Below are 57,671 nucleotides of genomic sequence, written 5' to 3'. Positions count from 1 at the left end.
GTCCGCCGACCTCGCCGGCAGCAACAACACGACGATCAAGGGCGCCGACTCGTTCGGCCCCACGTCGATCACCACCGACGACTGGAATGCCGAACCCTACGGGCGCACACTGCATTTCGGTGTCCGTGAGCACGCGATGGCCGCGATCCTGTCCGGCATCGTGCTGCACGGACCGACTCGCGCCTACGGCGGTACGTTCCTGCAGTTCAGCGATTACATGCGTCCGGCCGTGCGACTGGCGTCCCTGATGGACATCGACCCCATCTACGTCTGGACCCACGACTCCATCGGTCTCGGCGAGGACGGTCCCACGCACCAGCCGATCGAGCACCTGTCCGCGTTGCGCGCGATCCCCAACCTGAGTGTGGTGCGCCCGGCCGATGCGAACGAGACCGCTGCCGCATGGAAGACCGTGCTGGGCAAGTCCAGCAGCAGCGGGCCGGTCGGACTCTGCCTCACTCGGCAGAAGGTCCCGGTGCTCGCCAACACCTCCGCCGAGGGCGTCGCCAAGGGTGGCTACGTTCTGGTCGAGTCCTCGACTCCCGCACCCGAGGTGATCCTCATCGCCACCGGTTCCGAGGTCGAGATCGCGGTGGCCGCGGCCGAGACCCTCGAAACGCAGGGCATCGGCACCCGGGTGGTGTCGATGCCGTGTATGGAGTGGTTCGACAGCCAGGACCAGAACTACCGCGACCAGGTGTTGCCGCCGACCGTGAAGGCCCGGGTCTCCGTCGAGGCCGGCATCGCGATGTCGTGGCACAAGATCGTCGGCGGATTCGGTGAATGTGTATCGCTCGAGCATTACGGGGAATCCGCGGATTACAAGACGCTGTACAAGGAGTTCGGGATCACTCCCGACGCCACCGTTGCCGCAGCACAGCGTTCGATCGCCAACGTGAAGGGATAGAAGCATGACGCAGAATCCGAAATTGGCCGAACTGTCCGAAGCCGGTGTGTCCGTGTGGCTCGACGATCTGTCGAGGGACCTCATCAGCTCCGGTGACCTGAAGGGACTGACCGAGACCAAGTCGGTCGTCGGCGTCACCACCAACCCGTCGATCTTCCAGGCCGCACTGTCCAAGGGCACCAGCTACGACGCCCAGGTCAACGAGCTGGCCGCCCGAGGCGCCGACGTCGACGCCACGATCCGCACGGTGACCACCGACGACGTCCGCAACGCCTGTGATGTTCTCGCACCGGTCTTCGAGGCCTCCGGCGGCGTCGACGGGCGGGTGTCCATCGAGGTGGATCCCCGACTGGCCCATGACACCGACGGCACCGTCGCCCAGGCGGTCGAACTGTGGAAGATCGTCGACCGCCCGAATCTGCTCATCAAGATCCCGGCCACCGAGGCGGGCCTGCCGGCGATCACCCGCACCCTCGCCGAGGACATCAGTGTCAACGTGACGCTGATCTTCTCGGTCGAGCGGTACAAGAAGGTGATGGACGCCTATCTCGACGGCCTCGACGCGGCAGCGCAGGCCGGGCACGACCTGTCCTCGATCCACTCGGTCGCCTCGTTCTTCGTGTCGCGCGTCGACACCGAGATCGACAAGCGCCTCGACGCGATCGGGACCCCGGAGGCCACCGAACTGAAGGGCAAGGCGGCGCTCGCCAATGCGCGGCTCGCCTACCAGGCCTACCAGGAGGTGTTCGAGGTCGAGTCGCGGTTCCCCGATCTCCTCGCGCAGGGCGCCCGCCCGCAGCGACCCCTGTGGGCGTCGACCGGCGTCAAGAACCCGGACTACCCGGACACCCTGTACGTCAGCGAGCTCGTCGCTCCCAACACCGTCAACACCATGCCGGGCAAGACGATGGACGCCTTCGCCGACCACGGGTGGGTGAACACGGGGTCCATCATCGGTCTCGGCGCGGCGTCGGCGGAGGTCTTCGACAAGCTCGCCGCCGCAGGCATCGATGTCGCCGACGTCTTCAAGGTCCTCGAGGACGAGGGTGTGCAGAAGTTCGAGGACTCGTGGAACGAGTTGCTCGACGCCACCGCTGAGCAGCTGTCGTCCGCGAAGGGCTGACCAGGGTGGCCGGCACCGCCTCGACCTGGAGCAACCCGCTCCGCGATCCGCGCGACAAACGCCTGCCCCGGATCGCGGGACCGTGCAGTCTGATCATCTTCGGGGTCACCGGTGACCTGGCACGCAAGAAGCTGATGCCCGCGGTGTACGACCTCGCCAACCGGGGTCTGTTGCCGCCTTCCTTCGCGCTCGTGGGTTTCGCCCGACGGGACTGGGACGACGAGGATTTCGCGACCGTCGTACACGACGCCGTCCGGGATCACGCGCGCACCGGGTTCCGCGAGGAGGTGTGGGAGCGGCTCGCCGAGGGTTTTCGTTTCGTCCAGGGCTCGTTCGACGACGACAACGCGTTCGACCGACTGAAGGAGACCCTGCACCGCCTCGACAAGGAGCGCGGCACCGACGGGAATCACGCCTTCTACCTGTCGATCCCGCCGAAGGCCTTCCCGACCGTGTGCGAGCAACTGCACCGTAGCGGCCTGGCCACCGAGGACGAGGACAATTGGCGACGCGTGGTCATCGAGAAGCCCTTCGGGCACGACCTCGAGTCGGCGAAGGAACTCAACTCGATCGTCAACAGCGTGTTCCCCGAGTCGTCGGTGTTCCGCATCGACCATTACCTCGGCAAGGAGACGGTGCAGAACATCCTGGCGTTGCGGTTCGCGAACCAGCTGTTCGACCCGCTGTGGAGCTCCCATTACGTCGACCACGTCCAGATCACCATGGCCGAGGACATCGGGCTGGGCGGTCGGGCCGGGTACTACGACGGCATCGGCGCGGCCCGCGACGTCATCCAGAACCATCTGCTCCAACTGATGGCGCTGGTGGCGATGGAGGAGCCGATCTCCTTCGAGCCCAAGCAATTGCAGGCCGAGAAGATCAAGGTCCTGGCCGCGACACGCAACATCCTGCCGCTCGACGAGAACACCGCCCGCGGTCAGTACGGCCCCGGGTGGCAGGGCAGCCAGAAGGTGTCCGGCCTGCTCGACGAGGAGGGCTTCGCCAAGGACTCCACGACGGAGACCTACGCCGCGATCGCCCTCGAGGTCGATTCACGGCGTTGGGCCGGGGTGCCGTTCTACCTGCGGACCGGAAAACGGCTGGGTCGCCGGGTCACCGAGATCGCGCTCGTCTTCAAGCGGGCACCTCATCTGCCGTTCGACAAGACCATGACCGAGGAACTGAGCCAGAACGCACTCGTCATCAGGGTCCAGCCCGACGAGGGCATCACCCTGCGGTTCGGTTCCAAGGTTCCGGCGTCGAGCATGGAGGTGCGCGACGTCAACATGGACTTCAGCTACGGTACGGCGTTCACCGAGGCGTCGCCGGAGGCCTACGAGCGGCTGATCCTGGACGTGCTGCTCGGCGAGCCGTCCCTGTTCCCGGTGAACGAAGAGGTCGAATTGTCGTGGCGCATCCTCGATCCGGTGATCGAGGCATGGGCGGAGAGTGGCCGGCCGGACACCTACGAGTCGGGTACGTGGGGGCCGGGCACGGCCGACGAGATGATGGAGCGGGTGGGTCGCAGTTGGCGGCGGCCATGACCTCGCAGCGTGAGAACTACCGACAGGATGACGCACGATGATCGTCGAACTCCCGGACACCTCCACCAATGTCGTCGCCAAGAAGATCGTCGAGGTTCGTGAATCGGGCGGCGCGATCAGCCTCGGGCGCGTCCTGACGCTCGTCGTCTGCGCCGATCACGGCGAGCCCACCGAGGGCGCCATCGAGGCCGCGATCGGAGCGAGCAGCGAGCATCCGAGTCGCGTGATCGTCGTGTGCCGTGGCGATCGTGACTCCGAGTCGCGGCTCGACGCCGAGATCCGGGTCGGCGGTGACGCCGGTGCATCGGAGGTCGTGGTCCTCACCCTGCGGGGAGATCTGGCGAATCATCCGCGATCGGTGGTGACCCCTTTCCTGCTGCCGGACACCCCGGTCGTCACCTGGTGGCCGGGCAATGCACCGGAGGACCCGGCGCGGGACCCGATGGGCACCCTCGGCCGTCGGCGGATACTCGACGCGAGCCGGTCGGCGAATCCGCGGACGGTGCTCGCCCGTCGGCTGGCCACCTACGCGCCGGGTGACTCCGACCTCGCATGGACCCAGATCACCCACTGGCGAGCCTTGCTGGCGTCGGCCGTCGACCGCCCGCCACACTCGGCCATCACCGCGGTCGAGGTGACCGGGCCCGGCGACTCCCCTGGCGTCGACCTGCTCGCCGGATGGTTGCGGTCCTCGCTGGGTGTGCCGACGACCCGCCGCATGGGGAGCTTCGAGGTCCGGCTGATCCGCGAGGACGGCCCCACCGTGCTGGCGGTCGACCAGAACAACAACGCGGTGCTGACCATGCCGGGCAAACCCGATGGGCGCGTGGCGATGTCGCGACGCGAGTTGCCGCTTCTGCTCGCCGAGGAACTGCGGCGACTCGACATCGACGAGGTGTACGAACAGGCCCTGAGCGGTGTGACCGAGATCGAGGTCGAGGGAGAGGTGGCGTGATGACCCCGGAGACACTCGTCTTCGACGACAAGGGCGAACTGGTGACGACCGCGGCGCGACGGTTCGTCGATCTGGTCACCCGGGCGCAATCCGATCACGGCGTGGCGTCGGTCGTGCTGACCGGCGGCAGCAACGGTATCGCGATCCTGCGTGCACTGGCCGCCGACAGCGGCGACATCGACTGGGGCAGGGTCGAGCTCTTCTGGGGGGACGACCGGTTCGTGCCGGCCGACGACCCGGAACGCAACTACGGCCAGGCCCGCGACGCTCTCCTCGACCACGTCCCGATCGATCCGGAACGCGTGCACGCGATGGCCCCGTCCGACGGCGAGTTCGGCGACGACATCGCCGCCGCGGCCGCCGACTACGCCGGTGTCCTCGAACGATTCGGCGCCGGACGAGTGCCGCACTTCGACCTCCACCTGCTCGGCATGGGCGGCGAGGGACACATCAATTCCCTCTTCCCGCACAGCGCGGCCACCGCGGAGACCGAGAAGACCGTTGTCGCCGTCGAGGATTCACCCAAGCCGCCCCCGCGTCGGATCACCCTCACCCTGCCGGTGGTCAATCGCAGCAAGGCGGTCTGGTTCCTCGTGGCCGGCGACGACAAGGCGGAGGCCGTCTCGGCCGCCCACACCGGTGCGCACGCCGCCGACTGGCCGTGTGCCGGTGCCCATGGAACCGATGAGACGGTCTGGCTCCTCGACCGCGGCGCCGCCTCGCGCCTGTAGACCACGCCGACACCCGACCGACCGGCCAGGACGGCGGTGCCGGAATGCGAGACGCCCATGGTCGCGTTGCACCGGACATGCGAGCACTGTGGGTCGTGGCACACCCCGACGAGGGGTCCCTCAATCATCACCTCTACCGGTTCGGCAGCGACCAGTTGCGCACACGCGGATGGGACGTCGACTCCTCGGATCTGTACGCGATGGACTGGGATCCGATCCTGCGCAAGGAGGGCGGCGCCGACGTCGCGGTCGAGCAACGCAAGCTGCGCGACGCCGATCTCGTCGTTCTGCAGTTCCCACTCTGGTGGTACGGGATGCCCGCGATCATGAAGGGCTGGGTCGACCGCGTCTTCGAACGTGGTTTCGCCTATGACGTCATCGATCCCGACACCGGTCGGGCCCGGAAGTACGGCGACGGCGGGCTCGTCGGCCGGCGCGCGCTGACGATCGTGACCGCGGGCGACCGGCCCGGCAGCCTCGGCCCGCGCGGGATCAGCGGCGATGTCGAGGACGTGCTGTGGACCACGCTGCACGGCACCCTGTGGTACACCGGCATGCAGGCGCTCCGCCCACATCTCATCACCCGGGCACGCGACGTCGACGACACCACGGTCGGTGACGTCGAACAGCAACTGGCCGATCGCCTTGCCGGTGTCGCCGACGAACCTCCGATCCCCTATCTGCCACTCGACGAGCGCTACTACGACCACTCGATCCGGCTGTGCCCGGAGGTGTCGGCGGGCGCAAGCGGCAATGCCGCACACCGATTCTCGGACTGACCGAAACAGCGTCGGTGCCGGGCGGCTCACGACGACCGTCGGCGCCGGCGCCGACGACCGCTAGCCCGAGTTGCGCAGGGCGGTCGCCAGGCCGTTCATCGTCAGCTGGATGCCGCGTCGCACGCGGGGTTCGTCGTCGCCGGCGCGGAAGCGTCGAAGCAACTCCACCTGCAACAGGTTGAGCGGCTCGAGGTACGGGAACCGGTTGTACACCGAGCGCTTCAGGGCGGCGTTGTCCGAGAGCAGATCGTCGGTGCCGGTGATCCTCGAGTACATGCCGATGGTGCGTTCGTGCTCCTCGACGATCATCCCGAACACCCTGTCCCGCAACGTCTCGTCGGGCACGAGCTGCGCGTAGCGATGGGCGAGACCCATGTCCGACTTGGCGAGCACCTGGGCCATGTTGGACATCACGGTTCGGAAGAACGGCCACTCCTCGTAGTAGCGCCGCAGCGTCTCCAGACGCTGCTCGTCGTCACCGACCCATTGTTCGAAGGCGGCGCCGGTGCCGTACCAGCCCGGGAGCATCACGCGTGACTGCGTCCAGGACAGCACCCACGGGATCGCCCGCAGGTCCGAGATCTTCTCGGTCTGCTTGCGTGATGCCGGTCGGCTGCCGATGTTGAGCGCACCGATCTCCGACAACGGGGTCGAGGTGGTGAAGTACTCGACGAACCCGGGCGTCTCGTGGACGAGGGCGCTGTAGGCGGCGCGTGCGAGCGCCGCGATCTCGTCCATGATCCGATAGGCGTCCTCGGAATCGTCGCCGAGACCTTCCACGTCGAGCAGCGACGACTCGATGGTGGCGGCCAGCAATGTCTCCAGATTACGTTCGGCCAGAACGGGTTCGGCGTACTTGGCGGCGATGATCTCACCCTGCTCGGTGATCCGGAGCGATCCCTGCACGGCACCGGGCGGCTGGGCCAGGATGGCGTCGTAGCTGGGTCCGCCACCGCGGCCGACGGTGCCGCCGCGTCCGTGGAACAGCCGCAGCCGGATGCCCGCCTTCTTCGCGGCCTCCACCAGATCGAGCTCGCCGCGGTAGAGGGCCCAGTTGGCGGCCATGTAGCCGCCGTCCTTGTTGGAGTCCGAGTAGCCGAGCATGACCTCCTGCATGCCGGACTGACCGTCGACGAGATCGCGGTAGAGCGGGATGTCCAGCGCGGCGAGCAAGGTCTCGGCGCCCTGCTGAAGGTCCTCGATCGTCTCGAACAGGGGCACGATCCGGACCGTGGACGTAAGCGTGCCGGTGTCGCCGTCGATGTCGATCAGACCGGCTTCCTTCAGCAGGATCATCGGTTCGAGCATGTCGCTGACCGACGTGCACATGCTGATCACGTAGTTCGGCACCGCCTGCGGGCCGAAGGTGCCGACGGCGCGTGCGGCGGCCCGCACGATGTTCAGCTCCTTGGTCGCGAGTTCGCTGAGGGTCGCGTCCGGGCGGGTCAGCGGTCGCCGCGCCCCCAGTTCGGCGGTGAGGATCTCGACCCGCTCGGCTTCGCTCAGGGACGCATAATCCGAATGGACACCGGCCCAGGCGAGCAACTCCGCGATGACCTCCTCGTGCATGTCGGAGTTCTGCCGCATGTCGAGCCCGGACAGGTTGAACCCGAAGGTCCGCACGCTCTCCCGCAGACGCAGCAGCCGGTCGTCGGCGATGGTGTCGTCGCGGTTGTCCCGCAACGCCGTGTCGATGATGTCGAGGTCGTCGAGCAACTCACCGGCCGTTGCATACGGTGTCCGACCGTCGACGAGGAAGAGGTCGTTCGACGACAGGAAGTCGGCGTCGAACATGGTGTCCGCGGTCGCGGCGAGCCGGGATCGGATGTGGCGCAGGGCCGCTCGGAACGGTTCGTCGGCCGCCGGATCGTCGGCGGCGACGTCGGCCAGCTCCAGGAGCGCGTCCGAGGTGTCGATGAGTCGCGAGGACATGCTCAATTCCTCGGCCAGGTTCTCGAGCTCGGCCAGGTGATGACCGACCGCCGTCTGGGCTGCCTGTGTCGTCGCCATCGTGACGATCTCGTCGGTCACATACGGATTGCCGTCCCGGTCACCGCCGATCCACGACCCCATACGCACCATGGGGTCGTCGGCCAGTCCGGCCTCCGGATAGGCCTCGCGCAGTGCGGCCCGCACCTTGGTGTTGATCCGCGGAACCACATCGAAGAACGAGGCGTCGTAATACCGCAGTCCCGAACGGATCTCGTCCTGGATCGTCAGACGCTCCAGGCGGATCAGCGCGGTCTGCCACAGGGTGAGGATCTGTCGCCGGATGCCCTCGGTGACCTCGGCATCCTCGTCGGGTGTCAGCTCTGTCCGGCCGCGGAATCGCATGAGCTCGGTGATGCGGTTCTGCGCCTCGAAGATCGTCCGGCGGCGTGTCTCGGTCGGATGGGCGGTGATGACGGGGACCACCGCTGCATCCGCCAGGGCACGGCCCACGTCGGCATCCGACAGTCCGGCGGCGGCGAGTTTGGCGTAAGTCGCTGCGAGACTGCTGTTCTGCGGCGGATCACCGGCGCGGACATGGATCGCACGGCGGCGCTCGCGATGGATGTCCTCGGCGAGGTTGGCCAGCAACCCGAAGTTGGTGAAAGCGCGGATGACCGGGAGCGCGACGCCGATCTCGAGGTCGGCGAAGAGGTCGGCGAGCTCGTCGCGGTCGATCTCGGAGCGACGTATCCGGAATGCCGCGACACGCGCGTTCTCCACGAGGTCGAACACGTCCGCCCCGGAGTGCTCGCGCACCACGTCGCCGAGGATGCCACCGAGCAAACGGATGTCCTCGCGCAACGGTTCGGTCAGTGCACGACCTTCGTCGTCAACGGTGATGTGGTCGACGATCGAGATCGATGGTCGCCATGCAGCGGCACCGACGGACGGGGTCGAGGTCGAATCGCTCATGGGTTCCAGTATCCCGGCATACCCCGGCTGCGGCATCTCGGGGCTGTCCGTCGTGTGCGTCCGGCACTGCCGGTCGAGGTCACCGCACTGCCCGAGCGCGGGATCCTCCTCCGATGCGACGGTCAGGAGAGCTTGATGTCGATCCCGATGCCGATGATGAAGATGAACCAGATGAGTCCGACGAAGATGGTGAGCCGGTCCAGGTTGCGCTCGACGACGCTCGAGCCGGACAAGCTCGACTGGACGCCGCCACCGAAGAGCGAGGACAGGCCGCCGCCCTTGCCGCGGTGCAGCAACACCAGCACCACCATCAACACACTGGTGATGACCAATCCGATGTCGAGTGCGAGCTTCACGTGTAGTCAGTCCTGTTCGGTCGGTGCATGCAACTGTGGCAGGTCATGCCGCTGCGCGGCCGTCTGGACGACCAGCCTGCGGGCACAACCTGCCACAGTCTACGCGTTATCGGGGCCCGGTCACGGAAGGGGGCCGCCGGCCGCGATGGCCGACAGACTCGCGAACTCGTCGGACTTCAACGATGCCCCACCCACGAGCGCGCCGTCGACGTCGGTCTGTCCGACGATGTCGCCGACATTCTTGGCGTTCACGGATCCGCCGTAGAGGATTCGTACCGACGCCGCAGTGCCCGCATCGGCGATCTCACCGATCGCGCCGCGAACGGCCGAACACACCTCCTGGGCGTCGGCGGCGCTGGCCACCCGGCCGGTGCCGATGGCCCACACGGGTTCGTACGCGATGACGACCTTGCCGATCTCTTCGGCCGACAGACCCGCGAGCGAACCCTTCAGCTGGGAGACGTTGTGTTCGACGTGCTCGCCTGCCTCGCGGATGTCGAGTCCCTCCCCGATGCACACGATGGGTGTCAGACCGTGCTTCAGGGCCGCCTTGGTCTTGGCCAGGACGACCTCATCGGTCTCCCCGTGCATGGTGCGGCGCTCCGAGTGGCCGACGACCACGTATGTGCATCCCAGCTTGGCCAGGAACGCACCGCTGATCTCACCGGTGTACGCGCCCGAGTCGTGGGCGGACACATCCTGTGCACCGTAAGTGAGGAGGAGCTTGTCGCCGTCGACGACGGTCTGCACACTCCGGATGTCGGTGAACGGCGGGATGACCGTCACGTCGACCTTGTCGAAGTACTTCGCCGGCAACGCGAAGGCGATCTTCTGGACGAGCGCGATCGCCTCCAGATGATTCAGGTTCATCTTCCAGTTGCCCGCGATCAGCGGTTTGCGCGCCATCAGCTCTCCAGCACTTTCAGTCCGGGCAATTCCTTGCCCTCGAGGTACTCCAGCGACGCGCCGCCGCCGGTCGAGATGTGCGAGAAGTCGGAATCCGGCAGCCCCAGGGTGCGCACCGCGGCGGCCGAGTCGCCGCCGCCGACCACCGTGAAGGCACCGCCCCGGGTGGTGGCCGCGATGGCCTCGGCGACCCCGCGGGTGCCCGCGGAGAACTTCTCGAACTCGAACACGCCGGACGGGCCGTTCCAGAAAATGGTCTCGGCGCCGGAGAGCACCGCGGCGAACCGCTTGACCGATTCCGGACCGATGTCCAGACCCATCCAGCCGTCCGGGATCTCGTCGACCGGCACGGTCTTCGCCTCGGCATCCGCCGCGAACGCGTCGGCCACGACGACATCCACCGGCAGCCGGATCACGTCCCCGAACTGCTCGAGCAGCGTCTTGCAGACACCGATCTGATCGTCCTGCAGCAACGACGTGCCCACCGAATGTCCTTGCGCAGCAAGGAAGGTGAACGCCATACCGCCACCGATGACCAAGGTGTCGACCTTCGGTGCCAGCGCCTCGATCACGCCGAGCTTGTCCGACACCTTGGAGCCGCCGAGCACGACCGCATACGGCCGCGCCACCTCGTGGGTGAGCTTGGACAACACGTCCACCTCGGCCTCGACCAGTGTCCCGGCGTAATGCGGCAGCAGCTTGGCGACGTCGTAGACGGAGGCCTGCTTGCGGTGCACGACACCGAAACCGTCGGACACGAAGGCCCCGTCCTCGCCGACGAGTTCGACCAGCGCCTTGGCGAGCGACTCACGCTCGGCCTCGTCCTCGGACGTCTCGCGCGGGTCGAAGCGCACGTTCTCCAGCAGGAGCACGTCGCCGTCGGTGAGCCCCTCGGCACGGGCGAGGGCGTCGCTGCCGACCACGTCGCCGGCCAGCTGGACGTTGCGGCCGAGTTCCTCACCGAGTCGCGCCGCCACCGGCGCCAGCGAGAACTTCGGATCCGGTTCACCCTTGGGACGTCCGAGGTGCGCGGTGATGATCACCTTCGCCCCTGCGTCGATCAGGGCCGACAGCGTCGGCAGGGAGGCCAGGATGCGGCCCGGGTCGGTGATCGTCGATCCGTCGAGCGGAACGTTGAAATCCGACCGGACCAGCACTCCCCGACCCGAAACGCCTTCGGCGAGAAGGTCTTTCAGTGTGGGTACGCCCATGGTGGCGTTGCTCCTAGCGGCTCGGGTATTCGATCAGAGCGACTTGCCGACGAGGCCGGTCAGGTCGACGAGGCGGTTCGAGTAGCCCCACTCGTTGTCGTACCAGGAGACGGCCTTGACCTGGTTGCCGATGACCTTGGTCAGCCCGGCGTCGAACAGCGACGAATGCGGATCGGTGACGATGTCGCTCGAGACGATCGGTGCGTCGTAGTACTTGAGGATGCCCTTGAGCGGACCGTCGGCGGCGGCCTTCATCGCAGCGTTGATCTCGTCAGCGGTGGCGGTCTTCTCGAGGATCGCGGTGAGGTCGGTGACCGAGCCCGTCGGGATCGGCACGCGCAGTGCGTAGCCGTCGAGCTTGCCCTTGAGTTCCGGGAGCACGAGGCCGATGGCCTTGGCCGCACCGGTGGAGGTCGGGACCACGTTGATGGCGGCCGCACGGGCGCGACGCAGATCCTTGTGCGGGCCGTCCTGCAGGTTCTGATCCTGGGTGTAGGCGTGCACGGTCGTCATCAGACCCGAGACGATGCCGAACTCGTCGTTGAGCACCTTGGCGAACGGACCGAGGCAGTTGGTGGTGCACGAGGCGTTGGAGATGATGTTCTGGCTGCCGTCGTACTTGTCGTCGTTGACGCCCATCACGATGGTGATGTCCTCGTCGGACGCGGGCGCGGAGATGATGACCTTCTTGGCGCCGGCGTCGAGGTGACCCTGGGCCTTGGCGCGGGCGGTGAAGATGCCGGTGGACTCGACGACCACGTCGACGCCGAGATCTCCCCACGGCAGGGCGCTGGGGCCTTCTTTGACCTCGAGGGCCTTGATCCGCTGGTCGCCGACGACGATGTAGTCACCGTCGAGGCTGACGTCCTGGGGCAGCCGGCCGAGGATCGAGTCGAACTTGAGCAGGTGGGCGAGAGTCGCGTTGTCGGTCAGGTCGTTGACGGCGACGATCTCGATGTCGGTGGTACCCAAAGCCTTTTGTGCTTCGATGGCGCGGAAGAAGTTGCGGCCGATCCGGCCGAATCCGTTGACACCTACGCGAACAGTCACTGTTGTGCTCCTTAGCGGTATTCATCTTCAAGGCCTGCGGCCGCCGAACGTGGCACGTCCACGGTCGTGGACGGGCCCACGGCCCACTTCAGCCTAGTAGGAGTACCCCGGAAGGGCATCCAAAGGGTACGTTTCCGGCCTGCACTGCGTGCGCAGGTCTCACGCCTCGTCGAGCAGGTCGGAGGTGACAGCCGATTCCGTGTCCGGGATGCCGTCGGTCCGGGCCTTCTTGTCCGCCATCGACAGGAGACGACGGATACGTCCGGCGACGGCGTCCTTGGTCATCGGCGGATCGGCGAGTTGGCCGAGTTCCTCGAGCGACGCCTGCCGATGGGTGATCCGCAGTTGCCCCGCGGCCACGAGGTGATCGGGCACCTCGTCACCGAGTATGTCCAGGGCCCGCTCCACCCGCGCAGCGGCGGCGACGGCCGCGCGTGCGGACCGGCGCAGGTTCGCGTCGTCGAAGTTGGCCAGACGATTGGCGGTCGCACGCACCTCGCGACGCATCCGCCGTTCCTCCCAGACGAGCCGGGTGTCGTGGGCTCCCATACGTGTCAGCAACGCCCCGATGGCCTCGCCGTCGCGGATGACGACGCGGTCGGCCCCGCGGACCTCGCGTGCCTTCGCCGACACCCCGAGGCGACGGGCGGCACCGACGAGCGCCAGCGCCGCCTCCGGCCCGGGACAACTGACCTCCAGCGCCGAGGAACGCCCAGGCTCGGTGAGGGATCCGTGCGCGAGAAACGCTCCGCGCCAGGCTGCTTCCGCATCGGCAACGCTGCCGCCGACGACCTGCGCGGGCAGTCCCCGGACCGGTCGGCCGCGCAGGTCGAGCAGTCCGGTCTGCCGGGCGAGGCCCTCGCCGTCCTTGGTGACGCGGACGATGTAGCGCGCGCCCTTGCGGATGCCGCCACTGCGCAGGACGTGCACATCCGAGCCGTAGCCGTACAGATCGAAGATCTCCCGGCGCAACCGACGCGCGACGTTCCCCAGGTCCACTTCGGCCTCGACGACCACACGGCCTGCCACGATGTGCAGTCCGCCGGCGAAACGCAGCAGGGCCGACACCTCGGCCTTGCGGCAACTCACCTGGGTCACGGTCAGCCGCGAGAGCTCATCCTTCACCGCCGCGGTCATCGCCACCGGTCCCTGTCCTCCTGTCACGGTCCTCCTGTCCTGGGTCGCGCCATGGCTCACCAGGAGCGGGTCCCCATGTGTCCGCGTCACCACCGATCACGATCCGGCCAGTCTCGACGAGGCCGGTCGCCACGGGACGCAGGCGCAGCACGATCCTCGACCGCGCTCGTGTGTTGCCGCGTCATTCCCATGTCGCCGTCATCGTGTTACCCGTGGTGCTCACGACTCATTGGAGATTCTTGCGCCCGGACAGCGTATCCACTCAATTCACCTTCGCACAGTTCGTTCACCAGGGTGGCGACTTTCTGCGGGTCATGGACGTGCCGGCCGGGAACTGCGAGGTCACCGACATGCAGTTGTGCGCCGAAGAGCGCAGCCGCGCGGATCAGGTGATCCCGCTCACGCCCGGCCGGCACCGAAGCCGCGTCGACGACGATGTCATCCACCCGGAGGACATCGGCGTGCGCGTGCAGGACGTGGAGATGACGCTCGACCGAGAACCCGGTCGTCTCCCCCGGCTCGGGAGCCAGGTTCACGAAAAGCATCTTGCGAGCGCTGGTCTCGCGCAACGCTTTCAGTTGCGCCGGCACGAGTACGTGCGGGATCACGCTCGAGAACCACGATCCCGGGCCGAGGACGACCAGGTCCGCCGAGCCGATCGCCTCGATCGCCTCCTCGCAGGCCGGCGGATCCGTCGGGAGCAGACGAACGCGGCGGACCTTGCCGGGTGTCGTCGCGACGGCCACCTGACCCCGGATGCACCGACTGATCCGCGGGTCGCTCTCGAGCCCGGACACGTCCGCCTCGATCTCGAGAGGCGTCGTCGACATCGGCAGGACGCGTCCGTCGATGTCGAACACGTCGATCAGTTCGTCGAGCGCCGCCACCGGACTCCCCGTCACCTCGGTGAGGCCGGCGAGGAGAAGGTTGCCGATCGGGTGGCCGGCCAGCGCGCCCCGGCCTCCGAAGCGATGCTGAAACGTGTCGGCCCACAACTCGTGCCGTGAGTCGTCGAGGCGTCCCGGTGTCCGGGCCGCCCGCTCCTCGAGTGCGGGCGGTGCGGACATCAACGCGGACAACGCCATCCGAAGATCTCCGGGAGGGATCACCCCGAGCTCGGCGCGGAGACGTCCGGACGACCCGCCGTCGTCGGCGACGGTCACCACCGCGGTGATGTCCGGGCTCAGGTACCGCATCGCGGTGAGCGTGGCGTACAGGCCGTGACCGCCGCCGAGCGCGACGATGCGGGCCGGCCGCTGCCGTGGCACGCCGTCGCCGGCCGCCGCACCCGCGGTCACTCGCGCCCCAGATCTCGGTGGATGACCCGCACATCGAACCGGGGGGCGCCGTCGGACGACGTCTGGGTGCGCAGCCGGCGGCCGATCTCCTCGGAGATCGCCACGCTGCGATGTTTGCCTCCGGTGCATCCGATGCTGATCGTCATGTACCGCTTGCCTTCCCGGAGATATCCCGTCGACACCAGGTCGACGAGATCGAGATACAGCTCGACGAGGCGGGTCGCCCCGTCCTGCCCGAGCACGTAGTCCCGGACGTGGGCGTCGCGCCCGTTCTGCTCGCGCAACTCGGGCACCCAGTGCGGATTCGGCAGGAAGCGGACGTCGGCGACCAGGTCGGAGTCGATCGGCAATCCGTACTTGAACCCGAACGACTGCACGGCGACGCTCAGCCGGTTGTCGGCCTGATGCGGGTAGACGCCTTCGACGACCTCGCGGAGCTTGGCGGCGGTCAGCGCGGAGGTCTCGACGACGAGGTCGGCCGCACTCTTGATCGGTGCCAGGATCGCCCGTTCGCGTGCGATTCCGTCGACCAGGGTTTCCCCTCCCTGCAACGGATGTCGTCGGCGGACCTGCTCGAAGCGGCGGACCAGGATGTGGTCGCTGGCATCGAGGAAGAGCACCTTCGTCCGCGCCCCCGACGCCTCCAGCGCCTTGCGGACGTCGTCGAGCTGGCGTCCGATGGTCTCGTCGGATGCGCGGATCACCATGGCCAGCCGCGAGATGTCGGGGTCGCTCTCGCGGACGAGGTCGATCATCGTCGAGATGAGGGTCGGCGGGACGTTGTCGGCGACGTACCAGCCGTCGTCCTCGAGGACGTTGGCGGCCGTCGACCTGCCCGCGCCGGACATCCCCGCGACGAACAGCACGGTCAACGGAGACCGTCCGTCGGGTGGGGCGTCGCCGGGCATCGCATCGGGACTATCGATCACCGGTTGCCTCCTCCACTCGGTCGGAGGATTCCACCTCCGCGGGTGCTCCCGCAACCGCGGGTTCCGGCGCGGAATCCTCGGCCAGTGCCGCACGGACCGCACGCGCCGTGGCCACGCCGATACCGGGGACACCGGAGATGTCCTCGATGGTGGCCTCACGCAGCCGGGCCACCGAACCGAAATGCGTGACCAGTGCCGTGCGCCGGGTACGGCCGAGCCCTGGCACGCCGTCCAGCACGGACTCCGTCATCCGCTTGCTGCGCTTGCTGCGGTGGAAGGTGATCGCGAAGCGATGGGCCTCGTCGCGGATGCGCTGCAGCAGGAAGAGGGCCTCGCTGGTGCGTGGCAGGATGACCGGCTCGTCGTCACCCGGGACCCACACCTCCTCCAGACGCTTGGCCAGACCGATGACTGCGACGTCGGTGACACCGAGCTCGTCGAGCACCGACGCCGCGGCGTGCACCTGCGGCGCCCCGCCGTCGACGACGAAAAGGTTTGGCGGATAGGCGAACTTGCGGGGCCGTCCCGATTCGGGATCGAGCGTGGGCCGTTCCGGGGACTCCTGGTCCTGACGGTGGCGGAGGAAGCGGCGTCGGGTCACCTCGGCGATGGACGCGACATCGTCGGAGCGGCCCTCGCCCGCGGCCTCGCGGATCGCGTAGTGCCGGTAGTCGGACTTGCGTGGCAGGCCGTCTTCGAACACCACCAGCGAGGCCACCACATCGGTCCCCTGGACATGGGAGATGTCGATGCACTCGATGCGCAGGGGCGCGGCATCCAGACCGAGCGTCTCGTGCAGTTCGGTGAGCGCCGCCGATCGCGTCGTGAGGTCGCCCGCACGACGTAACTTGTGCTGCGCCAAGGCCTCGGACGCGTTGCGAGCGACGGTGTCGAACAGCGCCTTCTTGTCCCCGCGCTGGGGCACCCGCATCGCGACGCGGCTGCCACGCAGGTCGGAGAGCCAGTGCTGGAGCTCCTCGTGATCGTCGGGCAGCTCCGGCACGAGCACCTCGCGCGGGATCGACTCCCCGCGGACCCGGTCGTCGTCGACCTGCACGGAGGAGTCCAGATCGACCTGCGCTCCGTAGAACTGGGTGACGAACTGGGCGACCTGGTCCCCCATCGACCCGTCGTCCGAGCGCTCGACGACCCAGCCGCGTTGACCACGCACACGACCGTCGCGGACGTGGAACACCTGGACCGACACCTCGAGGTCGTCGCCGACCATCGCCACCACGTCGGCGTCGGTGCCGTCGCCGAGCACGACCGCCTGCTTCTCCATCGCACGCCGCATGGCACCGACGTCGTCGCGGAGGCGGGCGGCGCGCTCGAAGTCGAGATCCTCTGCTGCCGAGACCATCTGGCGTTCGAGGCGACGGATCATCTGGTCGGTCCGGCCGGCCAGGAAGTCGCAGAAGTCCTCGACGATCTCGCGGTGTTCGTCGGCGGACACCCGTCCCACACATGGCGCCGAACACTTGTCGATGTAACCGAGCAGGCACGGCCGATCGATCTGGCGGTGGCGCTTGAAGACACCGGTCGAGCAGGTCCGGGCGGGAAAGACCCGGGTGAGCAGGTCGACCGTCTCGCGGATGGCCCAGGCGTGTGCGTACGGGCCGAAGTAGCGGACCCCTCGCCGTCGTGGGCCGCGGTAGACGAACAGACGGGGGTACTCCTCGTTGAGGGTCACCGCCAGGACCGGGTAGGTCTTGTCGTCGCGGTAGCGGACGTTGAACCGCGGATCGAACTCCTTGATCCAGTTGTACTCGAGCTGCAGGGCCTCGACCTCGGTCCCCACCACGGTCCACTCGACCGCGGCCGCGGTCGTCACCATCTGCCGGGTCCGCGGGTGCAACGACACGATGTCGGCGAAGTACGACGTCAGCCGCGATCGCAGGTTCTTGGCCTTGCCGACATAGATGACCCGGCCGTGCGCATCGCGGAACTTGTAGACCCCGGGATCGGTGGGGATGGTGCCCGCGGCGGGACGATAGGTAGTCGGGTCTGCCACGGCTCCCAGGCTAGTCGAGGCCTCGGACAGCGGCCGTCACCGCCGGTAGCGCTCCTCGAGCTCGCGGAACCCGGTCATCGCCGCGACGGCGCGATCGGAGTCCCACGCCTGCACCGCCAGGACGGGGACATGCTCGTCCTCCGGCAGCAGCAGCCGCGCCGAGAACCCCTTGTCGGGGTAGGTCATGCCCTGGACCCGATCCCAGGCGAAGACCCGCTCGCCGATCAGGTTTCGCACGCCCACACCCGCGGGGCCGACCCGCAGCCGGGGTCGCGTGAAGAGCAACACGGCGCCGGTGATGATGACGCCGATCAGGCCGATCGCCAGCTGGTCCGACAGGCCGATGTTGCGGACACCGGTGTCCGAGATCGTCAGCAGCGCGCCGAAGATGACATGGATCGCCAGCACGACGATCGCGGCGACGAAGGCCATCCGCGGCATGCGGCGGGGCCGGTAGACCAGATCCCACTCCACGGCGGTGTCGACGCTCACCGCAGTTCGCCCCGCGCCAGCGCGCGCAGGGTGAGCGCCGAGGCGAGCGCCGCCGTCGTCGCCTGAGCACCCTTGTCCTCTTTCGAGTCGGGCAGACCGGCGCGCGCGAGTGCCTGTTCCTCGGTCAGAGTCGTGAGCACCCCGTTGCCGACCGGTGTGGACTCGTCGAGCGAGACACGGGTCAGTCCGGCGGTGACGGCGTCGCAGACGTATTCGAAATGCGGTGTCTCACCCTTGATCACCACCCCGAGGGCCACCACCGCATCATGGTTGCGGGCCAGCGCCTGCACGATGACGGGTAGCTCGATCGCCCCCGCCACGTGCACGATCGTCGGATCGGTGACGCCGTTCGCGTTCGCCGCACGGACGGCGCCGTCGAGCAGGGCCGTGCAGATGGTGGTGTGCCACTGCGACGAGACGATCGCGAGCCGCAGCCCGCCGGCGTCCTGGAGATCGAGGGTCGGTTCGCCGTGTCCGCTCATGCCGGGCCGGCCTCCGGATCGCTCTCGGCCCATTCGTCGAGACCGATGAGGTCGTGGCCCATCCGGTCGCGTTTGGTCCGCAGGTAGCGCAGGTTCTCGGCATTGGCCCGGATGGGCATCGGGACGCGGTCGACGATCTGGAGTCCGTAGCCGTCGAGACCGACCCGCTTGGCCGGGTTGTTGGTGAGCAACCGCATGGAGCTCACGCCGAGGTCGACGAGGATCTGTGCGCCGAGCCCGTAGTCCCGCGAGTCCGCGGGCAATCCGAGTTGCAGGTTGGCGTCGACGGTGTCGGAGCCCGAGTCCTGCAGTTGATAGGCCTGCAGCTTGTGCAGCAGCCCGATCCCGCGGCCCTCGTGCCCACGCATGTAGAGCACGACACCGCGTCCCTCGGCCGCCACCATCTCCATCGCGGCGTCCAGCTGTGGTCCGCAGTCGCAGCGCAGCGAGCCGAAGACGTCTCCGGTGAGGCATTCCGAGTGCACCCGGACCAGTACGTCGTGGCCCGCGCCGTCGGGACCGCCGAGGTCACCCTTGACGAGCGCGACATGTTCGACGTCGTCGTAGATGCTCGAGTAGCCGACGGCACGGAAATCGCCGTGCCGCGTGGGGATCCGCGCCTCGGCGACACGGACGACATGCTTCTCGTGCCGACGACGCCAGGCGATCAGATCCGCGATCGAGATCAGCGCGAGGTCGTGATCGTCGGCGAACACCCTGAGCTCATCGGTCTGGGCCATCGAGCCCTCGTCCTTCTGGCTGACGATCTCGCAGATCACCCCGGCCGGTGCCAGACCGGCCAGACGGGACAGATCGACAGCGGCCTCGGTGTGTCCGGGGCGACGCAGCACGCCACCCTCCTTGGCGCGCAACGGCACCACGTGACCGGGCCGCGTGAAGTCGACGGCACTGCTCTGCGGGTCGGCGAGCAGGCGCATCGTGGTGGCGCGATCGGCGGCACTGATCCCGGTACCGATGCCTTCACGGGCGTCGACCGTGACGGTATAGGCCGTCCCGTGCTTGTCCTGGTTCATCGAGTACATGGGCGGCAGGCCGAGCCGATCACAGTCCTCACCGGCCAACGGGACACACAGGTAGCCCGAGGTGTAGCGGACCATGAACGCCACCAGCTCCGGGGTCGCCTTCTCGGCCGCGAAGATGAGGTCGCCCTCGTTCTCCCGATCCTCGTCGTCGACCACCACGACCGCCTTGCCTGCCGCGATGTCGGCGATCGCGCGCTCGACCGAGTCGAAGCGAATCTCCTCTCGCACCGTGGGTTCCGCCGGTCCGGTCATCTCGCCACCGCCTGTCATCGTCGTCGTCACCGCCATCATCCTCACTTCACTTCCGACGTGCCCCGCACGCCATCGTCATCTGCGCCCGGCACGCTCGCGCCCTCCCGATCCCGCAGAGCGGGATGGAGGCGTTCGACATACTTGGCGATCACGTCGACCTCGAGGTTCACCGGGTCTCCCACGGTGGTCGATCCGAGGTTGGTCTCCTGCAGGGTCGTCGGTATCAACGAGATCTCGAACCACGTACCGTCCTCGTCGTCGCCGAGCGCGGCGACCGTCAGCGAGACGCCGTCGACGGTGATCGAACCCTTCTCGACGATGTACCTGGCCAGGTCCACGGGTACGGAGATGCGCACGACTGTCCAGTGCTCGGACGGGGTGATCGCCACGACCCGACCGACACCGTCCACGTGGCCCTGCACGATGTGTCCGCCGAACCGTCCGCCCGCGGCCATCGCGCGTTCGAGGTTGACGGGGCTGCCCGCGGTGAGATCGGCGAGGGAGCTGCGTCGCAGGGTCTCGGCCATCACGTCGACGGTGAACTCGTCGGGACCCTGCTCCACGACGGTCAGACACACGCCGTTGACGGCGATCGAGTCGCCGAATCTCGCATCACTGGTGACCAGGGGGCCACGGACGGTCAGACGGGCCGCATCGGACAGATCGTCCCGGCGGACGATCGTGCCGAGCTCCTCGACGATCCCGGTGAACACGGTGCGCTCTCCTCACAGCTCGCTCGGTGCATGCAGCGATGTGAGGGACATGGGCGCCCGTCGGTGGTGCCCGGTTCTCTCACATCCGGACTATGACCGTCGGCTCCGGATTCACACCGGATCTGCTGTCCCTGCCGGGTGGCAGGCGCTCGCGGGCTCGACGCTCCCACAGGTCGTGGGAACACCATCACCGCCGGTGGGGAATTGCACCCCGCCCCGAGAACTCTGCCATCGAAATTAGCACGCCCGTTCTCGGCGCGGCATCGGGTGCCGCCTCCGGGAGTGAGAGTTGGGCCACTGGCCGGACCGTGAACGTCCGATCAGCGGGACAGACGCAGCACCACATCATCACCCAGGGTTTCGACCGCGGTGAGCGAGAACCGCCGGGCATCGGTCAACGTGTGTGCCCCGGCGATGTCGACCGACGACGCTCCTGCGCCGAGGATCACAGGTGCCAGGTAGGCCTCGATCTCGTCGACCAGCCCGGCCGCGAGGAACGCGCCGATGATCGCCGGACCGCCCTCCACGAGAACCCACAGAAAGTCGCGGAGGGCCTCGAGGACGTCCGCCGGATCGTGGGTGCGTACATGACGCAGCGGCGCGCAATCGTCGGTGACCCGTGCGCCCGAAGGGATGTCGCGCAGACCCATGACCACACGCGTCGGCTGATGCGGACGCAACCGCCCGTCGTCGTACCGGGCCGTGAGCGCGGGGTCGTCGCGGATCACCGTGCCGGTCCCGACGACGATCGCGTCGAGCGCGGCGCGCTGTCGGTGGGCACGCGCCCGCGCGGGTTCGCCGGTGATCCACTGGCTCGTGCCGTCGGGCGCCGCGATCCGCCCGTCGAGCGTGGACGCGAGTTTCGCGGTGACGAACGGCCGGCCGTGTCGCTGCCGGAACAGCCAGGCGCGCAGCGGGCCGGCCGCGGCCGCGGAGGCCTCCACTCCCCCGGCGACGGCGACCCCGGCGTCGCGCAACGTCCGCGCGCCACCCGCGGCGGCAGGGTTCGGGTCGTCCGACGCGAAATACACGGCCGAGATGCCGGCGTCGATCAGGGCCTTCGAGCACGGGCCGGTCCGGCCGGTGTGGTCGCAGGGTTCGAGGGTCACCACCGCCGTACCGCCACGGGCCGCTGACCCCGCATCGGCCAGCGCCATCACCTCGGCGTGCGGACCTCCGGGCGGCTGGGTGTGGCCGCGACCCACGATCGTGCCGTCGGCCGCCAGGATGATCGCGCCGACCGGGGGGTTCGGCGAGCTCTTGCCCTGCGCGTGCCGGGACTCGTCGATCGCCAGGTGCATCGCCCGCACGACGTCGGGGGCCCGGTCGTCGGACACGATCTCAGCCGGCGGTCGCGCGTGCCGCAGCGGCCTGATCACGCAGCGCGGCGACGGCCGCACCCGGGTCATCCGCGCCGTAAACCGCCGAGCCGGCCACGAAGCAGTCGATGCCCGCCTCCGCGGCCTCCTCGATGGTGTCGGCGTTGATGCCGCCGTCGATCTCGACCAGCAGCCGCAGATCCTCGCTGTCGATCACCGTCCGGATGGCCCGTGCCTTCGACAACACCTCCGGCATGAACTTCTGACCACCGAAGCCGGGTTCGACGCTCATGATCAGCAAGGTGTCGAAGTCGCGCAGGATCTCCAGATACGGATCGAGGGGGGTGCCGGGCTTGATGCTGAGTCCGGCCTTGGATCCGGCCGCCCGGATGTCGCGGGCGACGGCGGTCGGATCGTCGGTGGCCTCGGCGTGGAACGTCACGTTGTAGGCACCGGCCTCGGCGTACGGCGGGGCCCAGCGACCCGGATTCTCGATCATGAGGTGACAGTCGATCGGGATGTCGGTGGCCTTCAGCAGGCTCTCCACGACAGGCAGACCGAGCGTCAGGTTGGGGACGAAGTGCGCGTCCATGACGTCCACGTGCAGCCAGTCGGCGCGGTCGACCCCGGGGCCCGCGACGGCCCGCGCCTCCGCGGCGAGGTTGGCGAAGTCCGCGGAGAGGATGGACGGGGCGATCATCGGGGCACCGGGGGCATGCATGACCACAGATTGTAGGGCCCGCCACCGGCCGCTCAGCGCCGCAGGGCCGCCAGGAACATCGCGTCGGTTCCGTGCACGTGCGGCCAGAGCTGAACGTGCGGACCGTCGCCGAGGTCCTCGGCGGGCACGAGACCTCGCGCGTCGATCTGCTCGGCCTCGGGATGTGCAGCCAGCACCTCGGCGACGACGCCGGTGGTCTCGGCCGGATGCGGGGAGCACGTCGAGTAGATGACGACGCCACCCGGGCGCACCAGACGCAGTGCCTCGGTGAGCAATTCGCGTTGCAGGACGACGAGATCGGCCACGTCGGTGGCGGCACGCCGCCACCGGGCCTCGGGCCGACGCCGCAATGAGCCCAGTCCACTGCAGGGGGCGTCGAGCAGGATGCGGTCGTAACCGGGCTCCACACCACTCGATCGCGCGTCGGCGACGAGCACGTCGACGGGCAGGTCCCGCACGACCTTCCGGATGAGCTCTGCCCGATGATCGGACACCTCGATGGCGTCGAGGTGGGCCCCGTCGATGTCGGCGATCGCCGCGACCAACGCGGCCTTGCCGCCTGGCCCCGCACACATGTCCAACCATCGGCCGCCGTCGTCGCCCACGTCGGCGACGGTCAGCGCGCGGCCCACCAACTGGCTGCCCTCGTCCTGGACGCCGGCGTATCCGTCGCGGACCGCGTCGAGGTCGCCCGGATCGCCACCCGGCAGGTAGACGCAGTAGGGCGAATAACGCCCGACGTCACCGCCACACGACAGCGCGAGTTCTTCGGCGGTGATCAGTCCCGGCCGGGCCACGAGATGGACGGGTGGCCGCTCGTCGTCGGCGGCGAGCGCCGCCTGCAACGCGCCGGCGGACCCGCCCAGGGCGTCGGCGAACACCTCGGCGATCCATCGCGGATGTGCGTAGCGGAATGCCAGGTTGCCGATCAGGTCCTCGGCCATCGGCGGTGCGAGTTCGTCGATCCACAGGTCCTCGTCACGCTGGGAGACCTTGCGCAGCACAGCGTTCACGAATCCGGCCGGGCCCATACCCATCTCGGAGCGGATGAGGTCGACGGATGTGGAGACCGCGGCGTGCGCACCGATCCGGGTCCGCAGCAATTGATAGGCCCCGAGCCGCAGGACGTCGAGGACGGCGCCGTCGATCTCGTCGATCGGCCGTTGAGCCGCCGCCGAGATCACCGCGTCCAGCACTCCCTGTGCCCGCGCGGTGCCGTAGGCGAGTTCAGTTGCCAACGCTGCATCGCGACCGGTGATCCCTCGCTCCCGCAACATCTTCGGCAGCACGAGGTTGGCATAGGCATCACGTTCGCGGACGGCGCGCAGGGTGTCCCGTGCGGCGGCGCGGGGTGCGTCGACGTCCTTGTCGCGGGTCTTCGGCGAGCGCTTCACTCGAGCACCGTCCCGTCGGTCAGGCGGGCGCCGCGCGCCCAGTCGGCGGCCGGCATCGCCTTCTTGCCGGGTGGCTGCACCCAGGACAACCGGACCGGGTGAGTGGCGGTCGCCACGTCGACAGTCTTCTTCGCAACCGTGAGCGAGCCCGGAGCCCGACGATCCGCCGGTGCGGCACCGGGCGTCGGATCGTCGCCGGCGAGCGGTGTGACCGGGCCGAGCTTGATGCGGGTCCCCTCCAACGTGGTCCACGCCCCGGGCGCCGGTGTGTGTGCCCGGACCCGCCGATCGACGATGTGGGCGGGCAGATCCCACCGGATACGCGCCTCGTCGACGTCGACCTTCGGCGCGTGGCTGACGCCATGTGCGGTCTGGGCGACCGGTGTCAGATCTCCCGACTCGAGTCCGTCGAGCGTGGACACCAGTAGGTGCGCGCCCGCCTCGGACAGCCTGCCCAGCAGGTCACCGCTGGTGTCAGCCGGGGCGATCGTCTCGGTGATCACGCCGTAGACCGGCCCGGTGTCGAGTCCCTCTTCCAGCAGAAACGTGCTCGCGCCGGTGATCTCGTCGCCCGCGGCGATCGCGTGCTGTACCGGCGCGGCACCCCGCCACGCCGGCAGCACCGAGAAGTGCAGGTTGATCCAGCCGTGGGTCGGCAGATCCAACAGACCTGCCGGCACGAGGCCGCCGTAGGCGACCACCGCACCGGAGTCCGGCCGCCACGACCGCAACCGGTCGAGGACACCGGGATCGGAGAGTCGGCGCGGGGTGATGACCTCGATCCCGTGCTCGTCGGCGAGGGCCGCGACCGGCGAGCGGACCAGCGATCGTCCACGTCCCGCAGCGGCGTCCGGCCGTGAGATGACCCCGACGACGTCATGCTGCGGCGACGACAGCAGCAGCTGCAACGACGGCACCGCGACCTCCGGGGTTCCGGCGAATACGACCCTCATGCGACCCTTTCGTTCCGGACGACGGTTGTCCGTGTCATCCGATCGTAGGTGGATCCACCTGCACCCGGATCGGGCCGGTCTCGTGATGGGTGTTGCGACCGATCTGCGCGGCGACCAGCGCCGCGGTCAGCTTCCTGCCGTCTCGGCGGTCGACCCGCAGCAATACACGTTCGACGTCATCACCGAACGCGTCGGGAGAACCGGCCGGTGGACGCACCCCCGGCGGCAACGGGACCGGCCCCAGCTTCTCCCCGCCGGCAGGCAGGTCGACCGCGTCGACGAACTGGGTGATCGTGGCGGGCGCGCCGTCGACCGATGCCATCGTGACGGCGGGCGGGAACGCCAACTGCATCCGCTCGGACAGTTCCTGGTCGGCGAATCCCACCGGGTCCCAACGAATCAGCGCTTGAACCGGCAACAGGGCGGCATCGGCGACGATCACCAGGGCACCACCGTCGCCGTGCGGACGTACCAGCGATCCGATCGCCATCCACCGTCGGACCGCGTCCTCACCGGCCCGCAGGTCGGCGCGATCGAGCTGCGCCCACGTATCGAGCACGACGGCCGCACCGTAGCCGCCCGGCGCCAGGGGTTCGGCGCCGGGCGTCGCGACGACGACCCGCGCGCCGGGTTCGATCTCGTCGACGACGGTGGAACCGCCGGATGTCGTGATGGGGACACCCGCGAACGCCCGGCCCAGTTCCTCGGCGGTGCGCCGGGCCCCCGTGGTGAGGGCGCGGACCTCGCTCCCTCCGCACTCGGCACACCGGAACGACATCTCGGGTCGGGCGCACCAGCGGCAGGACAAGGCCCCGACGGAGTCGAGCTGCAGCGGACCGTGACAGGCCCGGCACCGGGCGTGGGCCCGGCAGCGCGAGCAGGCCACCGACGGGATGTAGCCGCGTCGCGGGACGCTGAAGAGCACCGGCGTGTCCGCGGCCACCGCCGACCGTGCCGCGGCGAAGGCGATCCCGGGTATCCGCGCCGATCGGGCCAGCGGGTCGCCGGCCACGCGCCGGTCCTCGGCACTGAGCCCGACCACACGTGCGGTGCGGGCGCGCACGGTCGTGCGTGCGGCGACCAGATCGTGGGCCCAACCGGCTGTGACGAGCGAATGTGCCTCTGTCGTCCGGGCGTATCCACCGATCACGAGAGCGCTGCGCTGCAGATGGGCGCGCAGGACCGCGACCTCCCGGGGATGCGGATAGGGCGCCCGCGGTTCGTTGAGGCTGTCGTCGCCGTCGTCCCACACCACGAGGAGACCGAGGTCATGTACGGGGGCGAAGACGGCGCTGCGGGTGCCGAGGACCACGTCGGCGCTGCCACGTCGCGCGGCCAGCCATCGTCGGTAGCGCGCCGTGGGTCCCAGGCCGGCGGCAAGGGTGACACACCGGTCGCCCAGCAGCGGCGCGCAGGCCCGTTCGAGGCGGTCGAGATCGCGTTGATCGGGGACCACGATGATCGAGCCACGCCCCGCAGCCGCTGCGGCGGCCGCGAGTTCGGCCAGCCGTGCGGGCCAGTCCTCCCCCGCTGTCGCCTGCCACACGGCACGCGGCTGTCCGGTCCGCAGGGACGTCAGGAACGACTCCGCCGCCGGGTACGCCTGCCACGCCGACAGATCGGGCGACAGGGGCCCGGTGGAGTTGCGCTCGGGCGGAACCTCTTTCTCGGTGCGCGCATGCCGCGGCGGAACGGCCAGACGGATGACGTCCGACATCGTGCCGGCGTATCGGTCGGCGACCGCACGGCACAAAGCCGCGAGGTCCGGGCCGAGCACGGGTTCGGGCGAGACGACGCGTTCGAGCCAGCCGAGCTTCCCGGTGTGATCGCTCTCCTGCACACGTTCGAGCAGGAACCCGTCGACCAGTCGGCCGGAGAACCGAACGCGCACACGGACTCCCGGCACCGCGGCCTCGTCCTGATCGGTGTCGATCAGATAGTCGAATGGCCGGTCGAGGTGCGCCAGTCCGAGCATCGGCAGCACCTTGCCGATGGGGAACTGCGGCGCACGCTGACGGGAGCCGCCCCCGGTGGACACAGCGGTGGTCGGCTCGGGCAGATCAGAGACCTGCGGCCGCCCGCAGCTTCTCGGCGCGGTCGGTGCGCTCCCACGGGAGGTCGACATCGGTGCGGCCGAAATGACCATACGCGGCGGTCGGGCCGTAGATGGGGCGCAGCAGGTCGAGGTCGCGGATGATGGCCAGCGGGCGCAGGTCGAACTCCTCCGAGATGACCTTCTCGATGATCGCCGGGTCGACACGTTCGGTTCCGAAGGTCTCCACGAACAGCCCGACCGGGGCGGCCTTGCCGATCGCGTATGCGACCTGGACCTCGATCCGGCCCGCCAGTCCCGCGGCCACCGCGTTCTTGGCGACCCAGCGCATCGCGTAGGCGGCGCTGCGGTCGACCTTCGACGGGTCCTTGCCGGAGAACGCGCCACCGCCGTGGCGGGCCATGCCGCCATAGGTGTCGACGATGATCTTGCGCCCGGTCAGGCCGGCGTCGCCCATCGGTCCGCCCAGCACGAACTTGCCGGTCGGGTTGACCAGCAGGCGCACCTCGGAGGTGTCGAGGGTGGGGAGCGACAGTTCGGCGAGCACCGAGTCCAACACCTTGCTGCGGATGTCGGGGGTGAGCATGTTGTCGAGGTCGATGTCGGCGGCGTGCTGCGTGGAGACGACGACAGTGTCGAGGCGAACCGGCTTGTCGCCGTCGTACTCGATGGTGACCTGCGTCTTGCCGTCCGGCCGCAGATACGGCAGGACACCGGACTTGCGGACCTCGGTCAGGCGGCGGGACAGGCGGTGCGCCAGGGCGATCGGGACCGGCATGAGCTCCGGGGTCTCGTCGGTCGCGTAGCCGAACATGAGGCCCTGGTCGCCGGCACCCTGACTGTCGATCTCGTCCTCGGAGATGCCGCTGCGACTCTCGTGGGAGGTGAAGACACCGCCGGCGATGTCGGGCGACTGCGCCCCGATGGCCACGTTGACGCCGCACGATGCGCCGTCGAAGCCCTTGGTCGACGAGTCGTAGCCGATGTCGAGGATCTTGGCGCGGACGATGCCGGGGATGTCGACGTAGGCGGTGGTGGTGACCTCACCGGCCACGTGGACCTGTCCGGTCGTGACGAGTGTCTCCACGGCCACGCGGGCCTTCGGGTCATCGGCGAGCATCGCGTCCAGGATCGAGTCACTGATCGCGTCACAGATCTTGTCGGGGTGTCCCTCGGTGACGGATTCGCTGGTGAACAGGCGTGACGCAGAGGTGGACATCTGATCCTCTCAGGCTCTTTCCGGGCCCGTGCGGGCGGTGGCAGCGTGTGCCGTTGATTGTCTCTGGTGGTGGATTGTCTCGCACCCCGGGATCGCCCCCGGTGAACGCGTTCCAAAGTACACACCGGCCCCGACGTCACGGACGCGGGCCGTGTGCCGCCGACGACGCAGTGTCCGATCAGTCGGTGACCCGTTCATCTGGCACCAATGCGCGGACCTCGTCAAGGATTCTGCTCGACATGAGCGTTTTCGAGCCGAGCGGCAACGCCGTCTCGGTGCCCGTGGCGGACAGCAGCCAACCGGTGTTGTCCTCGGTGCCGAACGCCTTGCCGTCGCCGACGGCGTTCACGACGAGCAGATCACACCCCTTGCGGCGCAATTTGGCGCGACCGTGGTCGAGGACACCACCGGTATCGTCCCCGGTCTCGGCGGCGAACCCCACGATGACGGTCTCGGCGGGGATGCGCCCGGCCTCGCGGCTCTCCACGAGGCCGCGCAGGATGTCGGGGTTCGTGGTGAGTTCGATGGGAGCGGGACCCGCCTCGCCCTTCTTGATCTTCGACTCCGCGACCGCGACGGGCCGGAAGTCGGCGACCGCGGCCGCCATGATGACGACGTCCGCCTCGGCAGCGCGTTTGGTCATCTCGTCGGACAGCTCCTGGGCACTGGCCACCCGGACGATGTCGACGCCGGCAGGGTCACCCGGGTCGGCGGTGGAACCGGCGACCACGGTGACCGTCGCACCGCGCTGAGCGGCGGCGCGGGCAAGTGCGAAGCCCTGTTTGCCGGAGCTGCGATTGCCGAGGTAGCGGACCGGGTCGAGGGGTTCGCGAGTACCGCCCGCGCTGATCACGACCCGACATCCGGACAGGTCGTACGGAAGGGCGTCGGCGCGTTCGAGCAGCAGTTCGCCGATCATGGCGATCTCCTGAGGATCGGGCAGCCGTCCCGGACCGCTGTCGGTGCCGGTCAGCCGACCGGACGCCGGAGTCATCACGGTCGAGCCGTGCTCCCGCAGAGTCGCCACGTTGGCCTGCGTCGCGGGGTGCTCCCACATCTCGGTGTGCATCGCCGGCACGAACAGGACGGGACATCGGACGGTGAGCAGTGATGCCGTCAGCAGGTCGTCGGCGCGACCGGACGCGGCACGCGCCATCAGATCAGCGGTGGTCGGCGCGATGACGACGAGGTCGGCGCCCTGGCCGAGCCGGACGTGTGCGACCTGGTCGACGTCGTCGAAGACCTCGGTGGTGACCGGGTTACCGGACAAGGCCTCGAAGGTCGCCGCGCCGATGAATTTCAGCGCGGATCTCGTCGGGACCACCCGGACGTCGTGCCCGGCCTCGGTGAAGTGCCGGATCACGGAGCAGACCTTGTAGGCCGCTATCCCGCCTCCGACGCCCACGAGGACTCGGCGGCGGTGCGTCCCCGGTGTGCTCGTTCCCGCTGTCGCCATGCCCCGCGCCCGCGGTTCTATTCGCCTTCGGTGTGCTCGAGGAGGTCGGAGTGGATCTCGCGCATCGCGATCGACAGCGGCTTCTCCTGCAGACCCGGCTCGACGAGCGGGCCGACGTACTCGAGGATGCCGTCGCCGAGCTGGTTGTAGTAGTCGTTGATCTGGCGCGCGCGCTTGGCCGCGTAGATGACCAGCGCGTACTTCGAGGACGCACGCTCGAGGAGATCGTCGATCGGCGGGTTGGTGATTCCCAGCGGGGTCTCATAGGCCGGTGCGTCGGCGATCTCGGTCACGTCGAAATTGGTCTGGGTGCTCACGCAAACTCCTGCATCGCTGTGCTGCTCTGTGCCTTGGTGGCTGTGCTGGTCTGTGCCCTGGTGGCTGTGCTCGGTGACGGCCTGCGACAAGCGCAGGACATCGGTCTTCTCCGACGACGATGTCTAGACGTCTGAGGTCGACTGGCGGGTGGACGTCGGCTGCGAGGACGATTCATCGGACCCGACCAGCAAGGATACCAACTCCGAGGCCACCTGGTCGACTTCGTGGTTGACGAGCACGTGGTCGAACTCGTGTTGGGCGGCCATCTCCGTGCGCGCGGTGTCGAGACGTCGGGCAACCGCATCGGCGGTTTCGGTGCCACGACCGGTCAGTCGGGCGACCAGTTCGTCCCAGCTCGGCGGCGCGAGAAACACGCTGATCGCTTCCGGCAGACGTCGTACGACGTTGCGGGCACCGACCAGGTCCACCTCGACGAGAACGGGTCTGCCCTGCTCGAGTGCCTCGACGACCGGGGCCAGCGGCGTCCCCGAGCGTTGCAGTCCGCCGTGGATCTCGGCCCACTCGAGGAGCTCGTCGTCGGCAATCATGCGGTCGAACTCGTCCGGGCTCACGAAGTGATAGTCGCGGCCGTCGATCTCCCCCGGACGTGGTGATCGTGTCGTCGCCGACACGCTGAAGTGCATCCGGGGAATCAGTTCCCGCACCTTGGCGACCACAGTGGATTTCCCCACGGCCGAGGGGCCGACCAGAACGATCAGTCGGCCCCTCGTGCGTGTGGATCGCGGCTGCTGCGGCGGTGTCGTCACCGCCGAACCTGTGCCGTTGTCACGCTGCCTCGGTCTCCTGCTCGATCAGGAGCTGAACTTCTCGAGCAGAGCCTTACGCTGGCGGTCGCCGAGGCCGCGCAGACGGCGGGTCGGGGCGATCTCCAGCTCGGTCATGATCTCCTGCGCCTTGACCTTGCCGACCTTGGGCAGGGCCTCGAGCAGGGCGGAGACCTTCATCTTGCCCAGGATCTCGTCGTTCTCGGCGTCCTTGAGGACCTGCTTGAGGTCGGTGCCGCCGCGCTTCAGGCGCTCCTTGAGCTCGGCGCGGGCCCGCCGAGCGGCAGCTGCCTTCTCCAACGCGGCAGCGCGCTGCTCGTCTGTCAACTGGGGAAGGGCCACGGGGTTCCTCCGTCTTTCGTGTCTTCGGTTGGACTGTCACCAGTCGCCTCGCGGCGTCTGATGGCGGTTGGTCGCCGGCGCGACCGCGGCGATCGCGATGAACGATCATGCCTCCGCCGCGCAATGGTGCGGCGAAAGCGACCGTACCCACGTGAGCAGGCATTTGCGAGTGCCACCCCCGGGAAACCCGGGTGGATCCGGTGCTGTAGCGTCCGGCGTCCCTGAACGGTAGACCATCGACACGACATCGGGCATCGCGACGCCCTGACGACGGCGTTCGACGGAAAACCGCAGGTCATCGACGACGCCACCGCCCACGCCGCGCGGCGTGCCGGATATCCGGCACAAATCGCCTCCTGCCTGCACTGATACGCGTGTGACAGAAGTGGTGACCAGGAAATTCTGCGCGATCAGATGCCGAGTCGCGCGTGTCGCGGACCCCGGAGATCGGTACACGGCGGCCGTGACCTGTCGAGTGCGTGGACACAGTCACACACATCTGCCGCGCGTCGGCGACCGAGACGTGACCGCAGACGACGGCGGCAGCAACGGTCGGCGTGACGTTCCACGCCATCTGTCGCGGCGTGGCGCTCTCGCCGCGCGACCACGGCCACGCGGCCCCGTGCGGAGCACCGGGCCGTCCTGCGCCGCGCTCAGCCCAGGGCCGATTCCACCTCGTCACGCGTGCGCTGGCACGCCGAGCGGAGTTCGGCGATCGCGGGTCCGCTGCGCAGCACTCCCCGACTACTGGCGGGCAACAACCAGGCCGCGTCGGCGTCGGCGAACACGTCGACGAGATCGGCCGGTGCGGCTCCCTGCGCGCCGAGACCGGGGGCCAGGATCGGGCCCTGCAGACCGGTGAGGTCGAGGCCGTGCGCACGCGTCGCGCCGACGACGAGTCCGACGGTCGCCGATCCGTCACCGTTCTGCTCGGCCGCGGCGTCGACGACGGTCTGCCCCACTCCACGTCCGTCCGCGTCCGCCAGCTGGATCCGCGCTCCCTCCGGATTCGACGTCCGCGCGAGCACGAAGACCCCGCGCTCGCTCGCACGGGCCGCCTCGACGGCGGGATCGAGGGAACCGAACCCGAGGTAGGGCGAGACCGTCACGGCGTCTGAGCACAGCGGTGAGACGTCGTCGAGCCACGCGGTGGCGTAGGCCTGCATGGTCGAACCGATGTCGCCACGTTTCGCATCGGCGAGCACGAGCGCCCCGGCTGCCTGGCAGCCTCGGATGACCTTCTCGAGAACGGCGAATCCACCCGACCCGAACACCTCGAAGAAGGCGACCTGCGGCTTGATCACCGCCGCGGTCGGGCCCAGTGCCTCGACGCAGATGTCGGCGAACCTCGACAAACCGTCCACCGAGACCGGAAGGCCCCACTCCTCGAGCAACGAGGCGTGCGGGTCGATGCCTGCGCACAGTCGGCCACGCTCCCCGACCGTCTCGAGATAGCGGGCGCCGAACCCCGATGGCGATGCGGTGGTCATCGCCGGTTCACCAGCACCGCGTGACGCCGTTGTAGCGACTGGACCTCCATCTGGCCGTTCATCGCCGCCTCGATGCCCTGCACGGCGGCGCTGGCCCCCTGCACGGTGGTGATGCACGGGATGTTCACCGACACGGCGGCGCTGCGGATCTCGTAACCGTCCACGCGAGGTCCCGAGTTGCCATACGGCGTGTTGATCACCATGGCCACCTCGCCGGCACGGATGATGTCGACGATCGTCGGTTCACCCTCGGCGGCCTCGAAGTGCTTTCGCACGGTTCGACATTCGATTCCGTTGCGGCGCAACACATCAGCGGTGCCGACAGTGGCCAGGATCTCGAACCCGAGGTCCGCGAGGTGCTTGACCGGGAACAGCAGCGCGCGCTTGTCCTTGTTCGCCACGGACACGAAGATCGCCCCCGATGTCGGCAACGATCCGTAGGCGGCCGTCTGCGACTTGGCGAAGGCCCGCCCGAAGTCCGCATCGATGCCCATCACCTCGCCGGTGGACTTCATCTCCGGGCTGAGCAGCGAGTCGACCCCCATCCCGTCGTGGCGACGGAACCGGTTGAACGGCAGCACCGCCTCCTTGACCGAGATCGGCGCGTGCGCCGGCGACTCACCGCCGTCTCCCTCGGCCTCCAGCAGGCCCTGGCTGCGCAGTTCGGCGATCGACTCGCCCAACATCACCCGGGCGCAGGCCTTGGCGAGCGACACTGCGGTCGCCTTGGAGACGAACGGCACCGTCCGGCTGGCACGCGGATTGGCTTCCAGCACGTAGAGGACGTCGTCCTTGAGTGCGTACTGCACGTTGAGGAGCCCGCGCACGCCGATCCCCTTCGCCAGCGCCTCGGTGGAGGCGCGGACCATCTCCAGATCCGCCCGGCCCAGGGTCACCGGAGGCAGGGCGCATGCGGAGTCACCGGAGTGGATACCGGCCTCCTCGATGTGCTCCATGACGCCCCCGATGTAGACCTCGTCGCCATCGCAGAGGGCGTCGACATCGATCTCCACCGCATCCTCGAGGAATCGGTCGACGAGGACCGGGTGGTCCTCGGTCAGTTCCGTGGCACGGGAGATGTAGTCCTCCAGGGACGTCTCGTCGTAGACGATCTCCATGCCTCGACCGCCGAGCACGTAGGACGGACGCACGAGGACCGGATAGCCGATGCGGGCCGCGGTGTCGCGTGCCTCGGCGAAACTCGTCGCGGTGCCGAACGCGGGCGCGGGCAACCCGGCCGCGGTGAGCACCTTCCCGAACTCGCCGCGGTCCTCGGCCAGGTCGATGGCCGCCGGGCTGGTCCCGACGATCGGCACGCCCGCCGACTCGAGACGATCGGCCAGCCCCAGCGGCGTCTGACCGCCGAGCTGGACGATGACACCGGCCACTGTGCCGGACTCGGACTCGGCGCGGTAGACCTCGAGGACGTCCTCGAAGGTGAGCGGCTCGAAGTAGAGACGATCGGCGGTGTCGTAGTCGGTGGAGACGGTCTCCGGGTTGCAGTTGACCATGACGGTCTCGTAACCGGCCTCCGACAACGTCAGTGCCGCATGCACACACGAGTAATCGAACTCGATGCCCTGCCCGATCCGGTTGGGACCCGACCCGAGGATCAGCACCTTCGGCCGGTCGGGCTGCGGTGCGACCTCGCTCGTCGCGCCGGGGTCCAGCTCGTAGCTGGAGTAGTGATACGGGGTCTTGGCCTCGAACTCCGCCGCACACGTGTCGACGGTCTTGTAGACCGGATGCACGCCCAGTCCGACGCGGAAGTCGCGGACCGCGGCCTCATCGGCGAAATCGGCTCGCAGTGCGGCGATCTGACGGTCGGAGAACCCGGTCGACTTGGCCTCGCGCAGCAGAGCCTCGTCGAGCGTGTCCGCGTCGCGGATGTCGGCGCCGAGCGCGGCGATGCCGCCGATCTCGGCGAGGAACCACGGGTCGATGGCGGTCGCCTCGTAGAGCTGTTCGACACTGGCACCCGCCTCGAACGCCAGCATCAGGCCGTACAACCGGCCGTCCTTCGGGGTCCGCAGGGTCTCGAGCAACGCGTCGAGGTCGAGCGACGCCGGATCGGGCCGGTTCGGTTCGGTCCAGAACCCGGCGGCCTTCGTCTCGAGCGAACGCATCACCTTGCCCAGGGCCTCGGCGAAACTGCGTCCCAGCGACATCGCCTCACCGACCGACTTCATCGTGGTGGTGAGCGTGTCGTCGGCGCCGGGGAACTTCTCGAACGCGAACCGCGGGGCCTTCACCACGACGTAGTCGAGTGTCGGCTCGAAGCAGGCCGGGGTCTCCTTGGTGATGTCGTTGACGATCTCGTCCAGGCTGTAACCGATGGCCAGTTTCGCGGCGATCTTCGCGATCGGGAAGCCGGTCGCCTTGGATGCCAGAGCCGACGACCTCGACACACGTGGGTTCATCTCGATGACGACGAGGCGACCGTCGCGCGGGTCCTGGGCGAACTGGATGTTGCAGCCGCCCGTGTCGACACCGACCTCGCGCAGGATCGCGATCGAGAGATCGCGCATGATCTGGTACTCGCGGTCGGTCAGGGTCATCGCGGGCGCCACCGTGACCGAGTCACCCGTGTGCACGCCGACCGGATCGAGATTCTCGATGGAGCAGACGACCACGACGTTGTCGCGGTTGTCGCGCATCAGCTCGAGCTCGTACTCCTTCCAGCCCAGGATCGACTCCTCGATCAGCACATTGGCGGTCGGCGACGCGGCCAGTCCCCCGCCGGCGATGCGTTCGAGGTCGTTCTCGTCGTAGGCCATGCCGGAGCCGAGGCCGCCCATCGTGAACGACGGACGCACCACCACCGGATAGCCGAGTTCGGCGACGGTGTCGCGAACCTCGTCCATCGTGTGGCAGACCCGTGACCGCGCACTCTCGCCGCCCACATCCGCGACGATGTCCTTGAACTTCTGCCGGTCCTCGCCGCGCTGGATGGCGTCGAAGTCGGCGCCGATCAGTTCGATGCCGTACTTCTCGAGTGAGCCTCGATCATGCAGTGCGACAGCGGTGTTCAGCGCGGTCTGACCACCGAGGGTGGCCAGCACCGCGTCGATCGGGTGCCCGGCGTCACGCTCGGCCTCGATCACCTTCTCGACGTACTCGGCCGTGATCGGCTCGATGTAGGTGGCGTCGGCGAACTCCGGGTCGGTCATGATGGTCGCCGGGTTGGAGTTCACCAGGCTCACCCGCAGGCCCTCGGCCTTGAGGACGCGGCACGCCTGGGTGCCCGAGTAGTCGAACTCACATGCCTGGCCGATCACGATCGGACCGGAGCCGATCACCAGGACGTGGGAGATGTCTGTACGGCGCGGCATCAGGCCCTCGTTCCTTGCGCACGGTCACCCTCGAGCAGGGTGACGAACTTGTCGAACAGGTAGGCGGCGTCGTGCGGACCGGCCGCCGCCTCCGGGTGGTACTGGACGGAGAACGCCCGTCCGGACAGCAACTCGACACCTTCGACGGTGCCGTCGTTCGCGCACACATGGCTCACCCGGGCGCGACCGAAGTCGGTGTCGAACTCCTCGCCCGCCTCGCCCTCGAGGGCGAACCCATGGTTCTGTGCGGTGATCGACACCGTGCCGGTGACGTGGTCGATGACCGGGATGTTGATGCCGCGGTGACCGAACTTCATCTTGTAGGTGGAGCGACCGAGTGCACGGCCCAGGATCTGATTGCCGAAGCAGATGCCGAACAGCGGCACCCCGTTGCCGAGCACGCCGCGGGTCAGGTCGACGACCGCATCGGCGGTCGCCGGGTCACCGGGACCGTTCGACAGGAAGACCCCGTCCGGTGCCAGATCGGTGATGGCGTCGAGCCCGGCAGTCGACGGCAGGACGTGCACGCGGACGCCGCGCTGGGCGAACATGCGCGGGGTGTTCGTCTTGATGCCGAGGTCGACGGCGGCCACGGTGAACCGGACATCGCCGTCGGGTTCGACCGTGTACATGCCATCGGTGGTGACCTCACCGGCGAGATCCGCGCCCGTCATCTCCGGCTGATTGCGCACCCGCGCCACCAGATCGTCGTCGGAGGCGAGGGCCGGGCCGGAGAAGACGCCTGCCCGCATCGATCCGTGATCGCGCAGGACACGGACGACGGTCCGGGTGTCGATCCCGGCGATGCCGACGATGCCCTGCCGGTGCAGCTCGTCCTCGAGCGAGGTGGTGGCGCGCCAGTTCGACACGCGCCGCGTGGGATTGCGGATCGCGTACCCGGCGACCCAGATCTTGCCCGAGTCGCCCGTCGACGAGTCGCTGCCGGCGCTCCCGGTGCTCTCGCCGTCCTCCTCGTTCCACCCCGTGTTGCCGATCTGCGGCGCCGTGGCGACGACGATCTGCCGGTGATAGCTGGGGTCGGTCAGGGTCTCCTGGTAGCCGGTCATGGCCGTGCAGAACACCGCCTCGCCGAGTGTCTCCCCGACGGCGCCGTAGCTGCTCCCCCGGAAGACCTGCCCGTTCTCCAGCACCAGAACTGCTGTGCTCATTGCTCTTTCCCCTGTTCGGATTGCTCGGGTCCCGACCCGCTCGCGTCGATGTCGGTGCCGGCTCCGGGACCGATCTCCTCGGTCACCCAGCCCGGATAGATGTTCTTGTCGTCGGCACGCAGACCGGAGTCGATCTCGGTGCCACTCGGCAGCACCCAGCGGATCACCAGGACGCCGTCGGCGGTCATCACCTTGCCGGCGAGCCCACGCTCGGTGCGCACGGCGGTGATCGACGATCGCGGGATCCAGATCTGCGACGCACCCTGTCGTTCGATGAGAATCCCGTCGGGATAGGACGAGATCGCTGCGGCCGCACGATCTCCCAGGTCCCCGACGGCCACACGGTCCTGCCAGCTCGGGGCGATCGTGCTGCCCACGTACAGCCCGGTGTCAGGGCCGCGTACCGGTGCCGGCAGATCGGCGGGCACCGCGGGTGGTGCCCCGATGATGTTCGCCTGCCGGCGTCCGCGATTGCGCCAGCCGCGCAGGGCGAGTGCGACGAGTCCCAGCCAGACCACGATCACGACGACCACGATGACGATGTCGAACCCGCTCATCGGAGGACCTCACCGCCGAGCGCGGTCACGACACCGCGCAACACGGTGGCGGTGACGGTCGCCGGCATCCTCATGGCCTCATACGGGGTGTTGCGCGACAGGCTCGCCAGGTGGTCGGCGCGGACCACCCAGGAGGTGTCCGGATCGACGATCGCCAGGTTGCCCGGCTCCCCGACGTCGATCGGACGGCCCTGATCGGTCAGGCCGACGATCTGCGCCGGACGCTCACTCATGACGCGGGCCACGCCTCGCCAGTCGAGCAGTCCCGGCGTCACCATCGTCTCGACGACGATCGGCAGCGCGGTCTGCAGGCCGAGCATGCCCGGGCGTGCCTGCGCGAACTCGCAGGCCTTCTCCTGGGCCGCGTGTGGAGCGTGGTCCGTTGCCACACAATCGATCACGCCGTCGGCAAGGGCCTGACGCAGCGCCTCGGTGTCGCGCGTCTCGCGCAGCGGCGGATTCACCTTGTTGACCGGGTCGTACGTGGCGAGCCGGGAGTCGTCGAGCAGCAGATGGTGTGGGGTGACCTCTGCGCTGATGGCGATCCCCTGCTGCCGAGCCCACCGCAGGAGCTCGACGGTGCCCTCGGTGGATGCATGGCAGATGTGCACGCGGGTGCCCGCATCACGCGCCAGCAGGGCGTCGCGGATGACGATGGACTCCTCGGCGGCGCGCGGCCAGCCGGTCAGCCCCAGCCGGGCGGCCGTGGGCCCCTCGTGCGCGATCGCGCCGACGGTCAGACGCGGTTCCTCGGCATGCTGGGCGACGAGGACGTCGAGGCTCTTCGCGTACTCCAGTGCCCGTCGCATCAGCAACGGGTCGTCGACGCATTTGCCGTCGTCGCTGAACATCCGCACGCCGGCTGCGCCCGCGGCCATCATGCCCATCTCGGCGAGCTGTTTGCCGGCGAGGCCGACAGTGACCGCACCCACGGGATGGACGTCCACCAGCCCGATGTCGCGGCCGGTCCGCCAGACGTTGTCGGTGATCGTCGAGTTGTCGGCGACCGGATCGGTGTTGGCCATGGCGAACACCGCGGTGTATCCGCCGAGCGCGGCGGCCGCCGACCCGGTCCGGATGGTCTCGGTATCCTCCCGTCCCGGCTCACGCAGATGGGTGTGCAGGTCGACGAAACCGGGCAGCAGGATCGCGCCGCCGCCGTCGATGCGCTCGGCGTCGTCCGGGGCCGCGCCCGTCGCGCCGATCTCCGCGATACGGCCGTCCACGACGAGGACATCCACGGGCTCACCCTCGCCATAGGGTCGGACGTTGGCGATCAGGACCGATCCGGTCGTCGGAGCACTCACTTCGGCATCTCCACTCGCTGGGCTCCTGGGTTGTTCACTGGGGCTGGTCTCATCGGGACAGCTGTCATCCGGCCGCGGTGCCGTCGGTGCCGACGAGCAGGCGGAACAGCACCGCCATGCGGACATGGACGCCGTTGCGGACCTGTTCGAGGACGGTGGCGCGAGGCGAATCGGCCACCGAGTAGCCGATCTCCATGCCGCGCAACATCGGTCCCGGATGAAGCACCACCGCGTGGTCGTCGAGCAAGGCCATGCGGCGATCGTTGAGACCGAATCGCACCGAGTACTCACGGGCACTCGGGAAGAAACCGCCGTTCATGCGTTCGGCCTGAACACGCAGCATCATCACGGCATCGGCGGCGGGCAACTCGGCGTCGAGGTCGTTCGACGTGACGACCGGCCACTCGTCGACACCCACCGGGAGCAAGGTCTCGGGGGCGACGAGTACGACCTCGGCGCCCAGCGTCGAAAGCAACTGCGCATTCGAGCGCGCGACGCGCGAGTGCAGGACATCCCCGACGATCGCGATGCGCCGGCCGGCGAGATCGCCGAGACGCTGCCGCAACGTCAGGGCGTCCAACAGTGCCTGGGTCGGGTGCTCGTGCGTGCCGTCGCCGGCGTTGATGACCGATGGTCCGTGTCCGTCGGCATCCGCGGTCCAGCCGGCGATCTGATGAGCTGCACCCGACGCCGGATGCCGCACGATCAGGGCGTCGGCACCCGCCGCATGCAGGGTCTTCGCGGTGTCCCGCAAGGACTCGCCCTTACCTGCCGAGCTGCTGGACGCGCTGACGTTGATGACGTCGGCGCTCATCCACTTGCCGGCGACCTCGAACGACACGCGGGTGCGGGTGGAGTTCTCGTAGAAGACGGTCATCACCGTGCGCCCTCGAAGGGTCGGCAGTTTGCGGACCTCGCGCCCGGTCAGCGCCTGCTCGAACCGTTCGGCCTCGTCGAGCAACTCGGTCGCCTCGTCCGCGGAGAGATCGGCGGTCGACAACAGATGGTGCATCACGCCGCCCCGGGATCGGTGGAGCCACGTGGCGGGGCCGGACTGAGCACGACCTCGTCCACACCATCCTGTTCGACGAGGTGCACCGAGACGTTCTCGTCGCGGGACGTGGGGATGTTCTTGCCGACATAGTCGGCGCGCAACGGCAATTCGCGGTGACCGCGGTCCACCAGCACCGCGAGTTGGACCGCCGACGGCCGGCCGAGATCGCGCAGCGCGTCGAGCGCTGCGCGGACGGTGCGCCCGGAGAAGAGAACATCGTCGACGAGGACCACCACCGCATTGTCGACACCACCGGCCGGCACCACCGTCCGTTCGAGCGGGCGATGCGGCTTGGCGCGGAGGTCGTCGCGGTACAGGGTGATGTCGAGATAGCCGACCGGCACCCCGACGTCCACGAACTCGTTGATCTTCTCGGCCAGCCTGGTCGCGAGATACGTACCACGAGTGGGTATTCCGATGATCACCACGCGAGGTGCGCCGGGAGAGTCGAGCGCCGTCTTCTCGATCACCTCATGGGCGACGCGAGCGATGGTGCGAGCGACGTCCGACGCGTCGAGCAACACCCGACCCGCGGGTGCCGGGGCTGCCGGAGAAGCAGCGGAACCATCGGTAGGCGGGGCACCGTCGGTTGGCATGGCCGAGCCGACCTCCTTCTCCGCCTCTCTGGACGGATCGTTAAAGGATGTCTGTCGCGGAGAACTCTACACGCCGGGTCGCCCGGAAACCGAGCCGACGAGGTGTGCGCTTGGTCAACCCGCGGCCGGTCGAACTCCAGGAGACGGCGATCAGTCCTTGTCGTCGCTGGTGTCGCTCCCGGCGGCCGGCACATCAGCCCCGCTCGGTGCGCTCCCGGCGGCCGGCACATCAGCCCCGCTCGCTGCGCTCCCGGCGGCCGCAGCAGCGCGGACCTGAGGAGCCAGTTCCGCGATCTGCGCGAGCACACCGTTGACGAACGCGGGCGAGTCATCGGTCGACAGTTCCTTGGCCAGCTCGACGGCCTCGTCGACGATGACGATCGGGTCGACGTCCACGGCATGGAACAGCTCCCAGGTGGCCAGGCGCAGGATCGCCCGGTCCACCGCCGGAAGACGTTCGAGCGTCCACCCCCGCAGATGCGAGGAGATCACCGCGTCGACCTGGTCGAGATCCGAACCGAGACCGTCGATGACGGCCGCGGTGTAGTCGTGGATGGTGCCGACGCTCTCGTCGTCGCGGACGTACTCACGACGTTCCGCGACGAGCTGGGTGGGACTGACGTTCTTGGCCTCCGCCTCGAAGAGCAGGTCGACCGCGCGACGCCGCGCCTTGTGCCGGGTACCGGGTTGCTTCACGGGTGCGGTGGCGATCAGGAGTTGACGCGACCGAGGTAGCTGCCGTCGCGCGAGTCGACCTTCAGCTTGTCCCCGGTGTTGATGAACAGCGGTACGGCGATCTCGGCGCCGGTCTCCAACTTGGCCGGCTTCGTACCTCCGGTGGACCGGTCGCCCTGTAGGCCGGGATCGGTGTGCTCGACCACCAGCTCGACGGTGACGGGCAGCTCGACGAACAGCGGGACACCCTCGTTCAGGGAGACCTGCACGGTCATGCTCTCCAGCAGGAACCGCGCGCCGTCACCGACGGTGGCGGGTGCGATGGAGAACTGCTCGTAGTCCTTGACGTCCATGAAGACGTAGTCGCTGCCGTCGTTGTAGAGGTAGGTCATGTCACGTCGGTCGACGGTCGCGGTCTCCACCTTCACGCCCGCGTTGAAGGTCTTGTCGACGATCTTGCCCGACAGCACGTTCTTGATCTTGGTGCGCACGAAGGCCGGTCCCTTGCCGGGCTTGACGTGCTGGAATTCCTGGATCTGCCAGAGCTGGTCGTCCATGCGCAGCACGAGGCCGTTCTTGAAATCGGCGGTGGTCGCCATATGTGTTCTCTTCCCTCGGGTCCGGGTCGTCCGTCAGATGACGGTGAATGCCTTGTCGGTGGCGGTCAGCAGCTCCGGTGGGCCGTCGGTGACGACCAGTGTGTCCTCGATCCTGACGCCACCTCGGCCGGGGAGGTAGACGCCGGGTTCCACGGTCACCGCTGCGCCGCAAGGCAGTGTACCCGTCGCCAGCGCACCGATTCCGGGCGCTTCGTGGATCTCGAGTCCCACGCCGTGACCGAGTCCGTGGACGTAGTGCTCGCCGTGTCCTGCATCGGCGATGACCGAGCGGGCCGCCGCATCGACCCCGCGCAGCTCGACGCCGGGATGGAGTGCGGCGCGACCGGCGGCCTGCGCGGCCGCGACGAGATCGTAGATCTCACGTTGCCAGTCGGCCGCCCGACCCAGCACATAGGTGCGGGTCATGTCCGAGTGATAGCCCGCGACCACCGCGCCGAAATCGATCTTCACCAGATCTCCGTCGGCGAGCACGGCGTCGGTCGGCCGATGATGCGGCACCGCGGAGTTGGCGCCCGCGGCGACGATCGTCTCGAAGGCCACGGCATCGGCGCCGAGCGCGAACATCTCCCACTCCAGCGCGCGGGCCACCTCACGCTCGGTGACACCCGGCCGGATCACGCCACGCTCGACGATCGTGGCCAGCGCACGGTCACCGACGGCGCACGCCCGTCGCAGTGCGTCGACCTCGCCGGCGTCCTTCACCATGCGCAGGCCCTGGACGAGCCCCTGCATCGGGACGAGCTCGGCGGCGGCGGTGTCCAGCTCACCCATCCGGTCCATCAGGCCACGGTGCGCCGCGACGGTCACGGCATCGGATTCGAAACCGACCGCTCGAGCGCCCTTCCCGGCCGCGTGCACGGACAGCTCGGTCAGGCAGTCCCGCGCGATCACCGCGTCGAGATCCCCGGCCTGCTCGGCCACCTGCGTGAGGTAGCGGCCGTCGGTGCAGATCCGGTCGGCCGATGCGTCGTCGGACCAGATGAGGACCGCACCGTTGGATCCGGTGAACCCGCTGAGATAACGGACGTTGATCAGATCGCTGATCACGACGGCATCGGCGGCCGACCTCGCGCCATCGGCTTGTGCCAGCGCTGCGCGTACACGGTCGCGTCGGGCGCGGTAGTCGCTGGTCATGACATCGGAAGGCATGTGTCCACGCTACCGGCCGGCGCCCCGCCCCCGTCGACACACAGCGCGCAGGCCCACTGAGCGGGGGATGTGTTTTGGAACACGTTCGGGGTTGCGTACCCTGTCCGCTATGTCTTCGTGGTTACTGCGCGGTCTTGCCATGACCGCAGTGCACGTCATCGCCCGCGTCCTTCTCGGTGTCGCCGTGGTCAACGCACCGCTGCACTCGACCGTGTGGAAGACGATCGCCATCGCCGCCGTCGTGCTGATCGCCGTGATCTGGGGCGGGATCGACGGCACCGCCGACGCCCGCGCGAATCCCGATCCCGACGACTACGAGGACCTCACCGTGCGCTGGCTGCAGGCCGGTCTCCTCGCCGGTGTCCTCGCGGGCATCATCGGTTGGGCACTGGGCCGGTTCGTCTTCGCCGGGATCGGCGAGGCGAACCTGTTCGTCGAGGTGATCGCGGGCGGCTCGTTCACCGCACTGCTGATCTTCGCGCCCGCCTTCGTCGGTGCGGCCATCGGTCGCTGGCTGGTCCGGCGCGATCAGCGCAAGGCCGACGCCGACGACGACTGGTCGGTGCATCCCGACCGGGACGGCGAACACGTCGCCGGCTGAGCTTCCGCCGACCCGACAGAACTCCCACCGCGCGGCCCTCGGGCCTCGTGTCGGTGGGAGTTCTTCTCTCTGCACGTCACCTCCCGCAGCGGGGGCTCAGAGCAGCACACCACCGCCGGAGGACGGCGCCGCACCCGCCACCGCGGAATACGCGGCCGCGATGAGACCCGGATCTGGCCCTTCCAACCGCCCGGGCCGCGCCAGGCCGTCGAGTACGACGAACCGCAGCACGCCGGACCGGTTCTTCTTGTCCCCGGCCATCGTCTCCAGCAGATCCGGGAGTGCATCGGGGTCATAACTCGTCGGCAGCCCGACCAGGTCGAGAACGGTCCGATGCCGGTCGGCGGTCGCGTCGTCCAGCCGGCCGGCCAGACGCGCGAGTTCGGCGGCGAACACCAAGCCCACGGACACCGCCGCGCCGTGCCGCCAGCGATACCGCTCACGCCGTTCGATGGCGTGACCGAGCGTGTGACCGTAATTGAGGATCTCGCGGAGCGACGACTCCTTCAGATCCGCGGAGACGACATCCGCCTTCACCTGGACCGAACGGCGGATCAGTTCGGGCAGAACCGTTCCCGTCGGGTCGATCGCGGCCTCGGGATCGGCCTCGATGATTTCGAGGATGGCCGGGTCGGCGATGAACCCGGTCTTGATGACCTCGGCCAGACCCGCGACGACCTCGTTGCGCGGGACGGTCTCCAAGGTGGCGGTGTCGATCAGCACGGCGTCGGGTTCGTGGAAGGAACCGACCAGGTTCTTGCCCGCGTCGGTGTTGATCCCGGTCTTACCGCCGACGGCGGCGTCGACCATCGCCAGGAGGGTGGTCGGGATGTGGATGACGCCGATGCCCCGCATCCAGGTGGCCGCGACGAACCCGGCCAGATCGGTGGCCGCTCCCCCACCGAGACTGATCACCTTGTCGTTGCGCTTGAGTCCGATCCGCCCGAAGACATCCCAGCAGAACGCCGCCACCGACAGATCCTTGCCCGCCTCGGCATCCGGGATCTCGACGCGGTGGGCGTCGAACCCCTTGCCCACCAGGAACTCCCGGATCTGCTCGGCCGTCTGCGCCAGCGTCGGCTGGTACAGGATCGCGATGTGATCGGCACCCGTCGCAGCCACCGCGACGTCGTCGAGCAGTCCCCGCCCGATGATGACGTCGTAAGGGGCGCCTGCGTTGACCGTGATGGCCACTGGCTCGGTCATGTGGTCGATGCCCTTTCTGGTACCAGTGCACGGGCCAGTTCGGCGAGAATGATGTCGGCGACGTCACTGGGCGCGCCGGCCGCGGCGTCGACGGCGAATGTGCCCGTGCGTGTGTAGGTCTCGTGGCGCTCGTCGAGCAGATCGCGGTAGCGCGCCTGCGGATCGTCACCGGCGATGAGCGGTCGGTCGCTGTCACGGACGCGCGCGAATCCGTCGTCGGCGCTCACCTGGAGGTAGATCACACGATGACCCTGGAGACCGTCGGCGACGGCCGGGGTCATGACGGCGCCACCGCCGAGTGCGACGACACCGCCGTGTGACCGCAACACCTCCAGCACCACATCCCGTTCGATCTCGCGGAACCGGGCCGGTCCATCGACGGTGAAGATGTCCGGGATCGGCCGCCCGGTGGTGCGCACGATCTCGGCGTCGGTGTCGACGAAGTCGACGCCCAGGCGATCGGCGAGGATGCGGCCGACCGTCGACTTGCCTGCCCCCATGAATCCGATCAGGACCGCCACCGGCCGTCGTCGCGGAGCAGTGGAGGTCATGAGCGCGGCGGACGGGAGTCGATGAGCTTCAGGTAGCCCGCGAGATTCTCGGCGGTCTCGGCCACCGAGTCGCCGCCGAACTTCTCCAGGGCCGCCTGGGCCAGGACCAGCGCGACCATCGCCTCGGCGACCACACCGGCCGCGGGGACGGCGCACACGTCGGAGCGCTGGTGAATGGCGACGGCCTCGTCTCCGGTCGTCATGTCCACCGTCGACAGCGCGCGGGGCACCGTGGAGATCGGTTTCATCGCGACCCGCACCCGCACGTCCTCGCCGTTGGTCATGCCGCCCTCGAGACCACCGGCGCGGTTGGTCGACCGGAGCACACCGTCGGGCCCGGGGACCATCTCGTCGTGCGCCTGACTGCCGCGGCGGCGCGCGGTGGTGAAGCCGTCGCCGACCTCGACACCCTTGATCGCCTGAATACCCATCAGGGCGCCGGCGAGTCGGGCATCCAGACGGGTTTCGCCGCTGACGTGTGACCCGAGGCCCACGGGAACCCCGGTGGCGACGACCTCGACGACACCGCCGAGGGTGTCGCCGTCCTTCTTCGCCGCCTCGATCTCGGCGATCATCGACTTCTCCGCGTCGGCGTCGAATGCGCGCACGGGGCTCTCGTCGATGGCGGCGAGATCGGTGACACGGGGCGCGGGCCCCTCGTATGGTTCGCTCGCGCCGATCGAGATGACGTGCGAGAGCACCTCGATCCCGAAGACCTGGCGCAGGAAGTTGCGCGCGACGGTGGCGACCGCGACGCGTGCCGCGGTCTCTCGCGCGCTCGCGCGCTCGAGGATCGGACGGGCGTCGTCGAAGCCGTATTTCAGCATTCCCGAGTAGTCGGCGTGGCCCGGGCGGGGCCGGGTCAGCGGCGCGTTGCGCGCACTGCCCTCGAGCTCGGCGGCATCCACCGGGTCGGCGGACATGACCGTCTCCCACTTGGGCCACTCGGTGTTCCCGATCTCGACCGCGACGGGACCGCCCATCGTCCGGCCGTGGCGAAGGCCACCGACAAGGGTGATCTTGTCGGCCTCGAACTTCATCCGCGCCCCACGCCCATAGCCGAGCCGACGGCGGGCGAGCTGCTCGGCGATGTCGGACGAGGTGATCTCCACTCCGGCCACCATCCCCTCGACGATGGCGACCAGGGCCGGGCCATGGGATTCTCCGGCAGTTATCCAGCGCAACACAGTTCCCGATTGTTCCATGGCGCCTCACGCTCCCGACCACCCCACCTGGTCGGGGGACTCATGTCAGCAGCAGCGCGCCGACCGTCGCACCGACCAGCGCGGGTCCGTGCGGCCTGGGTCCGGACCGACCGGCACGCAGATGTCCGGCGAGTCCGACGACGGCGGCCACCAGAACCACCGCCGGCCCGATCGCGGGGTCCGCCACCAGCGCACCGCCCGCGAACGCGAACTTCACATCCCCGCCACCGCATCGACCGGCAACCGCGGCCACGAGATACGGCAGCGCGGTCACGAGCGCAGAGGCCACGACGACCGGATGATCGACGCCGACGAGTATCGGCGCGGCCACCCCGGGCCACACCAGCGGGGTGGGGATGCGTCCGGTCCGCGCATCACCGAGCGCGATCACCCCGGCCCAGACGAGGACGAACCACGATGCCATCGGTCGAGCGTGCCCTGCGCCGACCGTATCGCCATCGACCGTGGGCCGATCTGTGGATCAGTCAGTCCCCTGTGGACGAACGTCGCCCCGGCGCGTCAGACGTTGTGCTGGAGCGCCGCCGCCATCGCCTCGCGGGGGGCGGGCCGGCCGGTGAACTGTTCCACCTGGCTGAACGCCTGGTTGAGCAGCATGACCAGACCTCCGACGATCCGGCCGCCCGCGGCGTCCACGGCATCGGCGAGCGGGGTCGGCCAGGGGTGATAGATCACGTCGACCACCGCCGGTGCCTGCGCGACCGATCCGACGATCGGCGCCACCGCATCAGCCGGCACCGTCGAGACCGCGACGGCACTGACGCGGCACCGGTGGCCGAGTTCGGGGCCGTCCCCGAACGGCAGGACGATCGAGGTCATGCCGAGGCGGCGGGCCACCTCCACCACGGGCACCGCGCGGCCGGCATCCCGGGCCACGACGGTCAGCTCGGTGATCCCGGCGTCGGCGAGCGCGGCGACGGTGGGCAGCGCGGTGCCGCCGGCGCCGACGACGACAGCGGACGGATTGGTGCCGGACTCGGCGCCGACCTCACGCAACGCACCTGCCATACCGTCGATGTCGGTGCAGTCGGCGCGCCACCCCTGATCGGTGCGGACGAGGGTGTTGGCCGATCCGACGAGTTCGGCGCGGTCGGTGCGCACGTCGGCGAACGCCAGTGCCGCCAGTTTGGCGGGCATCGTGACCGACAGACCGACGTACTCGGGTCCCAGCCCGGACACGAGATCGGGCAACTGTTCCGCCGTGCACTCGATGCGCTCGTAGGTCCAGTCACCCAGGCCGAGCGCCTGATAGGCGGCGAGGTGCAGATCGGGTGATCGCGAGTGGCCCACGGGTGATCCGAGAACGGCGGCGCGGCGCGGCGACGACATGGCGATCAGCTACACCCGGTCGTCAGAAGCTTGTTCTCGCAAGCCTTCTCGCGGTTCTGCTTGTGTTCGTCGAAAGTGTTCGCGAACAGTGTGGTGCCGTTGCGGTCGATGGTGACGAAGTACAGCCATCGTCCGGGGGTCGGATGCTCGACCGCCGTGAGGGCCCGCTCCCCGACCGCACCGATCGGCGTCACCGGCAGCCCGGTGATCCGGTAGGTGTTCCACTTGTTGTCGGCCTTGTAGGCGTCGCCGTAGACGTCGATGTTGGTGACGGTCGCGGTGTAGTTGGCGGTGGAGTCCATCTCCAGACGCTGACCGTCCCGCAACCGGTTGAGGATGACCCTGGCCACCTTGGGGAAGTCCTCGGGACTGGCCACCTCCCGCTCCACGACCGACGCGGCAACGAGGGTCTGGTACGGCGAGAGTCCGGAGTCATGGGTCTCGAGGAGACCCCACTGCTCGAACCGCAGCGCGCTGGCGACGATGAGGTCGTGCAGGATCTGCGTGGGTGAGTGATCGGGGTCGATCGTCTCCCATGTCCCGGGAGCGATGAGGCCTTCGATCCGTCGATGGTCCCCGGCGAGCTCCTCGACCGTCGGCCGGGCCCATTCCGGGACGCCGAGTTGTTCGGGGGTGGCCTCGGCGGCCGCCTTCTCGAGCTGGCCGACGTCGGCGCCGATGCGTTCCCCGTTGACCGTCACCGCAGTCGCGTTCGAGATCATCTGGAAGATCCCGGGCGTCGTCTTGCCGTCGACACCCTCCTTGTTGTCGAGCTGCAAACCCTCGGGCACCACCATGCGCCCGACCCGGTACTCGTTGCCGTCGGTCATCATCTGGACCGCCGTGGCCGCCGGGATCTGCGTGCGGAGTTTGTAGTAACCGCCCGACATCGCCTGCCCGTCGGCGGCGTTGACGAAGGCGCGGACGCTGCCGACCACGTCGTTGTCCTCGAGGATGCGGCCGAAGTCCATCAGCGTGGAGTTCTGCGGGATGTCGACGATGACGTCGGAGGTCCCGGCGGTGTTGGTGTAGTCCTTGCGGTTCTCGAACACGCCGAACGACCGGAGTCCGACGAAGCCGACGCCGACGACGAGGGCGAGCATGCACACGAGGACCACGCCCAGCACGACGCGGCGCCTGGTGCGGCCTGGTGCCGAGTCGGTGTCTCGTCCCCGGGGACGCGCGGCGGCACGCCCGCCTCGCGGTCGTCGGCGCCGCTCGCGGCCGACGGTGTCGTCGGGCGAACCGGGGCCGGATCGGTCCCGCAGATCGAGGTCGGAATGGCCGGGATCCCCGTGGTCGAGATCCCGGTGGTCGACATCCCGGTGGTCGTCGAGCTCGAGTTCGTCGAGCACCGAGCGCTGCCCGGTAGCGGCGGCCCGTCCGGTCGGCGCGGAACCCTGCGGGGGGATCTGCGCGGGCCGCCGTCGCGCGCGATGCGGGACGGCGCTGCGCAGGGGATCGACGTATTCGCCGGACGAGACCGCCAGCGGCCGGTCGCCCTCGTCACCGCTGCCCGGCGGGATGCGTTCGGGAACAGCACGTTCGGGGACCGGTCGGCCGCGCGGGACCGTCCCGGCCGGCCCTGCGGTCGGCAGACGTTGTGGCGGGCGTGGCGGCTCCGAAGCGGTCTCCCACTCGTCGGGTCGGCCGAGGACGGGCTGCGCCCCGGATGCGGGCGCGGTGTCCGGGGGCGGCGTCGGACGGGGTGCCGTCGGCTGGGGGCCCGTCGTCGGCGGGTGCGGTGTGCGCGCGGCCCCGCGGGCGGGCGCTGAACCGTCGGCGGCTCCTTCGCGGCGCCGACGATGCCGTGTGGACGGTTTTCCCTCGGCGGGTTGGGTGAAGTAGCGCAACCGTTCGAGGTCGAGCTGTTCGGTGGGCTGTTCGGAGAGATCGTGCCGCCGAGGTCGATGGCGTTCGTCGGTCACCGAGTGGTTCCTCTCAGGTTCCCGCGAGATTCGAGGGCGCGACAGACGTGGTTCGCGATCACGAATTGCGATGTGATGTGGGGCCGGACGCGAGCAGAGTTCATCGTCGGGTGTCCAGCCACCCCTGCAGAATAGCGACCGCTGCCGCCTGATCAATCACGGCGCGCGACGACTTCGCCTTCACACCGCTCGCACGCAGTGCCTGGGTCGCGGTGACCGTGGTCAGACGCTCGTCGTGATACTCGACACCCACGGGGGCGATCCGCGCGGCGAGCCGGTCACCGAACTCGCGGGCGAGTTCGGCAGCGGTACCGGACTCGTTGCGGAGGGTCTTGGGCAGTCCGACGATCACCTCGACCACGTCGTACTCCCCGGCCAACGCGACGATGCGCCGGATGTCGCCGTCGCCGGCGGGTGTGCGCTGCACGGTCTCCACCGGGGTGGCGAGGATGCCGTCGGGGTCACACACCGCGACGCCGACGCGGACCGAACCGACGTCGATCCCGAGGCGGCGTCCTCTCGTCCAGGTCATCGATCCCGGACGAGGTCGCGGACACGGGTCATGGCGGAGTCGATGCCGTCGGGGTCCGACCCCGATCCTTGTGCGAGGTCCGGCTTTCCGCCGCCCCGACCACCGATGAGGGGCGCGATCTCCTTCACGATGTCACCGGCCTTCACCCCGCGCGCGCGGGCCGCCTCGGTGGTGGCGATGACGAACGGCACCTTCGTGCCGTCGCCGTCGGCGGAGAACAACGCGATGACGGCCTGGCGGTCGGCGACCTTGCCGCGCAGATCGGTCGCGAGGCCGCGCAGACCATTGCCGTCGAGCCCGTCGGGCAACCGGCCACCCACGACGAGGGTGTCACCGGACGGTGTCGCCGCGTCGATCAGTCCGCCGGCGGCCGAGCGCGCCGACTCGGCGCGCATCCGCTCGATCTCCTTCTCGGCGTCGCGCAGACGGGTGACGAGTTGCTCGACCCGGCCCGGCACCTCCTCAGAGGGCACCTTCAGCGACGACGCGAGACCGGCGATCAGCGCCCGCTCCTTGGACAGGTAGCGGAACGAGTCCATCCCGACGTAGGCCTCCACCCGCCGCACACCCGAGCCGACCGACGACTCGCCGATCACCGTGACCGGCCCGATCTGTGCCGATGCCGCGACATGGGTGCCACCGCAGAGTTCCATCGAGAACGGCCCACCGATCTCGACCACGCGGACCACGTCACCGTAGTTCTCGCCGAACAGCGCGACGGCGCCCATCTGCTTGGCCTCGGTCAGCCCGGTCTCGAAGGTGTTGACCGGGTAATTGGCCTCGACCGCCGCGTTGCTGATCTCCTCGATCTCGCGACGTTGGCTCTCCGACAACGGTTTCCCGGAGTGGAAGTCGAACCGGAGATAGCCCGGACGGTTCAGCGAACCGGCCTGGGTGGCAGTGGGGCCCAGCACCTGGCGCAGGGCCGCGTGGACCATGTGGGTGCCCGAATGTCCTTGTGTGGCACCGTGTCGCCATCCCTGGTCGACGGCGGCGATGACCTCGTCGCCCTCGGCGATCTCGCCTTCGTCGACGATCACCTTGTGCAACCAGACCGACTTGCCCGCCTTCTGCACGTCGGTGACACGCAGACGAACCCCGTCACTGGTGGTGATGGTGCCGACATCGGCCATCTGTCCGCCGGATTCGGCGTAGAGGGGGCTGCGGTCGAGCACCACGACGAGCTCCTGCCCGGGCGCGGCGGTGCGCACCCGCGACCCGTCGGACACCAGACCGAGCACTCTCGCCTCGGACACGAGTTCGTCGAAGCCGGTGAACGTGGTCGGTCCCCGATCGAGGAACTCGCGGTACACCGACAGGTCCGCGTGACCCGTCTTGCGGGCCGTTGCATCGGCTTTCGCGCGTTGCTTCTGCTCGGCCATGAGAGCGGTGAAGCCCTCCTGATCGACCGACAGACCAGCCTCGGCGGCCATCTCGAGCGTGAGGTCGATGGGGAACCCGTAGGTGTCGTGCAGGGTGAACGCGTCGTTTCCGCTGAGGGTGGTGTTCCGAGCGGCCTTCGTCGCGTGGGCGGCGTCGGCGAACAACTTGGAACCGGCGGCCAGGGTCTTGCTGAACGACGCCTCCTCGCCCACGGCGACCGCGATGATGTGATCGCGCTGCTCGGCCAGAGTGGGATACGACGGCGACATCGTGTCGATGACCAGACCGATGAAATCGTCCATCGTCGGCTGATCCGCGCCCAGCAACCGCACGGAACGGACCACGCGGCGCAGCAGTCGGCGCAGGACATATCCCCGGCCGTCGTTACCGGGCAGCACGCCGTCACCGATCAGCAGCGCGGAGGTGCGGGCATGATCGGCGATCACCCGGAACCGGACGTCGTCGTCGTGATTCCCGGCCCCGTAGGCGCGGCCGGTGAGACGGGCCGCGAGGTCGATGATCGGCTTGCACAGATCGGTCTCGTAGACGTTGTCGACGCCCTGCAGGATGCAGGCGACACGTTCGATGCCCATGCCGGTGTCGATGTTCTTCTTCGGCAGCGGGCCCAGGATCTCGTATCCGTCCTTGCCGCCGCCGGGACCGCGCACGTTCTGCATGAACACGAGGTTCCAGATCTCGATGTAGCGGTCCTCGTCGGCCTCGGGTCCTCCCTCGACCCCATAGGCCGGCCCGCGGTCGTAGAAGATCTCCGAGCAGGGCCCGCACGGACCGGGCACGCCCATCGACCAGTAGTTGTCTTTGAGACCGCGACGCTGGATGCGTTCGGCGGGGACCCCGATCTCGTCGCGCCAGATGGCCTCGGCCTCGTCGTCGTCGAGGTACACCGTCGGCCAGAGTTTGTCCGGGGCGATGCCGTACCCGCCGTCGTCGACGCTGTTGGTGAGCAGGGTCCACGCGAAGTTGATGGCCTCGCGCTTGAAGTAGTCACCGAACGAGAAGTTTCCGGCCATCTGGAAGAAGGTGTTGTGCCGGGTGGTGATGCCCACCTCGTCGATGTCGAGGGTGCGCACGCACTTCTGCACACTCGTGGCGCGGTCGAACGGCGGCGTCTGCTCACCGAGGAAGTACGGCTTGAAGGGCACCATCCCGGCGTTGACGAACAGCAGATTCGGATCGTCGAGGATCAGCGAGGCGCTGGGGACCTCGGTGTGGCCCGCCTTGATGAAGTGATCCAGGAAGCGCTGCCGGATGTCATGCGTCTGCACTGAGTTCGTCCTCGGGGGTCGTGGTCGGCGGGCGGAGGTCGGGGCCGTCCGGGCTGGTCGACCTACCAGACTACCGTCGACGTCCCCGCCCGGTGACACCACGCACGATGGATCGCAACCGGCCGAGGCGGGCACCGATCTCGCGTTCGTTCCCGTGATCTGTCGGGTGGTAGTAGTCGACGCCGACGAGGTCGTCCGGCGCGTACTGCTGGGCGACGACGCCGTCCGGGTCGTCGTGGGGGTATCGGTAACCGATGCCGCTGCCAAGACCCTTGGCCCCCGCATAGTGACTGTCTCGCAGGTGGGCCGGGACCGCACCCGATTTTCCCGCCTCGACGTCGGCGAGCGCCGCGCCGATCGCGGAGACGACGCCCGCCGACTTCGGTGCGGTCGCGAGATGGATGGTTGCCTGGGTCAGCGCCAGCTTCGCCTCCGGCATGCCGACGAGTGCGACGACCTGGGCGGCGGCGACCGCAGTCTGCAGGGCCATCGGATCGGCCATCCCGATGTCCTCGCTGGCGTGGATCATCAGCCGACGCGCGATGAACCGGGGATCCTCGCCCGCGGCGATCATCCGCGCGAGGTAGTGCAGTGCGGCGTCGACGTCGGAACCGCGGATGGACTTGATGAACGCACTGGTGACGTCGTAGTGCTGATCGCCGTCCCGGTCGTAGCGGACCGCCGCGCGATCGATCGCTGCCTCGACATCGGCGACCTCGAGGACCGGTGAGGCCTCCGCCTCCTCGATCTGCACGGCCGCGTCAGCACTCGCCTCGAGCGCGGTCAATGCACGACGCGCGTCACCACCGGCCACTGCGACGAGATGGTCCAGCGCTTCCTCGCTGATCGACACCCGGCCGTCGAGCCCGCGGGGGTCGGCGACCGCCCGACGCAACACCTCGCGGATGTCGTCGTCGGACAGCGAACGCAGTTGCAGGACGAGCGACCGCGACAACAGGGGCGAGACCACCGAGAAGGACGGGTTCTCCGTCGTGGCCGCCACCAGCAGCACGATCCGGTTCTCCACCGCGTCCAGCAATGCGTCCTGCTGGGTCTTCGAGAAGCGGTGCACCTCGTCGATGAACAGCACGGTCTGCTGGCCGTCGATCAGTCGGCGGCGTGCGACGTCGATGACCGCGCGGACCTCCTTGACGCCGGCCGACAACGCCGACAGAGCCTCGAACCGGCCGCCGGTCGCACGCGAGATCAACGCGGCCATCGTCGTCTTGCCGGTACCGGGCGGCCCGTACAGCATCACCGATGCGGCGCCCGAACCGTTGATCAGTCGACGCAGCGGCGAGCCCTGACCGAGCAGATGTTGCTGTCCGACGATCTCGTCGAGCGACTGCGGCCGCATCCGCACGGCCAGCGGCGCGTTCGCCTGCGGAGGCGAGGTCAGTGCCCCTGCACCGGAACCGGTGACCGTGCCGCCTGACGGTGGGTCGAAGAGCCCGTCCATGCCCGGCGCGGTCAGGTGAGCCAGGTCCGCTGCAGCGCGGCTCCGAGATGTGCGGCGAACTCGGCGACAGCCGGCTCACCGGCACGCGCGGCGGCAGCAGACAGATCGGCCCAGCGGGCCACCACGACGCGCGGGTCGTTGCTGTGCAGCGCCCAGTCGTGCGAGTAGCCGGACGGACTGATGTGCGGTGCCTCGACACCGGCGAGCCCGTCGTCGGGCGGCAGCATCCACATCGTGGACAGCCAGGTCCACAGCAGCCGCGCGGTGATGATCTTGCGTGAACACTCTCCGTCGTGGCCGAGGGAGGGCCAGATCGGGTACACCTCCGACCGCCACGCGTCGATCATCGAGATCTCGAGGTCGGTGCGTTTGCCCACGTTCGCTCGCGACAGCTGGGCACCACACGTCACCACGGCGTAGGCGATGTCGAGGGTCGCGTCGCGGAACCCGCCCCACTCGTAGTCCATGAACTGGACACCCTCGTCGTTCAGCAGGATGTTCTCGGGTCCGACGTCGGACGGGCTGAAGGCGCGGTGATCGCCGTCGGCGAACAGGGTGCAGGCGTCGGTCAGCCGATCGCGCACCTCGTCGGCGAAGTCGACGTCGAGCCGTGCGAGGAGGGCCGGTGCATCCGCGACGGCTCGCATCGCGGTGTCGGCCAGCACGTCCTCGTCCTCGGCCCCCGGGGCGCCGCGGCGCAGGATCGCGAGGAAGTCGATCTCGCCACCGACCGTGGCGGCGTGCATCCGGCCGAGTGCCTGGCCCCACGCACTCACCGCATGTGAGGTCTCGACGGGATCGGTGCCCGACAGCAGCGACGACATCGACCGACCATGCCCGAGATCGGTGAGCACCAGCACCCGCATGTCGGGATCAGACGCGATCAGCTGCGGACCCGGCCGCGATTCGGTCGGGAGCGCCGTCGCGTACTTGTAGGAGGCCAACTCCCGGTGGAACGCACGGGGATCCTCGTCGTCGGGCAGCGCCTTGATCACCAGGGTGCGATCCATCGACAGCGGATTGGCCATCACCCGCGCCCGCACCACCACGGTGCGGCCACTGCCACCGAGGTCTTCCGGGTCGGCGAGGGTGACGGGGGAACCGGCTCGATGCGAGAGAACCGCCTCGGCCGCGCGCACCACACCAGCGATGCGACTCTCAGTGATTACCGTCATGTCATCAACCAACCTACCCAATCGTCCGACGGACCGTCACGACTCTTCACTCATCTGCAACCCACTTGCTACCGGCAAACACCGACAAACCTCAGATCTCAACTCGCACAACAGTGATCGCACACGACACAGGGTGATACCCGAGACGGCCGCCGGTGATGTCGGTCGAACGGGCGACAGGACGCCGATCCCGGACGAGCCGTCGTGTTCAGCCGGCGGTCTCCGTCACGCCCGGGCGTAGTCCCGTCTCGTCCGGCCCCAGCGGGCTGACGTCGACGGATACGTCGATCCGGCTCTTCTTCGACTCGGTGTAGATGACGCCACGCAGCGGGGGCACGTCGTCGTAGTCGCGGCCCCAGGCCACGGTGACATGCCGCTCGTCGACCAGTTTGTCGTTGGTGGGGTCGAACGCGAGCCAGCGATCCCCCGGCAGCCAGACGGCGGCCCAGGCGTGACTGGCGTCGGCGCCGAAGATCCGCATCTTCCCGGGCGGTGGGTCGGTGGCGAGGTATCCCGACTCGTAGCGGGCGGCCAGACCGACCGATCGCAGGCATGCGATGGCGACACGGGCGAAATCCTGGCACACGCCCATCCGCCGCTCCATCACGGTCTCCACGCGGGTGCTGATCGCCGTCGAGCCCGATTTGTAGGTGAAGTCGCGGAAGATCCGCGAGGTGAGATCGGTGACCGCCTCGATCAGCGGTCGACCGGGTGTGAACACCACGTTCGCGTAGTCGGCGACGGCCGGTGTGATCTCCGGGGGGTACAGATCGAGCACGAACTCCGTCACGCCCGCACCCGCGGTCCCCACGGCGGCGGGACGTGCCTGTTCCCAGGGACCGAGCGCGGCAGGTGACAGTCGCAGACCTGCGTCGGGCGGATCGACCTCCACGATCGAGGTGGCGGTCACGACGAGCGAGTCGTGGTTGGTCCGGACATGGAAGTAGGAGTCACTGTTGCCGTAGACGTCGACACCCGTCGACACGTCGTCGGGTTCGGGTTCGATGACGACCTCGGCCGACCGGACACGCTGCTGCGGGAGCTCGCGCGGCGTCAGGTAGCAGCGCCCGTACGAGGACGACACGACGTCGTCGTACGTGTAGCGGGTCCGGTGCATCACCTGATACCGACGGGTGTGCTCGGCGGCGGGGACCGGACGGTTGGTCCAGTCGGTGTCCGAATCGGCGGGTCCGGCCGCCGAGGCGGCGTCGGGAGTGGTCACGGCGCGTCCTCACCTCCCCCGCCCCAGATCGGCTGGGCCTGACGCGGCGGCGCGAACTTCGTGCGGCCCAGCACGTCGGACAACTCGCGCAGTCCGGTCCCGATGGTGGTCATCAGGTCGGCGAGGTCGGGGCGACGACCCTCGGCGTCCGGCGTCGCGAGATCGTCGGGGTCGGACCGCCGGAGTTCGGCGATCAGGTCCTCGACGATGCGTTCGGCTGCCGCCGAACGCAGTTCGTCGGGCAGCGCGGCGAGGTCCGCTCTCGTCAGCGTCAGTTGGTAGATCAACGAACGCGGGTTGGACTCGTCGAAGAACAGCAGTCCGCCGACGGCCCCGAACTGGTAGAGCCCGCGATTGCGCCTGCGGTAGATGACCGACGACTCGTTCGCGACGAGGTAGGACTCCAGCAACGCCTGCTCGACCTCGCGGTCGTGGTGGTCGACG

Annotated in this window: 52 protein-coding genes and 1 riboswitch (2 of these 53 only partly in view); of the genes, 7 read left to right on the top strand and 45 right to left on the bottom strand. The window is 68.7% G+C overall.

Features of this window, described 5'->3' with window-relative positions; translation table 11 throughout:
• The 6 genes from tkt to EEB19_RS01035 all read left to right on the top strand — a co-directional run.
• Positions 1-907: the end of a transketolase gene (gene tkt, locus EEB19_RS01060; RefSeq protein ID WP_187582339.1), read on the top strand. Its footprint begins 1,190 nt before the window's first position; only the last 907 of its 2,097 coding nucleotides appear in the window; its start codon lies off the left edge, out of view; the stop codon is at positions 905-907.
• A 4-nt stretch (positions 908-911) separates the two neighbouring features.
• Positions 912-2,030 carry a transaldolase gene (gene tal / locus EEB19_RS01055; RefSeq protein ID WP_187582337.1) on the top strand — a complete coding sequence of 373 codons (1,119 nt, stop codon included), beginning with the start codon at positions 912-914 and terminating at the stop codon, positions 2,028-2,030.
• A gap of 5 nt (positions 2,031-2,035) precedes the next feature.
• Positions 2,036-3,574, top strand: a complete 1,539-nt coding sequence (zwf, locus tag EEB19_RS01050; RefSeq protein WP_187582335.1) for a glucose-6-phosphate dehydrogenase — start codon at positions 2,036-2,038, stop codon at positions 3,572-3,574.
• A 37-nt stretch (positions 3,575-3,611) separates the two neighbouring features.
• Positions 3,612-4,529 carry a glucose-6-phosphate dehydrogenase assembly protein OpcA gene (locus EEB19_RS01045; RefSeq protein WP_187582333.1) on the top strand — a complete coding sequence of 306 codons (918 nt, stop codon included), beginning with the start codon at positions 3,612-3,614 and terminating at the stop codon, positions 4,527-4,529.
• Positions 4,529-5,260 (top strand): 6-phosphogluconolactonase, encoded by a 732-nt coding sequence (pgl, locus tag EEB19_RS01040; protein ID WP_187582331.1) that lies wholly within the window; start codon positions 4,529-4,531, stop codon positions 5,258-5,260. The genes EEB19_RS01045 and pgl overlap by 1 nt, the downstream gene beginning before the upstream one ends.
• Before the next feature lie 77 nt (positions 5,261-5,337).
• Positions 5,338-6,039, top strand: coding sequence for an NAD(P)H-dependent oxidoreductase (locus EEB19_RS01035; protein WP_187582329.1), 702 nt, complete (start codon positions 5,338-5,340; stop codon positions 6,037-6,039).
• Between the two features lie 60 nt (positions 6,040-6,099).
• On the opposite strand, the gene ppc is transcribed toward EEB19_RS01035, so the two are convergent.
• The 33 genes from ppc to EEB19_RS00870 all read right to left on the bottom strand — a co-directional run bounded on the left by ppc (position 6,100) and on the right by EEB19_RS00870 (position 43,332).
• Positions 6,100-8,979: a phosphoenolpyruvate carboxylase gene (ppc, locus tag EEB19_RS01030; RefSeq protein ID WP_187582327.1), complete on the bottom strand. Its 2,880-nt coding sequence runs from the start codon at positions 8,977-8,979 to the stop codon at positions 6,100-6,102.
• An 86-nt stretch (positions 8,980-9,065) separates the two neighbouring features.
• Positions 9,066-9,299 (bottom strand): preprotein translocase subunit SecG, encoded by a 234-nt coding sequence (gene secG, locus EEB19_RS01025; protein ID WP_187582325.1) that lies wholly within the window; start codon positions 9,297-9,299, stop codon positions 9,066-9,068.
• Between the two features lie 120 nt (positions 9,300-9,419).
• Positions 9,420-10,208, bottom strand: a complete 789-nt coding sequence (gene tpiA, locus EEB19_RS01020; protein ID WP_187583046.1) for a triose-phosphate isomerase — start codon at positions 10,206-10,208, stop codon at positions 9,420-9,422.
• Positions 10,205-11,416: a phosphoglycerate kinase gene (gene pgk / locus EEB19_RS01015; protein ID WP_187582323.1), complete on the bottom strand. Its 1,212-nt coding sequence runs from the start codon at positions 11,414-11,416 to the stop codon at positions 10,205-10,207. Before pgk ends, tpiA begins: the two co-directional genes overlap by 4 nt.
• Positions 11,417-11,449: 33 nt before the next feature.
• Positions 11,450-12,466 carry a type I glyceraldehyde-3-phosphate dehydrogenase gene (gap, locus tag EEB19_RS01010; protein WP_187582321.1) on the bottom strand — a complete coding sequence of 339 codons (1,017 nt, stop codon included), beginning with the start codon at positions 12,464-12,466 and terminating at the stop codon, positions 11,450-11,452.
• 159 nt (positions 12,467-12,625) lie between these two features.
• Positions 12,626-13,603, bottom strand: a complete 978-nt coding sequence (gene whiA / locus EEB19_RS01005; RefSeq protein ID WP_187583044.1) for a DNA-binding protein WhiA — start codon at positions 13,601-13,603, stop codon at positions 12,626-12,628.
• A gap of 206 nt (positions 13,604-13,809) precedes the next feature.
• Positions 13,810-14,901 (bottom strand): uridine diphosphate-N-acetylglucosamine-binding protein YvcK, encoded by a 1,092-nt coding sequence (gene yvcK, locus EEB19_RS01000; protein WP_316245452.1) that lies wholly within the window; start codon positions 14,899-14,901, stop codon positions 13,810-13,812.
• The gene (gene rapZ, locus EEB19_RS00995; protein ID WP_187583040.1) at positions 14,898-15,809 is read right to left on the bottom strand and encodes an RNase adapter RapZ; all 912 of its coding nucleotides are present in this window, start codon (positions 15,807-15,809) and stop codon (positions 14,898-14,900) included. The genes yvcK and rapZ overlap by 4 nt, the downstream gene beginning before the upstream one ends.
• A 10-nt stretch (positions 15,810-15,819) precedes the next feature.
• A complete protein-coding gene (gene uvrC, locus EEB19_RS00990; protein WP_187582319.1) occupies positions 15,820-17,841 on the bottom strand; it encodes an excinuclease ABC subunit UvrC in 2,022 nt (673 codons plus the stop codon).
• A 36-nt stretch (positions 17,842-17,877) separates the two neighbouring features.
• A complete protein-coding gene (locus EEB19_RS00985; protein WP_187583038.1) occupies positions 17,878-18,282 on the bottom strand; it encodes a PH domain-containing protein in 405 nt (134 codons plus the stop codon).
• Positions 18,283-18,329: 47 nt separating this feature from the next.
• Complete coding sequence (gene ribH / locus EEB19_RS00980; RefSeq protein ID WP_187582317.1) at positions 18,330-18,815, bottom strand: 6,7-dimethyl-8-ribityllumazine synthase; 486 nt, start codon at positions 18,813-18,815, stop codon at positions 18,330-18,332.
• Complete coding sequence (locus tag EEB19_RS00975) at positions 18,812-20,110, bottom strand: bifunctional 3,4-dihydroxy-2-butanone-4-phosphate synthase/GTP cyclohydrolase II (RefSeq protein WP_187583036.1); 1,299 nt, start codon at positions 20,108-20,110, stop codon at positions 18,812-18,814. Before EEB19_RS00975 ends, ribH begins: the two co-directional genes overlap by 4 nt.
• A 41-nt stretch (positions 20,111-20,151) precedes the next feature.
• Positions 20,152-20,823 carry a riboflavin synthase gene (locus EEB19_RS00970; RefSeq protein ID WP_187582315.1) on the bottom strand — a complete coding sequence of 224 codons (672 nt, stop codon included), beginning with the start codon at positions 20,821-20,823 and terminating at the stop codon, positions 20,152-20,154.
• Positions 20,824-20,892: 69 nt separating this feature from the next.
• A riboswitch (FMN riboswitch) is annotated at positions 20,893-21,051 on the bottom strand.
• 92 nt (positions 21,052-21,143) lie between these two features.
• Entirely contained in the window at positions 21,144-22,124 is a 981-nt protein-coding gene (gene ribD / locus EEB19_RS00965; RefSeq protein WP_187583034.1) for a bifunctional diaminohydroxyphosphoribosylaminopyrimidine deaminase/5-amino-6-(5-phosphoribosylamino)uracil reductase RibD, read from the bottom strand.
• 40 nt (positions 22,125-22,164) lie between these two features.
• A complete protein-coding gene (rpe, locus tag EEB19_RS00960) occupies positions 22,165-22,842 on the bottom strand; it encodes a ribulose-phosphate 3-epimerase (RefSeq protein WP_187583032.1) in 678 nt (225 codons plus the stop codon).
• A gap of 53 nt (positions 22,843-22,895) precedes the next feature.
• On the bottom strand, positions 22,896-24,257 hold the full coding sequence (locus EEB19_RS00955; protein WP_187582313.1) for an RsmB/NOP family class I SAM-dependent RNA methyltransferase: 1,362 nt from the start codon (positions 24,255-24,257) through the stop codon (positions 22,896-22,898).
• Positions 24,254-25,210, bottom strand: a complete 957-nt coding sequence (gene fmt, locus EEB19_RS00950; RefSeq protein ID WP_187582310.1) for a methionyl-tRNA formyltransferase — start codon at positions 25,208-25,210, stop codon at positions 24,254-24,256. Before fmt ends, EEB19_RS00955 begins: the two co-directional genes overlap by 4 nt.
• A gap of 34 nt (positions 25,211-25,244) precedes the next feature.
• Positions 25,245-27,185: a primosomal protein N' gene (locus tag EEB19_RS00945; protein ID WP_262365391.1), complete on the bottom strand. Its 1,941-nt coding sequence runs from the start codon at positions 27,183-27,185 to the stop codon at positions 25,245-25,247.
• A gap of 85 nt (positions 27,186-27,270) precedes the next feature.
• Entirely contained in the window at positions 27,271-28,482 is a 1,212-nt protein-coding gene (gene metK, locus EEB19_RS00940) for a methionine adenosyltransferase (protein WP_187582306.1), read from the bottom strand.
• Between the two features lie 178 nt (positions 28,483-28,660).
• Entirely contained in the window at positions 28,661-29,938 is a 1,278-nt protein-coding gene (coaBC, locus tag EEB19_RS00935; RefSeq protein ID WP_187582304.1) for a bifunctional phosphopantothenoylcysteine decarboxylase/phosphopantothenate--cysteine ligase CoaBC, read from the bottom strand.
• A gap of 17 nt (positions 29,939-29,955) precedes the next feature.
• The gene (rpoZ, locus tag EEB19_RS00930; RefSeq protein WP_187582302.1) at positions 29,956-30,255 is read right to left on the bottom strand and encodes a DNA-directed RNA polymerase subunit omega; all 300 of its coding nucleotides are present in this window, start codon (positions 30,253-30,255) and stop codon (positions 29,956-29,958) included.
• 123 nt (positions 30,256-30,378) lie between these two features.
• Complete coding sequence (gmk, locus tag EEB19_RS00925; RefSeq protein WP_187582300.1) at positions 30,379-31,023, bottom strand: guanylate kinase; 645 nt, start codon at positions 31,021-31,023, stop codon at positions 30,379-30,381.
• Between the two features lie 45 nt (positions 31,024-31,068).
• Entirely contained in the window at positions 31,069-31,383 is a 315-nt protein-coding gene (gene mihF / locus EEB19_RS00920) for an integration host factor, actinobacterial type (RefSeq protein ID WP_012834141.1), read from the bottom strand.
• A 653-nt stretch (positions 31,384-32,036) separates the two neighbouring features.
• Positions 32,037-32,873: an orotidine-5'-phosphate decarboxylase gene (gene pyrF, locus EEB19_RS00915; protein ID WP_187582298.1), complete on the bottom strand. Its 837-nt coding sequence runs from the start codon at positions 32,871-32,873 to the stop codon at positions 32,037-32,039.
• Positions 32,870-36,205 (bottom strand): carbamoyl-phosphate synthase large subunit, encoded by a 3,336-nt coding sequence (gene carB / locus EEB19_RS00910; RefSeq protein WP_187582295.1) that lies wholly within the window; start codon positions 36,203-36,205, stop codon positions 32,870-32,872. The genes pyrF and carB overlap by 4 nt, the downstream gene beginning before the upstream one ends.
• On the bottom strand, positions 36,205-37,374 hold the full coding sequence (gene carA, locus EEB19_RS00905) for a glutamine-hydrolyzing carbamoyl-phosphate synthase small subunit (RefSeq protein WP_187582293.1): 1,170 nt from the start codon (positions 37,372-37,374) through the stop codon (positions 36,205-36,207). Before carA ends, carB begins: the two co-directional genes overlap by 1 nt.
• Positions 37,371-37,931, bottom strand: coding sequence for a transporter (locus tag EEB19_RS00900; protein WP_187582291.1), 561 nt, complete (start codon positions 37,929-37,931; stop codon positions 37,371-37,373). The genes carA and EEB19_RS00900 overlap by 4 nt, the downstream gene beginning before the upstream one ends.
• Complete coding sequence (locus EEB19_RS00895) at positions 37,928-39,238, bottom strand: dihydroorotase (RefSeq protein WP_187582289.1); 1,311 nt, start codon at positions 39,236-39,238, stop codon at positions 37,928-37,930. Before EEB19_RS00895 ends, EEB19_RS00900 begins: the two co-directional genes overlap by 4 nt.
• 64 nt (positions 39,239-39,302) lie before the next feature.
• On the bottom strand, positions 39,303-40,250 hold the full coding sequence (locus EEB19_RS00890) for an aspartate carbamoyltransferase catalytic subunit (protein WP_187582287.1): 948 nt from the start codon (positions 40,248-40,250) through the stop codon (positions 39,303-39,305).
• Entirely contained in the window at positions 40,250-40,888 is a 639-nt protein-coding gene (pyrR, locus tag EEB19_RS00885; RefSeq protein ID WP_187582285.1) for a bifunctional pyr operon transcriptional regulator/uracil phosphoribosyltransferase PyrR, read from the bottom strand. The genes EEB19_RS00890 and pyrR overlap by 1 nt, the downstream gene beginning before the upstream one ends.
• Before the next feature lie 150 nt (positions 40,889-41,038).
• On the bottom strand, positions 41,039-41,584 hold the full coding sequence (gene nusB / locus EEB19_RS00880) for a transcription antitermination factor NusB (RefSeq protein ID WP_187582283.1): 546 nt from the start codon (positions 41,582-41,584) through the stop codon (positions 41,039-41,041).
• Positions 41,585-41,598: 14 nt separating this feature from the next.
• On the bottom strand, positions 41,599-42,162 hold the full coding sequence (gene efp, locus EEB19_RS00875) for an elongation factor P (RefSeq protein WP_187582281.1): 564 nt from the start codon (positions 42,160-42,162) through the stop codon (positions 41,599-41,601).
• A gap of 33 nt (positions 42,163-42,195) precedes the next feature.
• On the bottom strand, positions 42,196-43,332 hold the full coding sequence (locus tag EEB19_RS00870; protein ID WP_187582279.1) for an aminopeptidase P family protein: 1,137 nt from the start codon (positions 43,330-43,332) through the stop codon (positions 42,196-42,198).
• A 109-nt stretch (positions 43,333-43,441) separates the two neighbouring features.
• Here EEB19_RS00870 and EEB19_RS00865 point away from each other — a divergent pair, with 109 nt between their 5' ends.
• On the top strand, positions 43,442-43,933 hold the full coding sequence (locus tag EEB19_RS00865) for a B-4DMT family transporter (RefSeq protein ID WP_187582277.1): 492 nt from the start codon (positions 43,442-43,444) through the stop codon (positions 43,931-43,933).
• Between the two features lie 96 nt (positions 43,934-44,029).
• On the opposite strand, the gene aroB is transcribed toward EEB19_RS00865, so the two are convergent.
• The 12 genes from aroB to EEB19_RS00805 all read right to left on the bottom strand — a co-directional run.
• Positions 44,030-45,139 (bottom strand): 3-dehydroquinate synthase, encoded by a 1,110-nt coding sequence (gene aroB / locus EEB19_RS00860; RefSeq protein WP_187582276.1) that lies wholly within the window; start codon positions 45,137-45,139, stop codon positions 44,030-44,032.
• Positions 45,136-45,690 (bottom strand): shikimate kinase, encoded by a 555-nt coding sequence (locus EEB19_RS00855; protein WP_187582275.1) that lies wholly within the window; start codon positions 45,688-45,690, stop codon positions 45,136-45,138. Before EEB19_RS00855 ends, aroB begins: the two co-directional genes overlap by 4 nt.
• Positions 45,687-46,895, bottom strand: a complete 1,209-nt coding sequence (gene aroC / locus EEB19_RS00850) for a chorismate synthase (protein ID WP_187582274.1) — start codon at positions 46,893-46,895, stop codon at positions 45,687-45,689. The genes EEB19_RS00855 and aroC overlap by 4 nt, the downstream gene beginning before the upstream one ends.
• A gap of 40 nt (positions 46,896-46,935) precedes the next feature.
• Entirely contained in the window at positions 46,936-47,319 is a 384-nt protein-coding gene (locus EEB19_RS00845) for a prepilin peptidase (RefSeq protein WP_187582273.1), read from the bottom strand.
• A 95-nt stretch (positions 47,320-47,414) separates the two neighbouring features.
• Positions 47,415-48,242 (bottom strand): shikimate dehydrogenase, encoded by an 828-nt coding sequence (locus tag EEB19_RS00840; protein ID WP_187582272.1) that lies wholly within the window; start codon positions 48,240-48,242, stop codon positions 47,415-47,417.
• 5 nt (positions 48,243-48,247) lie between these two features.
• A complete protein-coding gene (mltG, locus tag EEB19_RS26805) occupies positions 48,248-50,170 on the bottom strand; it encodes an endolytic transglycosylase MltG (RefSeq protein WP_262365350.1) in 1,923 nt (640 codons plus the stop codon).
• 100 nt (positions 50,171-50,270) lie between these two features.
• The gene (gene ruvX / locus EEB19_RS00830; protein ID WP_187582271.1) at positions 50,271-50,702 is read right to left on the bottom strand and encodes a Holliday junction resolvase RuvX; all 432 of its coding nucleotides are present in this window, start codon (positions 50,700-50,702) and stop codon (positions 50,271-50,273) included.
• A complete protein-coding gene (gene alaS, locus EEB19_RS00825; protein ID WP_187582270.1) occupies positions 50,699-53,371 on the bottom strand; it encodes an alanine--tRNA ligase in 2,673 nt (890 codons plus the stop codon). Before alaS ends, ruvX begins: the two co-directional genes overlap by 4 nt.
• Positions 53,372-53,441: 70 nt before the next feature.
• Positions 53,442-54,830 carry a replication-associated recombination protein A gene (locus EEB19_RS00820; RefSeq protein ID WP_187582268.1) on the bottom strand — a complete coding sequence of 463 codons (1,389 nt, stop codon included), beginning with the start codon at positions 54,828-54,830 and terminating at the stop codon, positions 53,442-53,444.
• Between the two features lie 11 nt (positions 54,831-54,841).
• Positions 54,842-56,005: a hypothetical protein gene (locus EEB19_RS00815; RefSeq protein WP_187582266.1), complete on the bottom strand. Its 1,164-nt coding sequence runs from the start codon at positions 56,003-56,005 to the stop codon at positions 54,842-54,844.
• Positions 56,006-56,213: 208 nt separating this feature from the next.
• A complete protein-coding gene (locus tag EEB19_RS00810; protein ID WP_187583029.1) occupies positions 56,214-57,122 on the bottom strand; it encodes a transglutaminase family protein in 909 nt (302 codons plus the stop codon).
• Between the two features lie 101 nt (positions 57,123-57,223).
• Positions 57,224-57,671: the 3' portion of a circularly permuted type 2 ATP-grasp protein gene (locus EEB19_RS00805; RefSeq protein WP_262365349.1), read on the bottom strand. It continues 2,327 nt past the right edge of the window; the window shows 448 of its 2,775 coding nt (coding positions 2,328-2,775); its start codon lies beyond the right edge, outside the window; it ends in the stop codon at positions 57,224-57,226.

Source organism: Gordonia sp. OPL2, assembly GCF_003797825.1.
Classification (GTDB): domain Bacteria; phylum Actinomycetota; class Actinomycetes; order Mycobacteriales; family Mycobacteriaceae; genus Gordonia.
The sequence above is the reverse complement of the archived record's forward strand: the minus strand, read 5'-3'. Positions and strand labels throughout refer to the sequence as shown.

What these genes read in the sequence shown, in the direction of transcription:
- EEB19_RS01035 (WP_187582329.1), top strand. Translation starts at nt 5,338, where the DNA reads ATGCGAGCACTGTGGGTCGTGGCACACCCCGACGAGGGGTCCCTCAAT.
- pgl (WP_187582331.1), top strand. Translation starts at nt 4,529, where the DNA reads ATGACCCCGGAGACACTCGTCTTCGACGACAAGGGCGAACTGGTGACG.
- EEB19_RS00870 (WP_187582279.1), bottom strand. Translation starts at nt 43,332, where the DNA reads ATGCCTTCCGATGTCATGACCAGCGACTACCGCGCCCGACGCGACCGT.
- EEB19_RS00890 (WP_187582287.1), bottom strand. Translation starts at nt 40,250, where the DNA reads ATGCACCATCTGTTGTCGACCGCCGATCTCTCCGCGGACGAGGCGACC.
- fmt (WP_187582310.1), bottom strand. Translation starts at nt 25,210, where the DNA reads ATGAGGGTCGTATTCGCCGGAACCCCGGAGGTCGCGGTGCCGTCGTTG.
- ribD (WP_187583034.1), bottom strand. Translation starts at nt 22,124, where the DNA reads ATGCACCTGGCGATCGACGAGTCCCGGCACGCGCAGGGCAAGAGCTCG.
- rapZ (WP_187583040.1), bottom strand. Translation starts at nt 15,809, where the DNA reads ATGCCCGGCGACGCCCCACCCGACGGACGGTCTCCGTTGACCGTGCTG.
- coaBC (WP_187582304.1), bottom strand. Translation starts at nt 29,938, where the DNA reads ATGGCGACAGCGGGAACGAGCACACCGGGGACGCACCGCCGCCGAGTC.
- ppc (WP_187582327.1), bottom strand. Translation starts at nt 8,979, where the DNA reads ATGCCGCAGCCGGGGTATGCCGGGATACTGGAACCCATGAGCGATTCG.
- EEB19_RS00945 (WP_262365391.1), bottom strand. Translation starts at nt 27,185, where the DNA reads ATGCTCGGACTGGCGCACCTCGACCGGCCATTCGACTATCTGATCGAC.
- EEB19_RS00820 (WP_187582268.1), bottom strand. Translation starts at nt 54,830, where the DNA reads ATGGACGGGCTCTTCGACCCACCGTCAGGCGGCACGGTCACCGGTTCC.
- EEB19_RS00815 (WP_187582266.1), bottom strand. Translation starts at nt 56,005, where the DNA reads ATGACGGTAATCACTGAGAGTCGCATCGCTGGTGTGGTGCGCGCGGCC.
- aroC (WP_187582274.1), bottom strand. Translation starts at nt 46,895, where the DNA reads ATGGAACAATCGGGAACTGTGTTGCGCTGGATAACTGCCGGAGAATCC.
- EEB19_RS00985 (WP_187583038.1), bottom strand. Translation starts at nt 18,282, where the DNA reads ATGCCGCGGATGGCCTTCGTCGCCGCGATCGTCGTGCTGGCGATCCAT.
- EEB19_RS00810 (WP_187583029.1), bottom strand. Translation starts at nt 57,122, where the DNA reads ATGCACCGGACCCGCTACACGTACGACGACGTCGTGTCGTCCTCGTAC.
- tal (WP_187582337.1), top strand. Translation starts at nt 912, where the DNA reads ATGACGCAGAATCCGAAATTGGCCGAACTGTCCGAAGCCGGTGTGTCC.
- pyrF (WP_187582298.1), bottom strand. Translation starts at nt 32,873, where the DNA reads ATGACCACCGCATCGCCATCGGGGTTCGGCGCCCGCTATCTCGAGACG.
- ruvX (WP_187582271.1), bottom strand. Translation starts at nt 50,702, where the DNA reads ATGACCTGGACGAGAGGACGCCGCCTCGGGATCGACGTCGGTTCGGTC.
- pyrR (WP_187582285.1), bottom strand. Translation starts at nt 40,888, where the DNA reads ATGCCAACCGACGGTGCCCCGCCTACCGATGGTTCCGCTGCTTCTCCG.
- ribH (WP_187582317.1), bottom strand. Translation starts at nt 18,815, where the DNA reads ATGAGCGGACACGGCGAACCGACCCTCGATCTCCAGGACGCCGGCGGG.
- carA (WP_187582293.1), bottom strand. Translation starts at nt 37,374, where the DNA reads ATGAGCACAGCAGTTCTGGTGCTGGAGAACGGGCAGGTCTTCCGGGGG.
- EEB19_RS00855 (WP_187582275.1), bottom strand. Translation starts at nt 45,690, where the DNA reads ATGACCTCCACTGCTCCGCGACGACGGCCGGTGGCGGTCCTGATCGGA.
- metK (WP_187582306.1), bottom strand. Translation starts at nt 28,482, where the DNA reads ATGTCCACCTCTGCGTCACGCCTGTTCACCAGCGAATCCGTCACCGAG.
- rpe (WP_187583032.1), bottom strand. Translation starts at nt 22,842, where the DNA reads ATGATCGCCCCGTCCATCCTCTCCGCGGACTTCGCCAACCTCGCCGCG.
- efp (WP_187582281.1), bottom strand. Translation starts at nt 42,162, where the DNA reads ATGGCGACCACCGCCGATTTCAAGAACGGCCTCGTGCTGCGCATGGAC.
- EEB19_RS00845 (WP_187582273.1), bottom strand. Translation starts at nt 47,319, where the DNA reads ATGGCATCGTGGTTCGTCCTCGTCTGGGCCGGGGTGATCGCGCTCGGT.
- EEB19_RS00900 (WP_187582291.1), bottom strand. Translation starts at nt 37,931, where the DNA reads ATGAGCGGGTTCGACATCGTCATCGTGGTCGTCGTGATCGTGGTCTGG.
- whiA (WP_187583044.1), bottom strand. Translation starts at nt 13,603, where the DNA reads ATGACCGCGGCGGTGAAGGATGAGCTCTCGCGGCTGACCGTGACCCAG.
- EEB19_RS00865 (WP_187582277.1), top strand. Translation starts at nt 43,442, where the DNA reads ATGTCTTCGTGGTTACTGCGCGGTCTTGCCATGACCGCAGTGCACGTC.
- pgk (WP_187582323.1), bottom strand. Translation starts at nt 11,416, where the DNA reads ATGGGCGTACCCACACTGAAAGACCTTCTCGCCGAAGGCGTTTCGGGT.
- aroB (WP_187582276.1), bottom strand. Translation starts at nt 45,139, where the DNA reads ATGACCGAGCCAGTGGCCATCACGGTCAACGCAGGCGCCCCTTACGAC.
- EEB19_RS00840 (WP_187582272.1), bottom strand. Translation starts at nt 48,242, where the DNA reads ATGTCGTCGCCGCGCCGCGCCGCCGTTCTCGGATCACCCGTGGGCCAC.
- carB (WP_187582295.1), bottom strand. Translation starts at nt 36,205, where the DNA reads ATGCCGCGCCGTACAGACATCTCCCACGTCCTGGTGATCGGCTCCGGT.
- EEB19_RS01045 (WP_187582333.1), top strand. Translation starts at nt 3,612, where the DNA reads ATGATCGTCGAACTCCCGGACACCTCCACCAATGTCGTCGCCAAGAAG.
- EEB19_RS00975 (WP_187583036.1), bottom strand. Translation starts at nt 20,110, where the DNA reads ATGACCGGACCGGCGGAACCCACGGTGCGAGAGGAGATTCGCTTCGAC.